54 protein-coding genes and 1 pseudogene (1 of these 55 cut by a window edge) are annotated in these 55,675 nt (G+C 71.5%); 20 read left to right on the top strand and 35 right to left on the bottom strand.

Going from position 1 to position 55,675, the window contains the following annotated elements:
• The 13 genes from IEZ19_RS21115 to IEZ19_RS21060 form a co-directional block, all read right to left on the bottom strand.
• Window positions 1–233 carry the 5' portion of a HypC/HybG/HupF family hydrogenase formation chaperone gene (locus tag IEZ19_RS21115; RefSeq protein ID WP_189312804.1) on the bottom strand. 49 nt of this gene lie to the left of the window's left edge, so only the first 233 of its 282 coding nucleotides appear in the window; it begins with the start codon at window positions 231–233; its stop codon lies beyond the left edge, outside the window.
• 37 nt (window positions 234–270) lie between these two features.
• On the bottom strand, window positions 271–2,634 hold the full coding sequence (gene hypF / locus IEZ19_RS21110) for a carbamoyltransferase HypF (protein ID WP_189312803.1): 2,364 nt from the start codon (window positions 2,632–2,634) through the stop codon (window positions 271–273).
• A complete protein-coding gene (hypB, locus tag IEZ19_RS21105) occupies window positions 2,631–3,386 on the bottom strand; it encodes a hydrogenase nickel incorporation protein HypB (protein WP_189312802.1) in 756 nt (251 codons plus the stop codon). Before hypB ends, hypF begins: the two co-directional genes overlap by 4 nt.
• A 3-nt stretch (window positions 3,387–3,389) precedes the next feature.
• Window positions 3,390–3,785: a hydrogenase maturation nickel metallochaperone HypA gene (gene hypA, locus IEZ19_RS21100; RefSeq protein ID WP_189312801.1), complete on the bottom strand. Its 396-nt coding sequence runs from the start codon at window positions 3,783–3,785 to the stop codon at window positions 3,390–3,392.
• A 146-nt stretch (window positions 3,786–3,931) separates the two neighbouring features.
• On the bottom strand, window positions 3,932–4,033 hold the full coding sequence (locus tag IEZ19_RS53505) for a DUF6893 family small protein (protein WP_373297021.1): 102 nt from the start codon (window positions 4,031–4,033) through the stop codon (window positions 3,932–3,934).
• Window positions 4,034–4,044: 11 nt separating this feature from the next.
• Window positions 4,045–4,578 (bottom strand): hydrogenase maturation protease, encoded by a 534-nt coding sequence (locus tag IEZ19_RS21095; RefSeq protein ID WP_189312800.1) that lies wholly within the window; start codon window positions 4,576–4,578, stop codon window positions 4,045–4,047.
• Window positions 4,575–5,984, bottom strand: a complete 1,410-nt coding sequence (locus IEZ19_RS21090; RefSeq protein ID WP_189312799.1) for a hypothetical protein — start codon at window positions 5,982–5,984, stop codon at window positions 4,575–4,577. Before IEZ19_RS21090 ends, IEZ19_RS21095 begins: the two co-directional genes overlap by 4 nt.
• A complete protein-coding gene (locus tag IEZ19_RS21085; protein WP_189312798.1) occupies window positions 5,981–6,661 on the bottom strand; it encodes a DUF6084 family protein in 681 nt (226 codons plus the stop codon). Before IEZ19_RS21085 ends, IEZ19_RS21090 begins: the two co-directional genes overlap by 4 nt.
• Window positions 6,658–7,290 (bottom strand): DUF5947 family protein, encoded by a 633-nt coding sequence (locus IEZ19_RS21080; RefSeq protein WP_189312797.1) that lies wholly within the window; start codon window positions 7,288–7,290, stop codon window positions 6,658–6,660. The genes IEZ19_RS21085 and IEZ19_RS21080 overlap by 4 nt, the downstream gene beginning before the upstream one ends.
• Window positions 7,287–7,814, bottom strand: a complete 528-nt coding sequence (locus tag IEZ19_RS21075; protein WP_189312796.1) for a NifU-related iron-sulfur-binding protein — start codon at window positions 7,812–7,814, stop codon at window positions 7,287–7,289. The genes IEZ19_RS21080 and IEZ19_RS21075 overlap by 4 nt, the downstream gene beginning before the upstream one ends.
• Entirely contained in the window at window positions 7,811–9,598 is a 1,788-nt protein-coding gene (locus IEZ19_RS21070) for a nickel-dependent hydrogenase large subunit (protein WP_189312795.1), read from the bottom strand. Before IEZ19_RS21070 ends, IEZ19_RS21075 begins: the two co-directional genes overlap by 4 nt.
• Window positions 9,599–9,656: 58 nt before the next feature.
• Complete coding sequence (locus IEZ19_RS21065) at window positions 9,657–10,712, bottom strand: NADH-quinone oxidoreductase subunit B family protein (RefSeq protein ID WP_229840559.1); 1,056 nt, start codon at window positions 10,710–10,712, stop codon at window positions 9,657–9,659.
• An 84-nt stretch (window positions 10,713–10,796) separates the two neighbouring features.
• Window positions 10,797–12,560, bottom strand: a complete 1,764-nt coding sequence (locus tag IEZ19_RS21060; protein WP_189312793.1) for a hydrogenase maturation protein — start codon at window positions 12,558–12,560, stop codon at window positions 10,797–10,799.
• Window positions 12,561–13,047: 487 nt separating this feature from the next.
• On the opposite strand from IEZ19_RS21060, the gene IEZ19_RS21055 reads away from it, so the two are divergent.
• From IEZ19_RS21055 to IEZ19_RS21040, 4 genes are all read left to right on the top strand, one after another.
• On the top strand, window positions 13,048–13,413 hold the full coding sequence (locus IEZ19_RS21055; protein ID WP_189312792.1) for a hypothetical protein: 366 nt from the start codon (window positions 13,048–13,050) through the stop codon (window positions 13,411–13,413).
• Window positions 13,414–13,851: 438 nt separating this feature from the next.
• Window positions 13,852–14,472 carry an L-threonylcarbamoyladenylate synthase gene (locus IEZ19_RS21050; protein ID WP_189312791.1) on the top strand — a complete coding sequence of 207 codons (621 nt, stop codon included), beginning with the start codon at window positions 13,852–13,854 and terminating at the stop codon, window positions 14,470–14,472.
• 120 nt (window positions 14,473–14,592) lie between these two features.
• Entirely contained in the window at window positions 14,593–15,348 is a 756-nt protein-coding gene (locus tag IEZ19_RS21045) for a dienelactone hydrolase family protein (RefSeq protein ID WP_189312790.1), read from the top strand.
• A gap of 150 nt (window positions 15,349–15,498) precedes the next feature.
• Entirely contained in the window at window positions 15,499–16,698 is a 1,200-nt protein-coding gene (locus IEZ19_RS21040) for a glycoside hydrolase family 64 protein (protein WP_189312789.1), read from the top strand.
• Between the two features lie 61 nt (window positions 16,699–16,759).
• Here the strand turns inward: IEZ19_RS21040 and IEZ19_RS21035 are convergent, their stop codons facing one another.
• The gene (locus IEZ19_RS21035; protein ID WP_229840510.1) at window positions 16,760–19,159 is read right to left on the bottom strand and encodes a M4 family metallopeptidase; all 2,400 of its coding nucleotides are present in this window, start codon (window positions 19,157–19,159) and stop codon (window positions 16,760–16,762) included.
• A 229-nt stretch (window positions 19,160–19,388) separates the two neighbouring features.
• Window positions 19,389–21,488: a S9 family peptidase gene (locus IEZ19_RS21030; protein ID WP_229840508.1), complete on the bottom strand. Its 2,100-nt coding sequence runs from the start codon at window positions 21,486–21,488 to the stop codon at window positions 19,389–19,391.
• A gap of 156 nt (window positions 21,489–21,644) precedes the next feature.
• Between IEZ19_RS21030 and IEZ19_RS21025 the strand changes: the two genes are divergently transcribed.
• Both IEZ19_RS21025 and IEZ19_RS21020 read left to right on the top strand, forming a co-directional pair.
• On the top strand, window positions 21,645–23,147 hold the full coding sequence (locus IEZ19_RS21025) for a metallophosphoesterase family protein (RefSeq protein WP_189312787.1): 1,503 nt from the start codon (window positions 21,645–21,647) through the stop codon (window positions 23,145–23,147).
• Between the two features lie 74 nt (window positions 23,148–23,221).
• On the top strand, window positions 23,222–24,253 hold the full coding sequence (locus tag IEZ19_RS21020) for an LLM class flavin-dependent oxidoreductase (RefSeq protein WP_189312786.1): 1,032 nt from the start codon (window positions 23,222–23,224) through the stop codon (window positions 24,251–24,253).
• A 1-nt stretch (window position 24,254) separates the two neighbouring features.
• Here the strand turns inward: IEZ19_RS21020 and IEZ19_RS21015 are convergent, their stop codons facing one another.
• Window positions 24,255–25,229: a TauD/TfdA dioxygenase family protein gene (locus IEZ19_RS21015; protein ID WP_189312785.1), complete on the bottom strand. Its 975-nt coding sequence runs from the start codon at window positions 25,227–25,229 to the stop codon at window positions 24,255–24,257.
• A gap of 160 nt (window positions 25,230–25,389) precedes the next feature.
• Between IEZ19_RS21015 and IEZ19_RS21010 the strand changes: the two genes are divergently transcribed.
• The gene (locus IEZ19_RS21010) at window positions 25,390–26,220 is read left to right on the top strand and encodes an aldo/keto reductase (RefSeq protein ID WP_189312784.1); all 831 of its coding nucleotides are present in this window, start codon (window positions 25,390–25,392) and stop codon (window positions 26,218–26,220) included.
• A gap of 1 nt (window position 26,221) precedes the next feature.
• Here IEZ19_RS21010 and IEZ19_RS21005 read toward each other — a convergent pair whose 3' ends face one another.
• The gene (locus IEZ19_RS21005) at window positions 26,222–27,109 is read right to left on the bottom strand and encodes a helix-turn-helix domain-containing protein (RefSeq protein WP_189312783.1); all 888 of its coding nucleotides are present in this window, start codon (window positions 27,107–27,109) and stop codon (window positions 26,222–26,224) included.
• Between the two features lie 159 nt (window positions 27,110–27,268).
• Here IEZ19_RS21005 and IEZ19_RS21000 point away from each other — a divergent pair, with 159 nt between their 5' ends.
• From IEZ19_RS21000 to IEZ19_RS20990, 3 genes are all read left to right on the top strand, one after another.
• The gene (locus IEZ19_RS21000) at window positions 27,269–28,144 is read left to right on the top strand and encodes an oxidoreductase (RefSeq protein ID WP_189312782.1); all 876 of its coding nucleotides are present in this window, start codon (window positions 27,269–27,271) and stop codon (window positions 28,142–28,144) included.
• Window positions 28,145–28,225: 81 nt separating this feature from the next.
• Window positions 28,226–28,828, top strand: coding sequence for a DNA polymerase ligase N-terminal domain-containing protein (locus tag IEZ19_RS20995; RefSeq protein ID WP_189312781.1), 603 nt, complete (start codon window positions 28,226–28,228; stop codon window positions 28,826–28,828).
• Window positions 28,829–28,954: 126 nt separating this feature from the next.
• Window positions 28,955–29,389 carry a cupin domain-containing protein gene (locus tag IEZ19_RS20990; protein ID WP_189312780.1) on the top strand — a complete coding sequence of 145 codons (435 nt, stop codon included), beginning with the start codon at window positions 28,955–28,957 and terminating at the stop codon, window positions 29,387–29,389.
• Here the strand turns inward: IEZ19_RS20990 and IEZ19_RS20985 are convergent.
• The 6 genes and pseudogenes from IEZ19_RS20985 to IEZ19_RS53085 form a co-directional block, all read right to left on the bottom strand.
• Window positions 29,390–31,732: pseudogene (locus tag IEZ19_RS20985) on the bottom strand (SpoIIE family protein phosphatase).
• Window positions 31,733–31,789: 57 nt separating this feature from the next.
• Window positions 31,790–32,257 (bottom strand): peroxiredoxin, encoded by a 468-nt coding sequence (locus IEZ19_RS20980; protein ID WP_308428982.1) that lies wholly within the window; start codon window positions 32,255–32,257, stop codon window positions 31,790–31,792.
• Window positions 32,258–32,478: 221 nt separating this feature from the next.
• On the bottom strand, window positions 32,479–32,994 hold the full coding sequence (locus tag IEZ19_RS20975) for a MarR family winged helix-turn-helix transcriptional regulator (RefSeq protein WP_189312779.1): 516 nt from the start codon (window positions 32,992–32,994) through the stop codon (window positions 32,479–32,481).
• Window positions 32,995–33,024: 30 nt separating this feature from the next.
• A complete protein-coding gene (locus IEZ19_RS20970) occupies window positions 33,025–33,978 on the bottom strand; it encodes an RNA polymerase sigma-70 factor (protein ID WP_189312778.1) in 954 nt (317 codons plus the stop codon).
• Window positions 33,975–34,310: an NAD-dependent epimerase/dehydratase family protein gene (locus tag IEZ19_RS53090; protein WP_308428981.1), complete on the bottom strand. Its 336-nt coding sequence runs from the start codon at window positions 34,308–34,310 to the stop codon at window positions 33,975–33,977. Before IEZ19_RS53090 ends, IEZ19_RS20970 begins: the two co-directional genes overlap by 4 nt.
• Window positions 34,311–34,319: 9 nt before the next feature.
• Window positions 34,320–34,907, bottom strand: coding sequence for an NAD-dependent epimerase/dehydratase family protein (locus IEZ19_RS53085; RefSeq protein WP_308428980.1), 588 nt, complete (start codon window positions 34,905–34,907; stop codon window positions 34,320–34,322).
• Between the two features lie 222 nt (window positions 34,908–35,129).
• Between IEZ19_RS53085 and IEZ19_RS20960 the strand changes: the two genes are divergently transcribed.
• Together IEZ19_RS20960 and IEZ19_RS20955 are read left to right on the top strand one after the other, a co-directional pair.
• On the top strand, window positions 35,130–35,564 hold the full coding sequence (locus IEZ19_RS20960; RefSeq protein WP_189312777.1) for an SH3 domain-containing protein: 435 nt from the start codon (window positions 35,130–35,132) through the stop codon (window positions 35,562–35,564).
• A 193-nt stretch (window positions 35,565–35,757) separates the two neighbouring features.
• A complete protein-coding gene (locus tag IEZ19_RS20955) occupies window positions 35,758–36,516 on the top strand; it encodes a helix-turn-helix domain-containing protein (protein WP_189312776.1) in 759 nt (252 codons plus the stop codon).
• 57 nt (window positions 36,517–36,573) lie between these two features.
• Here IEZ19_RS20955 and IEZ19_RS20950 read toward each other — a convergent pair whose 3' ends face one another.
• The 6 genes from IEZ19_RS20950 to IEZ19_RS20925 all read right to left on the bottom strand — a co-directional run bounded on the left by IEZ19_RS20950 (window position 36,574) and on the right by IEZ19_RS20925 (window position 42,432).
• Window positions 36,574–37,899 carry an MFS transporter gene (locus IEZ19_RS20950; protein WP_189312775.1) on the bottom strand — a complete coding sequence of 442 codons (1,326 nt, stop codon included), beginning with the start codon at window positions 37,897–37,899 and terminating at the stop codon, window positions 36,574–36,576.
• Between the two features lie 232 nt (window positions 37,900–38,131).
• Complete coding sequence (locus tag IEZ19_RS20945) at window positions 38,132–39,082, bottom strand: catechol 2,3-dioxygenase (protein WP_189312774.1); 951 nt, start codon at window positions 39,080–39,082, stop codon at window positions 38,132–38,134.
• Window positions 39,079–40,200: a 4-oxalomesaconate tautomerase gene (locus IEZ19_RS20940; protein WP_268248652.1), complete on the bottom strand. Its 1,122-nt coding sequence runs from the start codon at window positions 40,198–40,200 to the stop codon at window positions 39,079–39,081. The genes IEZ19_RS20945 and IEZ19_RS20940 overlap by 4 nt, the downstream gene beginning before the upstream one ends.
• Window positions 40,197–40,907, bottom strand: coding sequence for a 4-carboxy-4-hydroxy-2-oxoadipate aldolase/oxaloacetate decarboxylase (locus IEZ19_RS20935; protein ID WP_189312773.1), 711 nt, complete (start codon window positions 40,905–40,907; stop codon window positions 40,197–40,199). The genes IEZ19_RS20940 and IEZ19_RS20935 overlap by 4 nt, the downstream gene beginning before the upstream one ends.
• Window positions 40,907–41,659 (bottom strand): PIG-L deacetylase family protein, encoded by a 753-nt coding sequence (locus tag IEZ19_RS20930; RefSeq protein WP_189312772.1) that lies wholly within the window; start codon window positions 41,657–41,659, stop codon window positions 40,907–40,909. The genes IEZ19_RS20935 and IEZ19_RS20930 overlap by 1 nt, the downstream gene beginning before the upstream one ends.
• Before the next feature lie 122 nt (window positions 41,660–41,781).
• Complete coding sequence (locus IEZ19_RS20925) at window positions 41,782–42,432, bottom strand: GntR family transcriptional regulator (protein ID WP_189312771.1); 651 nt, start codon at window positions 42,430–42,432, stop codon at window positions 41,782–41,784.
• A 234-nt stretch (window positions 42,433–42,666) separates the two neighbouring features.
• Here IEZ19_RS20925 and IEZ19_RS20920 point away from each other — a divergent pair, with 234 nt between their 5' ends.
• From IEZ19_RS20920 to hemC, 4 genes are all read left to right on the top strand, one after another.
• The gene (locus IEZ19_RS20920) at window positions 42,667–43,620 is read left to right on the top strand and encodes an ATP-dependent DNA ligase (RefSeq protein WP_189312928.1); all 954 of its coding nucleotides are present in this window, start codon (window positions 42,667–42,669) and stop codon (window positions 43,618–43,620) included.
• A 124-nt stretch (window positions 43,621–43,744) separates the two neighbouring features.
• On the top strand, window positions 43,745–44,521 hold the full coding sequence (locus IEZ19_RS20915) for an NPP1 family protein (protein WP_189312770.1): 777 nt from the start codon (window positions 43,745–43,747) through the stop codon (window positions 44,519–44,521).
• Window positions 44,522–44,797: 276 nt separating this feature from the next.
• A complete protein-coding gene (locus IEZ19_RS20910; protein ID WP_189312769.1) occupies window positions 44,798–45,814 on the top strand; it encodes a questin oxidase family protein in 1,017 nt (338 codons plus the stop codon).
• Window positions 45,815–45,933: 119 nt separating this feature from the next.
• Window positions 45,934–46,869 (top strand): hydroxymethylbilane synthase, encoded by a 936-nt coding sequence (gene hemC, locus IEZ19_RS20905; RefSeq protein WP_189312768.1) that lies wholly within the window; start codon window positions 45,934–45,936, stop codon window positions 46,867–46,869.
• A gap of 59 nt (window positions 46,870–46,928) precedes the next feature.
• Here the strand turns inward: hemC and IEZ19_RS20900 are convergent, their stop codons facing one another.
• The 4 genes from IEZ19_RS20900 to IEZ19_RS20885 all read right to left on the bottom strand — a co-directional run bounded on the left by IEZ19_RS20900 (window position 46,929) and on the right by IEZ19_RS20885 (window position 49,763).
• Entirely contained in the window at window positions 46,929–47,450 is a 522-nt protein-coding gene (locus tag IEZ19_RS20900; RefSeq protein ID WP_189312767.1) for a hypothetical protein, read from the bottom strand.
• Window positions 47,451–47,639: 189 nt separating this feature from the next.
• Window positions 47,640–48,506, bottom strand: a complete 867-nt coding sequence (locus IEZ19_RS20895; protein ID WP_189312766.1) for an ABC transporter permease — start codon at window positions 48,504–48,506, stop codon at window positions 47,640–47,642.
• Window positions 48,466–49,314 (bottom strand): ABC transporter ATP-binding protein, encoded by an 849-nt coding sequence (locus IEZ19_RS20890; protein ID WP_189312765.1) that lies wholly within the window; start codon window positions 49,312–49,314, stop codon window positions 48,466–48,468. The genes IEZ19_RS20895 and IEZ19_RS20890 overlap by 41 nt, the downstream gene beginning before the upstream one ends.
• Entirely contained in the window at window positions 49,311–49,763 is a 453-nt protein-coding gene (locus IEZ19_RS20885) for a MarR family winged helix-turn-helix transcriptional regulator (RefSeq protein ID WP_189312764.1), read from the bottom strand. The genes IEZ19_RS20890 and IEZ19_RS20885 overlap by 4 nt, the downstream gene beginning before the upstream one ends.
• A gap of 213 nt (window positions 49,764–49,976) precedes the next feature.
• On the opposite strand from IEZ19_RS20885, the gene IEZ19_RS20880 reads away from it, so the two are divergent.
• Complete coding sequence (locus tag IEZ19_RS20880) at window positions 49,977–50,768, top strand: RNA polymerase sigma factor SigF (protein WP_189312763.1); 792 nt, start codon at window positions 49,977–49,979, stop codon at window positions 50,766–50,768.
• Between the two features lie 155 nt (window positions 50,769–50,923).
• Entirely contained in the window at window positions 50,924–51,727 is an 804-nt protein-coding gene (locus tag IEZ19_RS20875; protein ID WP_189312762.1) for a VOC family protein, read from the top strand.
• Window position 51,728: 1 nt separating this feature from the next.
• Here IEZ19_RS20875 and glgX read toward each other — a convergent pair whose 3' ends face one another.
• Together glgX and IEZ19_RS20865 are read right to left on the bottom strand one after the other, a co-directional pair.
• A complete protein-coding gene (gene glgX, locus IEZ19_RS20870) occupies window positions 51,729–53,849 on the bottom strand; it encodes a glycogen debranching protein GlgX (protein WP_229840506.1) in 2,121 nt (706 codons plus the stop codon).
• 23 nt (window positions 53,850–53,872) lie between these two features.
• Entirely contained in the window at window positions 53,873–54,385 is a 513-nt protein-coding gene (locus tag IEZ19_RS20865; protein ID WP_189312760.1) for a pep a2, read from the bottom strand.
• Window positions 54,386–54,734: 349 nt separating this feature from the next.
• On the opposite strand from IEZ19_RS20865, the gene IEZ19_RS20860 reads away from it, so the two are divergent.
• Window positions 54,735–55,034, top strand: coding sequence for a DUF5133 domain-containing protein (locus IEZ19_RS20860; RefSeq protein WP_189312759.1), 300 nt, complete (start codon window positions 54,735–54,737; stop codon window positions 55,032–55,034).
• Window positions 55,035–55,103: 69 nt separating this feature from the next.
• The coding region (locus IEZ19_RS20855) for a maltotransferase domain-containing protein (RefSeq protein ID WP_189312758.1) at window positions 55,104–55,675 on the top strand (572 nt) is incomplete at its 3' end.

Genomic DNA, 55,675 nt, shown 5'->3' with positions numbered 1-55,675 from the left:
TCCTCCTGAAGCATGCCGAGTTCGGAGAACAGCTCGAGCGTCTGCCGTGCCGACTCCTCGTCGAGGCGCTGCAGCGCGAACCCGACGTGCACGATGGCGTACTCGCCGACCTGGAGGTCGGGCAGGTACTCCAGGCACACCTCCTTGACCACTCCGCCAAAGTCGACGGAGGCAACCCGGGTGCCGTCCCGTTCCTCGATCTCCAGCACTCTGCCGGGTACCGCCAGGCACATGGGCCTCTCCTCGCTGTGAAGTCGTCTGTACGGTCGTTCAGTCGGTCGCGCCGGCGCGGGCGGCCACCATGAGCTGGCCCAGGGCCAGGCCGCCGTCGCCGGGCGGGACGAGGTGGTGACGCAGCACCGTGAAACCGTCCGCCTCCAGGGCCGTGGCGCAGGCGGAGGAGAGCAGCGTGTTGAGGAACACGCCGCCGGTGAGGGCGACGGCGTCCAGAGCGTGCCGTTCCCTGGCCACGACGCAGACACCGTGGACCAGCGCGGCGACGGCCCGGTGGAAGCGGGCGGCGATCCACGCGGATGGCACGTCGGCCCGCAGGTCGTCCACGACCGCCGCGAGCACGGGAGCCGGGTCGGCACGGAGCGGGCCGGTGTCCGTCGCCTGCACGGCAAAGCCGTACGCGACGGTGTCCTCGGCCGAGGCGGACAGGGCGGCGGCCTCCAACTCGACTGCGGCCTGCGCCTCGTAGCCGACTCGGTGACAGATGCCGGCGAGGGACGACACGGCGTCGAAGAGGCGTCCCATGCTGGAGGTGGGCACGCAGTTCAGGCCACGCTCCAACTGCCTCGACAGGACGGTGTGTTCGTCACGGGGACACGCGGTCACGCAGGGCAGGTCCGCCGACCAGTCGATTCCGGCCGCCTTCAGATGCGCCAGAGCCATGCGGTAGGGCCTTTGGACCGCTGCGTCACCCCCGGCCAGGGGGACGTAGGCGAGGTGCCCGAGGCGGGTGAAGGCGGTGTAGTCCGCGAGCAGGAACTCACCGCCCCACACCGCTCCGTCGTCGCCGTATCCCGTGCCGTCGAAGGCGACGCCGATCACCGGCCGTTCGCCGTCCAGTCCGTGCTCGGCCATCGCGGCGGCGACATGGGCGTGATGGTGCTGGACGCGGACGACCCGCCGACCGACCGCGTTGCGTTCGGCCCATTGGGCGGAGCGATATCCGGGATGCCGGTCGGCCGCCAGCAGTTCCGGCCGCACGGGAGTGATCGACTCCAACTGCTCCACGGCACGGGCGAAGGCATGCTGGGTGGCGAGGTCGTCCATGTCCCCGATGTGCGCCGACAGCCAGGCCCGGCGTCCCTCGCCGAGGCAGAACACGTTCTTCAGATCGCCGCCGACCGCGAGGGCGGGACGTACCGGTACCGGCAGGTCCAGGGGCAGGGGCGCGTAGCCGCGGGCGCGGCGCACCACGAGCGGCTCTCCGTCGCACAACCGCACCACCGAGTCGTCGCACGGCACTTGGATCGGCCGGTCGTGCGTGAGCCAGGCGTCGGCCAGGTGCGCGAGCCGCTCCAGGGCGTCCCTGTCGTCGGTGACGATCGGTTCGCCGGACACGTTGCCGCTGGTCATGACGAGCAGCCGGGGTCCCTCGGGGTCCCCGGGCAGGCCGAACAGGAGGTGGTGCAGGGGCGTGTACGGCAACATGACGCCGAGGTCGGGGCTCCTGGGGGCGACGGCGTCGGCCGGCCACGGCTTCTCGGGCGCCCCGCCGGCGCGACGGCGCAGCAGCACGACGGGGCGCGCTGCACCGGTGAGCAGATCACGTTCCCCGGCACTGATCCGCACAAGGTGCTCGATGTCGTCGAGGCTCCGGGCCATCAGCGCGAACGGCTTGTCTCCCCGGGCCTTGCGACGCCGCAGCAGGGCGACGGCGGTCGGGGCGCTCGCGTCGCACGCGAGGTGGTACCCGCCCAGCCCCTTCACCGCGAGGACCGACCCCCGGGCCAGCAGCCGACGCGCCTCGGCCACGGGATCCGCCTCGCCGACCTCCTCGGGAGACCCGTCACCGGGCCGGCCCACGAGCAGACGCAGCCGGGGACCGCAGTGCGGGCAGGCCACGGGCTGGGCGTGGAAGCGCCGGTCGGCGGGGTCGGCGTACTCGCGCGCGCAGGCGGGACACAGGGGGAAGCCCGACATCGTGGTGTGCGCCCGGTCGTAGGGGAGGCCGGTGACGATCGTGAACCGCGGTCCGCAGTGGGTGCAGTTGACGAAGGCGTGGCGGTGCCGCCGGTCGGCGGGATCGGCCAGTTCCCGCAGGCACGCGGCGCAGGTCGCCGTGTCCGGAGGGATGAGGGTGCCTCCCGGTCCGTCGGTCCGGGAGGCGAGGATGCTGAACGTCGTATCGCCGGTGGCGGCCACGTCATGGTGCTCGACGGAGTCCACGCGAGCCAGCGGCGGCGCCTCCACTCCGATGCGGGCACAGAAGCGGTCGACAGACTCGGGCGCGCCCTCGACCTCGACGACCACCCCGTCCGGCGTGTTGGTCACGTGCCCGGTCAGCTTCAGCTCGGTGGCGAGGCAGTGGACGTACGGCCGAAACCCGACCCCCTGCACCACGCCCCGCACGGTGACGCGGCGCCGCAGCGTCGCCCGGCCCGTGACGTCGGTGACGCTCACGAGCGGGAGGCCACCGTGACGCCGGCGTGCTCGGCGTGGGCGTGATCGTGTCCGTGCCCGTGTCCTTGCCGGGCCATGACCGGACGGTGCGGCGCGGCACCGTCCGCCGCGGCGAGGGCGCGGTCCAGCAGGGTGCCGAGCCCCTGCCGCCCGCGCACGGAGGTCAGCAGCACCTCGACGCCGGGATTGACCTGCTCGACGTTCGCACGGAAGGCCGTCTCGTCGAAGTCCACCGCCTCGGCGATGTCGGTCTTGGTGACGACCACGAGGTGCGCGAGACCGAAGGCGGTGGGGTACTTCAGCGGCTTGTCCTCGCCCTCGGTGACGGAGGCCAGGACGACTCGCAGCGTCTCTCCCAGGTCGTAGGAGGCGGGGCAGACCAGGTTGCCGACGTTCTCCACGAACAACAGGCGCGTGGATTCCGGCAGCCAGCCCTCGAGGTGGCGGGCGAGCATCCCGGCCTCGAGATGGCACAGCCCGTCGGTGAGGACCTGCTTGACCGAAGCCCCCGAACGCGCCAGCCGTGCCGCGTCGTTCTCCGTGGCGAGATCCGCGGTGAGCGCGGCGACCGGTACGGACCGCTCGCGCGCCAGGGACAGCTCATGTTCCAGCAGGGCGGTCTTGCCGCTGCCGGGGCTGGACAGCAGGTTGACGAGCGTGGTGCCCCGGGCGGCCAACTCGGCGCGCAGGGTGTGCGCGGCCCCGTCGTTCCGGGCGAGGACTGCCTGGTTGAGGTCGACCGTACGGCACATGGTTCAGCGCTCCTCGGAAATCGGTTCGCGGGTGGGTGCCGGCGCCGGACCGTCCTCCCAGTCCACGCCGGCGATGCGCAGTTCGCGGCCCGCCAGCAGGTCGGTGGTCCCGCCCTCGCACCGCGGGCAGGTGAGCCGGGGCGGCATGCCGACGGCCCATTCGTGTGCGCAGGTCTCGCACCGGGCCCGCCCCGGCACCGTCTCGGTGACGAGGGCGGCGCCTTCCAGCAGCGTTCCGGCGCAGGCCAGTTCGAAGGAGAAGGACAGGGCGTCGGGGACGACACCGGCCAGTTCGCCCACCTGGAGCCGCACCGATCGCACCGCGGTGACGTCACCGGCACGTTCGGCCGCCTCTTCCACCTGGTCGATCACCGCCAGGGCGATGGACATCTCGTGCATCTGTCTCCGTCCCGGCGGGGCCCCGTGTGCGCGACTGGCCGGGTCCATTACAGGCGCGCGGACCCGGACGGCTGGACCGGCGCGCCGCCGGGGCCCGCCCGGATCCGCCGTTTGCCGCAGCGCCACGGCCCGCCCGGCACGGGCCCTCACATGCTGCGGATCCTCAGGTAGCGCCGGATGTCGGGCAGGGACTGCACGACGAGCCCGACGGCGACGGCGGCCAGAACACCGACGACGATCTTCTTCATTGCCTCTCTCCTCACTTCGCGGCTTCGCCGGCCAGGGGTCGCGGTTCGTCCCGCGGGGCCGCGCCCAGAAGGTCCTCGATCAGCCGTACCGCCCGCGGCACGGCGGCGGACACGGGGGCGGACAGCCCCATCTCCTCCTCCACACCGGCCGGTTCACAGCCGACCACCAGGACGCGACGGGGTGGCCGTCCTCCGGTGCCGGCGCACAGGGTGCCGAGCAGGGCGAGGACGGCGTCGGGAGTCATGCGATGGCCGTCCAGTGGGACGCCCATGGCCGTACCCGCGTCCTCGTGCTCGATCAGGTACAGGGTGCCGGGATCCCCGCCACGAGCCGTGGCGTCGACCAGGATCAAGGTGTCGTATCCGTCGAGGAGTTGATAGGCGAGGTGCACTCCGCGCACCCCGACGTCCACGACCTCGACATGGGTGGGCAGCCGGCTCCGAGTCAGTGCTCTCGCGGTCTCCACACCGAAGGCGTCGTCACCGAGGAAGACGTTCCCGATGCCCGCGACGAGGACACGCCCTTCTCGCTCCGGCCGGCTCATGCGCCGTCCTCCGGCCAGGTCAGTTCGTCGGGCTGGAAGTAGAGGAACCGGCCTTGTTCGCGACGCAGATCGGCGCCCGGGTCACCGTCCACGGTGACCGCGAGGTGCACCACGCCGTCGACGTCGTGCAGGACGGCCTCGACGGTCGCGGTCCGGCCGTGCAGGAACAGGTCCTGGGCGTCGGTGCGGCGCAGGCCGGGGCGCAGTACCAGACGGCTGCCCGCGCGCGCGGGCCGTCCGTCGACCGTCACATGATCGTGGGAAGGGTCGAATCCCGCTTCGCTCGCCGGATCCCACCACGGGGTTTCGGGGCTCGACACCTCGTCCTCCGCCGCGGGTTCGGGCCGGGTGACCTCGCGCAGCCCGCGCACCGCGCCGTGCAGGCGTTCCAGCACCTCGGCGGGGAGTGAGTCCGCCAACTCGACGACGGCGGCGGCCCGTTCGTCGGTGCCGCGGGCCTCTCGCTTCTCCTCGTCGGTGAGGGCGGCGGTGCGCAGCGCGAGGATCTCGTCGATCTCGGTGGCGTCGTACAGGGCGCCGGGGCTCTCGGGCGCGACCGCCGGGTGGTCCTCGAGGATGATCGGGGACGACAACACCACGTCCGCGCGTCCGGATTCGCCGGCGAGCACCGGCCAGGTGTGCAGATTGCGGCAGGCGGCGACCGCTCCCTTGGCCCATTCCGGGGGATCGGTCATCGACAGGAAGGCGCCCTTGTCCAGCGCCATGAGGAGGTGCGTCGCCACCAGGGAGCGCGGGAGGGCCGCGTCCCGGTCGGCGGCGTGTGCGGCCTCGGGGGTCCAGGCACTGGTGTTCTCGACGACGGCGGTCAGCCGCATGACCCGGTAGGGTCCGTCGAGTTCACGCGCGGACAGACACAGTCTTCCGTCGGTCCGCTCATAACGGTGGATCGTACGGCCGACCGTGCGCCCCGAGGCGTCGAGGACGGGCTCGTACTCCTCGCCGTCCGGGCGGTCGAAGGGGAGCGTGACGTCGCCGGCGAGGAGTTCCGCCACCGGGACGACCGCCTCGACCCGGTCCTCGACGCCCTCGTCCCAGGGGACCAGCACCCGGTCCGCCAGGCGGAGTTCGGGCACGGTTTCGAACTGCCCGTACGAAAGAACCTGTTGGACCGTACGGCGCCGGGCGCGCAGGAAGCGCAGTTCGACGGCGAGGGTGGCGTCCGCCTTGGGCTCCATCAGGCACTCGGTGTGCTGGAAGGCGTGTTCGTCGCGGTCGGCGCCCCAGGCGGGCGGTACGAGCACGCCGAACTGCCAGCGCAGCCGGTTCTTCGCGGCCGAGGCGCGGTACGGGTAGAGGACGTAGCCTTCGAAGAGGACGGCGTCGGCCACCTTCCGGGCCAGGGCGAAGCGTGCCTCCGTCTGCGGGGCGAACGCTGTCACGCTCACGGAGCCGTCCTTCCGTTCGTTCCGGTGAGGGCGCGTCCGCGCGCGGAGGCGGTGTCGGCCTGCGCGAGCAGGGCCTGCACGGTGGCCTCCCAGGAGGGCAGAGCCTGTCGTGACCGGTAGGCCAGCAGGGCGTCCATGGTGGCGCGGGGCAGCCGGATCCAGCCGCAGCCGGGGAAGTGCTGTTCGACCATCTCGCGCCAGGTCGCGACCGGCATCCGGCAGGTCGCCTCGCGGTCCCAGGGGACGGGTTCGACGCGGAAGCCGCCCGCTCCCGTGAAGGCCGTACCGGAGAAGAGCATCAGCAGGGGCACCTCGCCGCCGTCGAGGGCGCCGAGGTAGCGGGTGGCGGCGACGTCCATGTCGTAGGTGCACGGCACGACGAGGTCGGCCTCGGTCTCGCGCGTGAACCCCGGGACCATGAGGGCCACTTGGGCGAACTGCACGGGCTGGAGGGTGTTGCCCCAGCGGGAGGGATCGCCGAACAGGTCGACGAGTCCGTCGGTCTCGGCGCGGTCGTAGTCGCGTCGGGCGGGCTCGATGCGGATCTGGCAGCGCAGCGCCAGCGCGTGCACGGGTTCGTCGCCGGGCGTGGTGATCCGCAGCCGGAACACCAGGGTCGGACCGGCCGCGTAGCGGTCCGCGCGAACGCCCGTGCAGGCGAAGGACAGTTCGGTCATGCGCGGTCCTCCGCGCCGACGGGCCGCGCCCGGTCCCCGACGTGTGCAAAGAAGGCGTCCAGGGCCGCGCGGGCCTCTGCCCCGCCGTCGAAGCCCTGCCACAGCAGGCGCATGCGGCCGACGAGCTCGTAGCAGACGTCGATCGGGACCAGGTGGCAGGTGATCCCGTCGTCGGTGCGGCGCAGCAGCAGTGCCTCCAGGTCCGGTTCGAGCACTTCGGCGAGGGCGGTGCCGCCGAGCACCGCGCTCCACGCGTCGGGCTCCAGTTCGCTCTCCGTGGCCCCGGCGGGGCTCGGGTAGAGGGCGACGAGGCGGTCGAGCGCGGTGTTGCGGAAGAAGAACGCGACACCGACCGGGATGCGCAGGCTCTCCCACGCCCGGTCGTCGAGCCGGTGGTCCGGGTCGGTGAGGTAGCGGGCCGGGACCGCGCGGAAGCGCCCGTCGGCGCCCGGCTGTTCCTTGAGCAGGAAGCAGGCGGCGCACGCGCAGACCAGGGCCCGTTTCTCGGTGTCGACGAGGTGGCGGTGGTGTGCCTCGTCCACGGGGGCGGCACACAGTCCGCAGCGCTCGGGCTGAGGTTCGCGCGCTGTCCGGAACCGGCGCAGGCCTGAGGCCGGTGGCGCGGTCATGCACCGGCCCCGGGACGCGTGCCGATCTGGAGCAGCGCGGGCTCGGCCGGGCGTACCTCCACGGCCGCCACCTCGGGCGCGAAGCAGGCCAGCGCGTCCTCGGCGGCCCGCTGGACGTCCGTGGCACCCGAGCCGCAGCCGCATCCCCCACCGGCCGCCGCGCGCAGCCGCAGGGTTCCGCTCACCTCGTCGAGGTCGAGGACGTCCAGGTCGGCGCCCTGGAGCGTGTCGAGGGCGCGGGCGATGCGGGTGGGCAGGTCCTCGGGGTGGAGGTCGTGCAGGACGAGCTGGCTCGCGACCAGGTCGTCGGCGAGCAGCCGCTCCTGTACGCGGCGGTCCTCGGGGGCCGACAGGAGCTGGAGGATGCGGGCGAGGCCGGCGCCGTAGAACTCCATGAGGGAGCGCACCAGTTCCTCGGCCGCCGCGATCGTGCCGGGGTCCCCGGCCGTGGTGAGCCGGTCGAGCACCTCCTCGATGCGGCGGCCCGCCCGTTCGGCGTGTCCGGGTGTCGTGGCGGCGCTCATCCGCCCAGTCCGCTCAGGCCGGTGGGCAGGTGCATCTTCTCCACGGTCCTGCCGCCGCCGACGTACATGTGGACGCCGCAGGGCAGACAGGGGTCGAAGCTGCGGACGGTGCGCATGATGTCGATGCCCTTGAAGTTGTCCGGCGGGTTCTCCTCGAAGATGGGGGTGTTCTGCACCGCGTCCTCGTAGGGGCCGGGGGTGCCGTAGGAGTCGCGGACACTGGCGTTCCACGGGGTGGGCGGGTACGGGTGGTAGTTGGCGATCTTGCCGTCGCGGATGACCATGTGGTGCGAGAGGAGGCCGCGGACCGCCTCGGTGAAGCCGACGCCGATGCTCTCGTCGGGGACCTCGAACTTCTCCCAGGTCTGGGTGCGTCCGGCGCGGACCTCGGCGAGGCCCTGTTCGGCGAAGTGCACGGCGAGGGCGGCGGTGTAGGCCTGGAAGTAGCTGCGCGCGCGGTTGCGTTCCAGCGCGTTGCTCCACTTCGGGATCTTCCACTCGAAGGTGGTCTCCGGCCGGGTCATCGTGCGGGGCAGGTTGATGATCACGCTGTGACCGGTGGCCTTCACGCCGCCCGTGTCGACGAGTCCGGCGAGGGCGGTGGACCACAGGCGGGCGAGGGGGCCGCCGCCGGTGTCCAGGGCGAGATGCTCCTTGCCGTCGAACCAGCGCGGGGACATGACCCAGCTGTACTTGTCGTCGAAGTTCCGCTTCTGCGGGGCCGGGATGGTGTGCTGGTTCCAGGGGTGGCGCGGGTCGATGGGGTTGCCGAGCGGGTCGTGGGTGACGAACTGCTCCTTGCCCTGCCAGTCGTCGTAGTACGAGCTGCCCAGCAGGATGCGGATGCCGAGATTGATCTCGGTCAGGTCGGTGGTGACCAGCTTGCCGTCCACGACGACGCCCGGGGTGACGAACATCTTCCGTCCCCAGTCGGTCATGTTGGCGTACGTGAAGTCGCAGTACTCGGGGTCGTTGAGGGCGCCCCAGCAGCCGAGCATGACGCGCCGGCGGCCCACCTCCTCGTAGCCGGGCAGGGCCTCGTAGAAGAAGTCGAAGAGGTCGTCGTGGAGCGGCACGACCCGCTTCATGAACTCCACGTACCGCATCAGGCGGCTGAGGTAGTCCGTGAACAGCTGCACGGAGGCGTTGGTGCCGACGCCGCCCGGATACAGCGTGGAGGGGTGCACATGGCGGCCCTCCATCAGGCAGAACATCTCCCGTGTGTAGCGGCTGACCTGGAGCGCCTCGCGGTAGAACTCGCCCTCGAGGGGGTTGAGCGAGCGCATGATGTCGGCGATGGTGCGGTATCCGTGGTCGGCCGCGTGCGGGGCCTCGGTGCGTTCGGCCAGTTCGAGGACGCCCGGGTTGGTCTCCTTGACCATCTTCTCGCAGTAGTCGACCCCGACCAGGTTCTCCTGGAAGATGTTGTGGTCGAACATGTACTCGGCGGCCTCGCCGAGGTTGATGACCCATTCGCCGAGGTGCGGGGGCTTCACGCCGTAGGCCATGTTCTGCGTGTACACCGAGCAGGTGGCGTGGTTGTCGCCGCAGATGCCGCAGATACGGCTGGTGATGAAGTGGGCGTCACGCGGGTCCTTGCCGCGCATGAAGACGCTGTAACCGCGGAAGATGGACGAGGTGCTGTAGCACTCGGCGACCCGCTTCTGCTTGAAGTCGATCTTCGTATGGATGCCCAGGCTGCCCACGATCCGGGTGATCGGGTCCCAGGACATCTCGATCAGACCGCTGCCGTCGCCGGTCGCCTTGGTCGTGGGGGTGGTCATGATGTGTGCGGTGCCCTTCTGGTGGCGGGGTGGGGAAGGTCGTCGGGAACGGGTCGGATCACCACGGCGGCCGGTATCCGGTGGTCAGCTTGGCCCCGGTGTGGCGCCACTTGGGCTCCTTGTCCACGGTGTGCTGGGTGACGGCGCGCAGCCTGCGGATCACCGCGCCGTAGGCGCCGCTGGCCTTCGTCGAGAGCGTCGCCCCGGGCGGCTCGTCCATGAACGGCATGAACTTGTCGGGGAAGCCGGGCATGGTGCAGGCGATGCAGATGCCGCCGACGTTGGGGCAGCCGCCGATGCCGTTCATCCAGCCCCGTTTGGGCACGTTGCACTTGACGACCGGTCCCCAACAGCCCAGTTTTACCGAGCACTTGGGCGAGTCGTAGGAGTCCGCGAAGTCGCCCTGCTCGTAGTACCCGGCGCGGTCGCAGCCCTCGTGGACGGTGGCCCCGAACAGCCAGGCCGGGCGGAGCTTGTCGTCCAGCGGGATCATCGGCGCGGAGCCGGCCGCCTGGTACAGCAGGTAGGTGAGCGTCTCGGCGAAGTTGTCCGGCTGGATCGGGCAGCCGGGGACGCACACGATCGGAATGCCGGCCTTGGACTTCCAGTCCCAGCCGAGGTAGTCGGGCACACCCATCGCGCCGGTCGGGTTGCCCGCCATCGCGTGGATGCCGCCGTACGTCGCGCAGGTGCCGATGGCGACGACGGCGAGAGCCTGGGGCGCGAGCCGGTCGATCCACTCGCTGGTGGTGATCGGCTGCCCGGTGTCGGGGTTGTCGCCGAAGCCGCACCAGTAACCCTCGGGCTTGATCGACTCGTTCGGGACGGAGCCCTCGACGACCAGCACGAAGGGGTCGATCTCGCCGCGCTCGCCCTTGAAGAACCACTCGATGAACGTGTCCGCGCCGCCGACCGGACCGCACTCGAAGTCGATCAGGGGCCAGTGCACGGCGATCTTGGGCAGCCCCGGCAGCACACCCATCGCGATCTGCTCGATGCTCGGCTGCATCGCGGCCGTCAGCGCGACCGAGTCGCCGTCGCAGCTCATCCCGGCATTGATCCAGAGGATGTGGATCGTGGGCGTCTCGTCGTCGGGCGCGCCGCCGGCGGACATGGTCTCGGCACTGCTGGACGTCGCCGGTGTCATGGGACCGCCTCCTCGGGAAGGTAAGGGACATTACGGATGCCACACTTCTTGCTACCAGGCGTCCGGCCGGGACGAGAGATCAGCCGGGGCCGTTCCGGTGACGCGCACCGGCGAACCGACCGGTTCCGTGCGGCCGCGCGGGCCCACGGCGTGCACCAGGTGCGGGGGCGTGTCCGTCGGCCGCTGCTTCGTGACGAAGGCATGACGCAACTCGTGATAGGGGGCGTACGGGTCGTCGAAGATCCGGCGCATCCGGGCCAGTTCCCGTTCCCGGAAGGCGGAGAGGGGCTCGAGCGCCTCCTGCGCCTCCAGCTCCGCCTTCTTGGCCACGAGCCGGGAGCGGCTCCCGGGCAGCGCGGCCATCCGGGCGGCGAGCCCGCCGACCTCCCCGGCGAAGTCGCCCGTGCCGCAGTCGAGCACCCGGTCCACCATGCCGAGCCGCAGCGCGCTCGCGGCGCTCACCGGCAGGGCCTCCCCCATCAGCCGCTCGGCCGTCGCGACGCCGACCCGGCGGGGCAGCGTGTACGTCCAGTACTCGGAGCCGTACAGGCCCATCAGCCGGTAGTGCGGGTTCAGGACGGCACCGGCACGGCACCACACCTCGTCGGCGGCCAGGGCGAGCATCACGCCGCCGGCCGCCGCGTTGCCGCCCACCGCGGCCACGACGAGCCGGTCCGTGGTGGTCAGGACGGCCTCGACCAGGTCGTCCACGGCGTTGATGTTCGCCCAGGACTCGGCAGCGGGGTCCGGGGCTGCCTCGATGACGCCGAGGTGGATGCCGTTGGAGAAGAAGTCGCGCTGTCCGCCGAGGACGAGCACGGTGGTGGGGCGGGCGCATGCCTCCCGGTAGGCGTCGAGCAGGCGGCGGCACTGGCTGGTGCTCATGGCCCCGCCGGAGAAGGCGAAGGACAGGAAGCCGACGGCTCCCTCCTCCGTGTAGCGGATGTCCGCCCAGGTCCGCGCCGAGGCGGTGGGCGGGGCGGCCAGGTCCGGTACGGGCGGCAGCCGGTCGCCGAGGGCCGTCACCGCGGGCAGTTTGAAGGTGGGCGGCCCTCCCGGACGGCGCGGGCGTCTGAGTTCCGGGATCCACACGGCGCCGTCGCTCGTGGCGCGGCAGATCGCGCCGGTCCGGGTGGCCAGCAGCGTGCCGGGTGCGCCGTGAAGGCCGTGCTCGGGGTGGCCGCCGTGCAGGTACCACTGCTCGCCGCACAGGACGTCGCGCACGCCGGGCTGGGTGTCCGCGGCGCGCAGTTTGCGTACGACGGTCTCGGTGGTGTCGGTGAACCAGTCGATGCGCCGGACGCTCTGGTCGAGATAGGGACGCGTACGGGCCGCCCGCTGCGGAACGGGAGCAAAGGTTCCTGCGGAGAACCGTTCGACCGAGCGCAGGACGGCTGCCAGTGCGGCGTCGGCGATCTCGCCCCGGTACAGGTCGCTCTTGGACACCGGCGGAACCGGGCAGCGCACCGACGCCCACACGTCCCCGGCGTCCATCTCCGCGTCGGCCTGGAACACCGTCACGCCCCAGTCCTCGGCACCCGCCTGGATCGCCCAGTCCAGCGAGGACGGCCCGCGGTCGCCGAGGGGGCCCGGGTGCACGACGAAGCAGGGCCGGGCACTCCACACCTCGCGCGGGATCGCCGTCTTCAGCATCGGGGCGATGACCAGCTCGGGATCGTGGCGTCGTACGGCCTCGGTCAGGGAGCGGCCGGGCAGGGCGAGTTCCACGGCGACGGCGTGCCCGCGCTCGCGCAGCTCGGCGTGGACGCGTTGGGTGAGGCTGTTGAAGGCGCTGGCCACGAGCAGGATGTGCACGGCGAACTCCCGGCGGACGTGGGCGCGGGTACGTCAACCCGGCCGGACCCGATCGTCGGACATGCGGGGTGCGGCCCCTGGGCGACGGGCGGCAGGGGTCACCCGAAAGCGGGGCACGCACCCGCCACCCGGCCGTACCACCCGGCGGTCCGCGTCCGCACGAGACCGCGACCGGACCAACTCGCGTTCCCTGTACAGCGCTTCAGACAGTCCATACAGAAGCGAACAGATTCCGGACGGTTTCGGAGCCAGTTCACTCCGAACCGTGCGAGATCGATCGGTGACAGTGTGTACTGCGCTGCGAGCGCCCGCGAGAGGACCATGGACTCCCCCGCCCGACTTCCTCGGAACCCGTTTGGATGAGCGAATCACCGGACCTGGTGGCCGGCGGCCTGCCCACGGGCACGCGTCCGCACCGGCACCGGGCGGTGGGCTGCTGCCGTCGCCGCGCAGAAGCGCCGCATTCCGAGTCGAAGTTGTCGTGACCGTGGCCGACCGTACCGACCCCATCGCACTCGCCCCCTTCGGCGCCGGCATCCCTGCGCCGGCACTGGCCGCTGCGCCCCAGACCGGCGAACACCCCTCCTGGGGCTGGGTCCTGGGCCGGGCGTGCTTGATCGTCATGCGCTCCACGTCCGGCCCCGACCACGCGTGGCTGCGCAAGCTCGTCGCGCCGAGCTTCCCGCACCGGCGGGCCGAGGCCATGCGGGCCCGGGTCGAGGCGGTCACCGCGAAACCGCTCGACGCGGCAGCGTCGGGCGCGGACCGTCAGGTGGTCGATGTGCGCCAGACCTCGCGCATCGGCTGCCGATGTGGATCATCTGCGAACTTTCCGGCGTACCCGACGAGTTGAGGGACGACACCGGTCAGCTCGGCGCCGCCGTCCCTGCCACGGGGTGGAGAGAACACCGAGTTGCGGGATCGCGGGGTGGCGGCCGGTCGGAGGAGGTCTCCGCCGGTGGTCCTGGGGGGGACGGACCACCGGCGGAGACGCGCGGCTCGGGGCGGGGGGGGCGAGGCCCCTACCGCGACTCGCTCAGCGAATGCCCCGAAATGCGCGCGTCACTCCTGGCAATGTCGGCGCAGTTGTCCAGCCGTGCGCGCGAGCCGTGAGGAGGCACAGCACCCCGGTGGCCGTCACGGCCGTGAACGCCCGCCGCTGCTCTCGCCGACGGCCGACCGGACCGTGCCCGGCCTGCCGCCGCTGCCAGGTGCAGCCCTCGGGCCCCGGGGTCCGAGGCCCGCACGCCGCCTGCGTCGCAACCGCCCGCCGACGGCATAAGCTCGCCGGATGGCGAAGTACTTCGACGTGCACCCCGAGAATCCGCAGCCCCGCAGCATCGCGCAGATCGCCGACGCCGTACGCGAGGGGGCGCTCATCGCATACCCCACCGACTCCTGCTACGCGCTCGGGTGCCAGCTCGGCAGCCGTGACGGCATGGAGCGGATCCGTTCGATCCGGCGCCTCGACGAACGGCACCATTTCACGCTGATGTGCCGGGACTTCGCGCAGCTCGGCCAGTTCGTGCGGGTGGACAACGACGTGTTCCGCGCAGTGAAGTCGTCGACCCCGGGAAGCTACACGTTCATCCTCCCGGCCACCAGGGAGGTGCCGCGCAAGCTGCTGCACCCGAAGAAGAAGACCGTCGGCGTCCGCATCCCCGACCACGTGGTCACCCAGGCGCTGCTCGCCGAGCTGGGCGAACCGCTGCTGTCCAGCACGCTGCTCCTGCCCGACGAGGAGGAGCCGCTGACCCAGGGCTGGGAGATCAAGGACCGGCTCGACCACGCGGTGGACGTGGTGGTCGACTCCGGGGACTGCGGTACCGAACCGACCACGGTCATCGACTTCTCCAGCGGCGAGGCGGAGATCGTACGGCGCGGAGCGGGCGATCCGTCGCGCTTCGAGTGACCGCCCGGCGCGGGTGAGACCCGGTGCGCGGCCATGGATCTTGCGTGACAGCATGGCCCCTACATGCAGCGCCGGGCACACCCCCGCCGCCCGGCGCGATTCCGCAGGGAGGCACTCGCCATGACAGCCGTACAGGGCACAGCCGTCGACATCCCGACCGAGGACGGCATCGCCGACGCCTACCTGGTCCACCCCGCCGACGAGCGTCCCCGTCCGGCGGTCCTGTTCTACCAGGACGCCTACGGCCTGCGTCCGCATCTGCAGGCGATGGCCGACCGGATCGCCGGCGAGGGTTACACGGTTCTGGTCCCGAACGTCTTCTACCGCACCGGCCGTAACCCCGTCGTCGACCTGCCCGAGTTCATCGACCCCGCCGCCGATCCGACCCTCTGGGAGCGGATCGGCCCGATCATGCAGTCCCTCACGCCCGAACGCGCGGTGCGCGACGCGGGCGCCTATCTGCGCTGGCTGGCCGACAGCCCGCTGGTCGCCGACGGCCCGGTGGCGCTGACCGGCTACTGCATGGGTGCGCGCCTGGTGCTGCTGACCGCCGGCAGCTATCCCGACCGGGTCGCGGCCGCGGCCGGATTCCACGGCGGCCGGCTCGCTACCGACGGCCCGGACAGCCCGCACCTGCTCGCTCCCCACATCACCGCCGAGGTGTACTTCGGCCACGCCGACCAGGACGCGTCCATGCCGGAGGAGCAGATCAAGCGCCTCGAGGACACGCTCACGGCGGCGGGCGTACGGCACCGCACCGAGGTCTATCCGGGCGCGCATCACGGGTACACCCAGGCCGACACACCGGCGTACGACCGCGAGGCCGACGAGCGGCACTGGGCGGCGCTGCTCGACCTGCTCGCACGCACCTTCTGAGCCCGGCGTGGGGTGCCCGCCGCAGGGTGGGCGCCCCACGAACTCCGTCCAGCTCATTGACATGCACGCGCCCCGACGGGAGTCTGAGAGCGCTCTCAACCAGGTACGGACCAGTGTCCGTACGCCCCGACCCCCACACGGAGGTGGAGAGTGCACTCAGGAATCAGGCGATCCGCGCTGCCCCTGGCAGCCACTACGGCCCTGGTCGGCGGGCTGCTCACACTGGGCACGCCCGAATCGGCCGGCGCCGCCGTACCGGACACCATCGCACTGACGGTGACCAACAACTCCGGGCGCGGCGAACCGCTGTACATCTACGACCTCGGCACCCGACTGTCCTCGGGGCAGCAGGGCTGGGCCGACGCGAACGGCACGTTCCACGCCTGGCCCGCCGGCGGCAACCCGCCGACACCGGCGCCGGACGCGGCGATCCCGGGCCCCGCGGCCGGGCAGTCGACGACGATCCGGATCCCGAAGTTCTCCGGCCGGATCTACTTCTCCTACGGCCAGAAGCTGGTGTTCAGGCTGGCCACCGGCGGGCTGGTACAGCCCGCCGTGCAGAATCCCGGCGACCCCAACCGGGACATCCTCTTCAACTGGTCCGAGTACACGCTCAACGACGCCGGGCTCTGGCTCAACAGCACCCAGGTGGACATGTTCTCCGCGCCGTACGCGGTCGGGGTGAAGCGGGCCGACGGTAGCGTGAGCACCACTGGGCATCTCAAGTCCGGTGGCTACAACGGGGTGTTGAACGCACTGCGCGGGCAGGCGGGCGGCTGGGGCGGGCTGATCCAGACGCGGTCCGACGGCACCGTGCTGCGGGCGCTCGCGCCGGGGTACGGGCTGGAGACCGGTGCGCTGCCGGCGTCGGTGATGGACGACTACATCAACCGCGTCTGGCAGAAGTACGCCGGTTCCACGCTCACGGTCACGCCGTTCGGCGACCAGCCGAACACGAAGTACTACGGCCGAGTCTCGGGCGGCGTCATGAACTTCACGGACGGCAGCGGCGCGGCCGTGACGAGCTTCCAGAAGCCGGACGCGGACAGCGTGTTCGGCTGCCACAAGCTGCTCGACGCGCCCAACGACGCGGTGCGCGGCCCGATCTCGCGCACGCTCTGCGCGGGCTTCAACCGCTCCACCCTGCTGACGAGCGAGACCCAGCCGGACAACAGCCCGGCGGACTTCTACCGGGACGCGGTGACCAACCACTACGCCCGGGTGGTCCACGGTCAGATGGCCGACGGCAAGGCGTACGCGTTCGCCTTCGACGACGTCGGCAACCAGGAGTCCCTGGTCCACGACGGCGGTCCGCAGGAGGCGTACCTCACGCTGGATCCACTCGGCTGACACGCGTGCATCCCGCACCCGGAGGGCTTCCTCCGCGTGCGGGACGCTCAGGTGCGGCGGGTCAGCTGCTGGTCGTGACGGCGGTGTCGTCCACGACGAAGCTGGTCTGCAGCAAGGAGTCCTCCACACCGGAGAACTTCAGCGTGACGGTCGAACCCGCGAAGGAGTTCAGGCTGAAGGTCTTCTGGGTGTAGCCCGAGGCCTTGTTGAGGTTCGAGTACGTCGCCAGGGTCGTCGAACCGGCGGTCACCGTCAGCTTGTCGTACTGGGTGCTGGTGGTGGTCTCCGCGCTGTCGATGTGCAGCCAGAAGGTGAAGGTCGCCTTGCAGCCGGCCGGGATCGTCACCGACTGGGAGAGCGTGTCGGTGTGCGAGGTGCCGTAACCGTCCAGCCAGGCCTTGTACGAGCCGCCGTGCGAGGCCTCACCGGAGTCGGTCGTGATGACACCGCTGGTCGCGGTCCAGCTCGCGCTGCCCGACTCGAAGCCCGGGTTGGCGAGGAGCTGCGCCGAGGTGCAGCTGCCGCCGCCGGAGGAGCTCACGGTCCAGGTGAAGGAGGCCGTACCGGTCGCGCCGGTCGAATCGGTCACCGTGACGGTGGTGCTGTAGGTGCCCGCGGTGGTGGGCGTGCCGGAGATCAGACCGGTCGAGCTGTTGACCGACAGGCCGCTCGGCAGACCGCTCGCGGAGTACGACAACGAGCCGCCGTTGGTGCTGCTCGCCGAGATCTGCAGGCTCACGGAGGTGCCGACCGTCGAGGACTGGCTGCCCGGGTTGGTCACCGTGACGCCGTTGCTCGGCGGGTTGATGTGAGCGCCCACGGCGATACCGGCGAAGGCGTTGCCGACGCCCGCGTACTGCGTGGAGTTGGTGCCGTACAGAGCGGCCGCGGCGTTCAGGGCGGCGGTACGGGCGCCTGCGTAGTTGGTGCTGGACGTCATGTACGTCGTCAGCGCCTTGTACCAGATCTGCAGGGCGGCGGCCCGGCCGATGCCGGTGACGGCGACGCCGTCGGAGGTCGGGCTGTTGTAGGAGACGCCGTTGATGACCTTGCTGCCGCTGCCCTCGGAGAGCAGGTAGAACATGTGGTTCGCCGGACCGGACGAGTAGTGCACGTCCAGGCTGCCGATGCCGGAGTACCAGCTGTCCTTGGACCCGCCGTCCTTGCTCGGCTTGTCCATGTAGCGCAGCGGCGTGCCGTCGCCGTTGATGTCGATCTTCTCGCCGATGAGATAGTCGCCGACATCGGTGCTGTTGTTGGCGTAGAACTCCACGCCGGTGCCGAAGATGTCGGAGGTCGCCTCGTTCAACCCGCCTGACTCACCCGAGTAGTTGAGGTTCGCGGTGGCGGAGGTGACGCCGTGGCTCATCTCGTGGCCGGCCACGTCGAGCGAGGTCAGCGGGTCGGCGTTGGCGGAACCGTCGCCGTAGGTCATGCAGAAGCAGCTGTCGTCCCAGAACGCGTTGACGTACGAGTTGCCGTAGTGCACCCGGGAGTAGGCCGCGACGCCGTCGTTGCGGATGCCGCTGCGGTTGAACGTGCTCTTGTAGAAGTCCCACGTCTCGGCGGCACCGTAGTGCGCGTCGGCGCCGGCCGTCGCCGCGTTCGACGTGGTGCCGTTGCCCCAGGTGTCGCTGGTCTGCGAGAACAGGGTGCCGGTGCCTGAAGTGCCGCGGTTCAGGTTGTACGTCTTGTGGCCGCCGCGCGCGCCGTCGGTCAGGGTGTAGTTCGACCCCGACTGCGTGGTGGTCAGAGTCACCTGGCCGCTGTACTGCGTGTTGCCGATGCCGGTCTTGACCGCCTGGAAGCGGTGCAGTTCCTGGCCGGTGGTCGCGTCGGTGATGACGTGCAGCTCGCTCGGCGTGCCGTCGTCCTGGAAGCCGCCGATCACCGTCTCCCAGGCGAGCTTCGGGGTGCCGGTGCCCGCCCAGATCACCTTGCGGGCGCTGTCGGTGGTGGCCTTGTCGGCGTCGAGGGCCTTGGCGGCCTTGAGGGCCTTGGTCTCGGCGGCGGACTTGGTGAAGGCCGCGGTCGTGGTGGCGACCTTGACGGTCCGCTTGTTGTTGAACGTGGTGCTCACGGTGCCCGCGGCCAGGGAGGCCGGCGGGGTGTGCACGACGAGGTCGCCGCCGAGGACGGGCAGACCGTCGTAGGTGCGCTCGTAACGGGTGTGCACGGTGCCGTCGTTGTCCTTGACGACGTCCTTGACGACCAGCTTCTCCTTGGCACCCAGGCCGAGGGTGCGGGCGGTGGCCGTCTTCTTCTCCTGCGCGCTCTTGACCAGGGCGCTGTGCTGGGCGGGGCTGAGTTCGGCCTCGAGCCCGCCGGTCCGCATGGGACTCGGCTGGGGGGCGGCGGGCGTGGCGGTCGCCGGGACGGACTGGATGCCGACGGCGAGGAAGGCCGCGGCGGAGACCAGGGCGGCTCCGACGGTCGACCGTCTGTGGGGAAGGCGTCTCACTCGTACTCCTCCTGCTGCGGCCGCCGGGTCGCGGCCGGTGACAGACCGGGCGGACGGGTGTGCCGTCCGGTCAGAGCTGAGCTGTGCGGGAGCTTGATCCCGTCGGCGGACCGTGGGGCGCATCCGCCGGGGCGTCGGGGGGAGAATGGCAGCGTTGACCCGTCCATGTCAGTACCCTCGGTAACACTCAAGGGTTTTCCCTACGACCGGCCGCATCCGGGTTTGCGGATCACCCTGTGCCGACGGTCGGCATCCCCAAACTCCGGCGCAGGAAGAGCACTTGGTGCCGCAACAGGTTCTCGGTGAGCGTGGTGCCGAGGGGTTGGTGGCCGGTGGCGGGCAGGAGCAGCACCTCGTGCGGACGGCCCGCGGCCAGCAAGGCGTCCGACAGGCGCAGGGTGTTGGCGGGCAGCACGTTGGTGTCGGCCAGGCCGTGGATGAGCAGCAGGGGTCGGGTCAGCCGGGGCGCTTCCCGGAGCAGGTCGCAGGCGGCGTACCGCTCCGGGAAGACGTCGGGATGCCCGAGGAACCGCTCCCGCCAGTGGGCGTGGTACAGCCGCTGGTCGGTGACGCCGGCTCCGGCCACGGCGGCGTGGAAGACGTCCGGCCGGCGCAGCACCGCCAGGGCTGCGAGCGAGCCGCTGAACGACCAGCCACGGATGCCGACCCGGCCGAGGTCGAGGCCGGGGTGACGACGGGCCGTCTCGTGCAGCGCGGTCACCTGGTCGTCGAGCACGGGCCCGAACAGGTCGCCGTGGACCGCCCGTTCCCAGTCCGGTCCACGTCCCGGTGTGCCCCGGCCGTCGGCGACGAGCACCGCGAACCCCTGCTCGGCGAACCACTGCGACACCAGCGACCTCCAGTCGTGGGCGGCGGTGACCCGTTGACGCGCCGCCCCACCGTACGGGTCGAGCAGCACCGGCACTGGTGCGTCGTCCGGGTCGTACCACGAGGGCAGATGAAGACGGGCGCGCAACTCGGTCGGGCCGAGAACGAAAGGGGTGACGTGGAGGTCGAGCGTGGGGCGTTCGGCGTGTGAGGCGAGCGGGACGGCGCCGGACCGCCCGTCGCGCAGGACGACGGTCCGGCCGCCCGGCCCGTTCCTGTCCTGGGTGACTCGAACCAGGGTGCCGCCGCGCGCCACGCCCGAGTGCACACCGGCCCCCGAACTCAGCCGCCGGACGCCACTCCCCCGGCGCCAGCTCCAGAGGTGGGTCTCGGTCGGCTCGTCGGACGCGGCGAACAGCACGTCGTTCCCGTCGACACCGAGCACCGCCCGCAGGTGGAGCCCGACGGGGGTGACCGGCGTACCGTCCACCGTCAGATGCCGGGTTCCGTGCCGGTCGGCGTGGGCGAGCAGTGCCCCGCAGGAGGTACGGGCCGGCAGTCCCGGGATCAACTGCACCCAGCGGGCGTCCCGTTGCTCGTGCAGCACCGTGGTGCGTCCGTCGGCCGGGTCGATGCCGAGGAGGCGGACGGTGCGCTGGTCGCGGGACTGTACGACCGCGAGCGGGCCGCGCTCGTCCCAGTCGGCGCCGACGAGGTACTCGAACCGGTCGCGGTCCCAGTGGACCGGGGTGAACGTGCCGTCGGACGTGGCGAGTTGAAGGGACACGTCGAGGTTGGGCGTGCCGGCGGCGGCGTACCGCAGGGTGCGGGGCGCAGTGCCCGGGGCGGAGGGATCGGCGAGGTGCCACCGCCGGACGCGCGCGGCATCGGTGCGGGCGACCAGCAGGACCGTGCCGTCCGGTGACCACCAGTGTCCGCGCGCCCGTCCGTCCGACGCGGTGACGGCCGTGTGCGCCGCGACCCCGAACTCGACGTCGTCGGCGTCCGGTTCGGCGATCGTACGGTCCTCGGTGCCGTCCGTTCCGATCACGCGCAGGGTCCCTCGGCAGACGTACGCGACGTACCTGCCGGTGGGATCGGGGCACGGGTCGGACACCGGGCGCCGGGCGGACAGCCGGACGGGGTCACGGCCGTCGAGCCCCACCGTCCACAGGGCACCGGCCAGGGCGAAGGCGACCCGGCCGACGGCACGGTCCGTCGCGTAGTGCTCGATCCCCCGCGGTCGAGGAACGGCGCCGAGCAGCCTCGCCCGATCGGCCAGCAGTCGCTCCGTCCCGGAGTTCAGATCCAGTGCCCAGAGACAGGGTGCGGGGTCGTCGCCCGTGCGCCCGCGCAGGAACAGGACGGTGGCGCCGTCGGGCGTGACGGTGAAGTGGCCGGGGACGCCGCGGGTGAAGCATGCGGTGCGGACCAGTTGGGCGGGGAGGGAGGTGGTGGACACGTACGGCAGCTTTCCCTCGCCGCTCAATTTCACACGCATGTTCGATTAGGAGCTCGGCTCGAGAGCCACGGCTGGATGAGCGCCGTTCAGATCATCGCGCCGTGAAACGACAACTCTGACCTGGTGACCGCGTGATCTCCCGTTCCAGGGAGACCCGTTGACCGGCATCCGGTTGATCATTGCTACGGTTCCCCGGTGTCTGACTCCTCACGCGATTCCGCGGCGGGCGCCGGTTGGGGCGCCGCCGAACCGGGCGGATACCGGCAGTTGATGCCTGACCACGTCGAGAAGCTGTCCTGGCTCAGCCCAAGGACGCTGTGGGCCGCCCGCAACGGTGTGCTGGCGTCCTGGTTCGGCGATCCGACGGGCCGTACCCGCAGCCGCTGGGTGGCGCGGCGGACCGCCGCCGGAGCACCCGTCGACAAGGTGATCCGGCGTGACGACCCGGACCGCTTCTCCTTCATGGTCGTCGGCGACACCGGAGAGGGTGACGACTCCCAGTACGCCGTCGTCCCCGGCTTTCTGAAGGCGAGTCAGGGCACGAGCTTTGCCGTCATCGCAAGCGATGTCATCTATCCCGTCGGCAGTACCGACGACTACGGCACCAAGTTCTTCCGGCCCTACCAGGACTACCGGGCGCCGATCTACGCGATACCCGGCAACCACGACTGGTACGAGGACCTCGGCGGGTTCATGCGCGTCTTCTGCGCCGACACACCGCCGCTCGATCCCGCGCCCAAGCCCCGCCCGCTGAGCTGGAGTTGGTGGCAGTCCCTGCTCTGGCACGCACCCCGGCCGACGGACGAGCAACGGCTCGCCGACGCACGGGAATTGCGGTCGGCGCCGGAGCAACAGGCAGTCCAGCCAGGGCCGTACTGGGCGATCGATGCCGGGCCGGTGCGGATCATAGGGATCGACACCGGGCTGCTCGGCACGATCGACGCCGAACAGGGCGCGTGGCTACGGGAGGTGTCCCAGGGGCCGCGCCCGAAGATCCTCGTCACCGGCTCCCCGCTGTACGTGGACGGCGAGCACCACCCCTGCGCGATCGAGGGCGGCGGCACGGTCGACGACGTCGTGCGCGATCCGGCCCACCACTACGTGGCGGCGATAGGCGGCGACATCCACAACTACCAGCGCTATCCCGTCGACGTGGCCGGCCGCACCATCCAGTACGTGGTCTCGGGCGGCGGCGGAGCCTTCATGCACGCCACCCACACCATCCCCCGCGTGTCGGTCGCCGGTGTCGAGGAGGACGACTTCCGCTGCTATCCGCTGCGCGGCGATTCCCTGGCGTTCTACAGCAGGCTCTACGGCCGCCGGCTGCGGCTGCGCCGCTTCTTCACGCTCACCGAGGCCGAGGCGACAGCGGTGATCGCGGAGCGGCTGGGCATCAGGACCGGGCGCGCGCCGGGAGCGGACGCCCGGGTCACCCGGCGCACCCGCCTGGTCGCGACCCTGCTCGGCGCCGGTGGACGCCCGGACCGTACCTCCCGGTTCCGGCTGCCCGTGCGGAAGATCTACACGCAGCTCTTCTCGCCGGGTTCGGCGACCTACAGCCCGCCCTTCTTCAAGTGCTTCCTGCGCCTCGACGTCACGACGGAGTCGGTTCGGCTGCGCTGCTTCGCGGCGACGGGCAACCGCGCGCAGGAGATGGACCCGCCGGTCGAGGACGAGATCGCCATCCCGCTGAACTGATCACACGCCCGCAACGTCGGCCTGCGACAATCGGGATGAAAAGTGGAACTCGCGTACGACCGCCGGAGGAGCCCGTGCCGTCCCCCTCACGTCCCCTGCGCAAGCTGGGCTTCCTCACCATCGGCCTGTTCGACGGGGCGGACCCGCGCCCGGGCCACGAGTCCACGCTGGAGATCATCGAGCTGGGCGAGCGGCTCGGCTTCGACAGCGCGTGGGTGCGCCACCGTCATCTGCAGTACGGCGTCTCGTCCCCCGTCGCCCTCCTCGCCGCCGCCTCGCAGCGCACCAGCCGCATCGAACTCGGCACCGCCGTCATCCCGTTGGGCTGGGAGAACCCGCTGCGCCTCGCCGAGGACCTGGCGACCGTCGACATCCTGTCCGGCGGCCGGCTGAACCCGGGCATCAGCGTCGGCCCGCCGATGCACTACGACCAGGTCAAGGACGCCCTGTACCCGGACACCGGCGACATGGAGGACTTCAGCTACGAACGGGTGCGGCGGCTGCTCGACCTGGTGCGCGGCAAGCCGGCGACCGACTTCAGCGGGCTCGAGGGCTTCGAGGTGTTCTCGGACGTCGTGCAGCCGCACTCGCCCGGCCTGGGGCGCCGGCTGTGGTACGGCGGCGGCAGCGCGCGTTCGGCGAGCTGGGCGGGCGAGCACGGCATGAACTTCCTGACCAGCAGCGTCGTCAAGGCGGAGGGCGAGGAGAGGCCGTGGGACTTCGCGGAGATCCAGCGGTCCCACATCCGTGCGTTCCGCGCCGCTCACCCGGACAGTGCCGCGGCCCGCGTCTCCCAGGGCCTGGTCGTGATCCCCACCGACTCCGCCTCGCCTGAGCAGCGCGCCAAGTACGAGGCGTACGCGGCGAAGCGGCTGCCGCGCACCGCGTCCCCGCAGGGTCCGGCGCGGCTGCTGTTCGCGCCGGACATCGTCGCCACCTCGACGGAGATCGCCGAACGGCTGCACGCCCACGCCGGGTTCCGCGAGGTGGACGAGGTGGCGTTCGCGCTGCCGTTCACCTTCGAGCACGAGGACTACGTACAGATCCTCACCGACCTGGCGACGCGGCTCGGCCCGGCGCTGGGCTGGTCGCCCCGGGCCTCCTGACTCACCAGCGGCCCGGCTCCGTGCCGGTGACCGGTGTGGACGGTCGGCCGTCCACACCCACCGGCACGTCACCCGCGAGCATCACCCGGTGCATGATCCGCGGGAAGCCGAGATGGGCGTTGTCGCCGGGCGCCAGGTGGATGGTGGCCCGGTTGTCCCAGAAGGCCACGCTGCCGGGCTCCCAGCGGAACCGGACCGTGTACTCGGGCCGTACCGCCTGTTCGAGGAGCATCTCCAGGAGCGCGGCGCTCTCCGGCCGGGAGACGTCCGTGATCTGCTCGACGTAGTAGCCGTTGACGAAGAGGACGCGCTCGCCGGTCTCGGGGTGCACACGCACCAACGGGTGCACGGACGCGACCTGATGGCCCAGCAGATGGCGGAGGTACGCGTCGTCGCCGGGCCGGGACTGATAACCGACGCCCAGCCGGTGCTCGGCGCGCAGCCCGTCCACGAACGCGCGGACGGGCGCGGACAGTCCGGTGTAGGCGGCGGCCAGATTGGCCCAGGTGGTGTCGCCGCCGTAGGGCGGAACGCTCTCGGCGCGCAGGATCGTCGCGGCGGGCGGGTCGATCCGGGCGCCGTGGTCGCAGTGCCAGCCGCGCAGCAGGGTGGGCCGGCGCCGCGCCAGCCACTCCTCGTGCTCCATGCCGAACCGGCCGCCGAGTTCCAGCCGGTCGGCGGTCGTCTCCACCTCCGGGACCTCCGGCGGTGAGGCGCTGCCGCGCCGCCCGAGCACGACCGGCTCACCGAAACGGCGGGCGAACCCGACATGGCCGGCGTGGTCGAGGTGCTGGCCGCGGAAGAACACCACCTTCCAGCGCAGGACCGCATCCCTGATCAGGGAGACGACCGCGTCGTCGAGGTCCGTGGCGAGGTCGACGCCCGTGATCTCGGCGCCGATGTGCCCCGCGACCGGACTCACCTCGATCCCCGTGATCCGCTCCGCGCGGTCCGTAGTGCCCCTGTCCGTCGTCATGCCCGCTCCGATGGTCGTGCGTACCGGCTCCAGGGAGATCGTGTCAGCGAATCGGCGGCGTGGCGACGGTGCCCTGCCGCACGGGACGGCGGTCCGGTTGATCATCACGCGTCCCATCACGGAGGCTGGGGGTACGACATAGTCGAGGGAAGGTCCCAACGTGATCAGCATTCCGGCGCACACGCTCAACGACGGCACGCGGCTCCCGGGCATCGGCCTGGGGACCTGGCCCATGGACGACGCGCAGGCCGAGCAGGCCGTACGCGGCGCACTCGGGCTCGGCTACCGCCTCCTGGACACCGCGACGAACTACCGCAACGAGACCGGCGTCGGCCGGGGCATCGCGACCGGTGACGTCCCCCGCGAGGAGATCGTGGTGACCACGAAGCTCCCGGGCCGCCACCACGGTTACGAGGAGACCCTCGCGTCCTTCGAGGAGTCCCGGCAGCGGCTGGGCCTCGAGTACGTGGACCTCTATCTGATCCACTGGCCGCTGCCCCGCGTCGACAAGTACGTCGACTCCTGGAAGGCGATGGTCAAGCTGCGTGCGGACGGTCTCGTGCGCTCCATCGGCGTCTCCAACTTCACGCCGGAGCACATCGAGCGACTGGAGAAGGAGACGGGCGTCCTGCCGTCCGTCAACCAGATCGAGCTGCACCCGCTGTTCCCGCAGGACGAGCTGCGCGCCTTCCACACGGCCAAGGGCATCGTCACGGAGAGCTGGAGCCCGCTGGGCCGCGACGTGCTCCTGCTGAACGACCCCAAGATCGCCGGAATCGCCGAGGCGCTCGGGGTGACGCCCGCACAGGTGGTGCTGCGCTGGCACGTGCAGCTGGGCGCCGTGCCGATCCCGAAGTCGGCCGACCCCGGCCGGCAGCGCGCCAACCTCGACGTCTTCGGCTTCGAGCTGGGTCCCGCGCAGATGGACGTGGTCGCGGACCGCGCGCACCGGCGCCTCGGCGGTGACCCCGGGACGCACGAGGAGTTCTGAGCTACTGCTCCTCGACCGGCTGCTCCTGCTGCGTGTCCCGGTCGTCGTGGCCGGGCACGCTGAGGCTGCCGAGGATGTCCAGCAGTTCGGCGCTGCGGCTGCCGGGCTCGGCGTGGAAGACGACGACCGTGAGCCCGTCGGTGCCGTCCATGGAGAACTTGTCCGAGTACAGGTCGAGGTCGCCGACCTGCGGGTGGGTGAGATGGCTCAGCCGTCCGCGCCAGGGCCGCACCTCGTGCCGGGCCCACAGTGTGCGGAAGCGTTCACTGCGCACCGACAGGTCACCGACGAGATCGCGCAGCCGGGGGTCGTCGGCGTGGGGCCCGGCATAGGCGCGCAGCACGGCGACGCCCTCCTCGGTGAGGTCCTCCCAGTCCCGTCGCTGGGCCCGTTCGGCCGGGTCGAGGAAGACGGCCCGCAGCACGTTGACACCGGGCGCGTAGTTCGGGGTGAGTGCCTTGGCCAGGGCGTTGGCCCCCAGCACGTCCGTGTAGCGGTTCTGCACATAGGCGGGGTTGCGCGGCCAGCCGTCGATCAGCTGGAGGACGCTCGCCGGTACCTGCTCGGAGCGGCTCGGTGAGCGGGTGCGGGCCGGGTGCCGTACGTCGACGGGCCGTTCCTGGGCGAGGCCGACGAGATAGGCGGTGGCGTCGTCGTCCAGGCGCAGCACACGGGCGATGGCCTCCAGCACCTGGACGGAGGGTTTGCGGTCGCGGCCCTGCTCGAGGCGCAGATAGTAGTCGGAACTGATGCCGGAGAGCATCGCGACCTCCTCGCGGCGCAGTCCCGGCACCCGGCGCAGCCCGCCGCCGGGCAGCCCCACGTCCTGCGGCCGGACCAGGGCACGGCGGGCGCGCAGGAACTCCCCCAGCGCGTTCGTTGCGTCCATGCCCCCACCGTACGGCCGGGCCGTGCCGCAGTGGGTGTCCGTGTCACTCCCAGGAACACGGGGGCACTGCCGCCGCGCTGCCGTGGCGGGCAGGGTGAAGAGCGACCACGGGCCGGCACACCGGTGGCCCGGCGGAACGCACATCACGAGAGGTACGACATGTCTGCAGCGCTCGGCGGAACCATCACCCCGGCCGACGGCCTGGCTCTCACCCGCATGGGCTACGGCGCCATGCAGCTGGCCGGACCGCACGTCTTCGGTCCGCCCAAGGACCGGGACCGGGCTGTCGCGGTGGTCCGCGCGGTGGTGGAGGCCGGCATCACCCAGATCGACACCGCCGACTTCTACGGCCCCACGGTCGTCAACGAGATCATCAGGGAGGCCCTGCACCCGTACCCGTCCGGCGTCCACATCGTGACGAAGGTCGGCGCGCGCCGCGGAGCGGACGGCAGCTGGGTCCTCTCCCGGCACCCCGAGGACCTGAAGGCGCAGGTGTACGACAACCTGCGCAATCTCGGTGTGGACACCCTGGACGTGGTCAATCTGCGGCTGGGCGACCTGGACGCCCCGAACGAGGAGTCGATCGCCGACGAGTTCGGCGCCCTGGCCGAGCTGCGGGAGCAAGGACTGATCAAGCACCTCGGGCTCAGCACCGTCTCCGCACGGCAGCTCGAAGAGGCGCAGGCGATCGCGCCGGTGGTCACCGTGCAGAACCTCTACAACCTGGCCAACCGGCAGGACGACGCACTGGTCGAGAGCACCGCGGCCCAGAACATCGCCTTCACTCCGTACTTCCCGCTCGGCGGCTTCACCCCGCTGCAGTCCGAGACGCTGACCAAGGTCGCCGCCCGGCTGGAGGCCGCCCCGCAGCAGGTCGCGCTGGCCTGGCTGCTGCAGCGCTCACCGAACATCACGCTGATCCCGGGCACCTCGTCACCGGACCATCTGCGCGAGAACATCGCGGCGGCCGGTCTGGTCCTGCCGGCCGACGCCGTCGCCGAGCTGGACGGCATCGGGCGGCAGAGCGCGAGCTGACGCCCAGCTCCGCCGAGGGGTCGACCGCTGTGGTCCGGGGTACTCGGGGCGCCCGGAGTGGTCGTACGGAAGGAGCCTGTGGTGGGCAGGGACGACAGTCTGCGGACGTACCGCGGCAAGCGCGACTTCGACCGGACCCACGAACCCTCCGGGTCATCGGCGCCTCCCGGGGAGGCGCCCCGGTTCGTGGTGCAGATCCACGACGCGCGCCGGATGCACTTCGACTTCCGGCTCCAGGTGGGCGACGTCCTGAAGTCCTGGTCGATCCCCCGCGGGCCGTCCGCCGACCCGCAGGACAAAAGGCTGGCCGTGCCCACCGAGGACCACCCGCTGGAGTACGAGGACTTCGAGGGCGTGATCCCGAAGGGCGAGTACGGCGGCGGGACCGTACTCGTCTGGGACCACGGCACGTACGAGCAGCTCAGCCATGACGCCAAGGGCCGGCCGGTCGACTTCGCGGAGTCTTTGGAGCGGGGTCACGCGACGTTCCGCCTGCACGGCGCGAAGCTGCACGGCGACTACGCCCTGACCCGCTTCCGCGGCCGCGACGGCGACGACGCCTGGCTCCTGGTCAAGAAGGGCCCCGGCCGCCCGACCGGCCACGGCACCCCGGACCCCCACCGCGCCCGCTCGGCCCGCACGGGCCGCACGCTCGCCCAGATCGCGGCGGCGGGCACCGACTAGCGCCCGGCGCGGGGCAGTGCCGGCGCCTGACGCGGACGGGCGCGTTCCGCCCCCAACTGTCCCTTCGGCAGCCTATGTTCGCAACGGCACTCGATCTTCGTCCGTCGCTCCAGGAGGCTGCTTTCCATGCGCAACACGCTCCGTACCGTCCTCGTCGGGTCGGTGGCCGCCGGTACTCTGCTGGCCTGCGGTACCGCCCAGGCCACGCCCGCCGGGCCGGGCGTCACCGGACGGGTGATCAGTCGGACCACCGTGGGCGACACCGACTACATCGTCCGGGAGATCTCCGTGCCGCCTGGTCAGAGCACCGGGTGGCACTACCACGACGGCCCGCTGTACGGCCTCGTCCGGCAGGGCGCCCTGACCCACTACGACGCGAGCTGCGCCCAGGACGGCGAGTACCGCACCGGCGGGATCGTGCGTGAGCCGGCGGGGGCAGGGCACGTCCATATCGGCGTCAACGAGGGGGACAGGACGCTCGTCCTGGACGTGCTGTACGTCCTGCCGCATGGCGCGCCGCTCTCCGAGGACGCACCGAACCCGGGGTGCCCTTTCCAGTGATCAGCCCTGGGGCAGCGGCTGTTCGGCCCAGATCGTCTTGCCGCGGCTGGTCTGTCTGCTGCCCCAGCGCTCGGTGAGCTGGGCGACGAGGAGCAGTCCGCGGCCCCCCTCGTCGAAGGCGTGCGCCCGGCGCAGATGCGGGGACGTGGAACTGCCGTCCGACACCTCGCAGATGAGCGCACGGTCGCGGATCAAGCGCAGCCGGATGGGCGGTTCGCCGTACCTGATCGCGTTGGTGACGAGTTCGCTGACGATGAGTTCGGTGACGAAGGCGGCCTCGTCCAGTCCCCAGGCGGCCAGTTGGTCGACGGCCGCCTGCCGGGCCGTGGCCACGTGCGCGGGGTCGGGCGGCACGTCCCAGGTGGCGACCCGGTCGGCGCCGAGGGCGAGGGTGCGGGCGAGCAGCAGGGCCACGTCGTCGCCGGGCTGCTCGGGCAGGACGGCCTTGAGCACGTTCTCGCCGAGGACGTCGAGCGAGTCGGCCGGGGTGCCCAGCGCGTGGAGCAGTTTGCCGGTCCCCTGGTCGAGGTCGAGGTCGTGGTCCTCGACGAGGCCGTCGGTGTAGAGGGCGACGACCGTGCCCTCGGGCAGTTCCAGCTCCGTGGCCTCGAACGGCAGTCCGCCGACACCCAGCGGCGGCCCCGCCGTCATCGCGACCAGTTCCGCGGTGCCGCCGGGCGCTACGACGGCGGGTGCCGGATGGCCGGCGGCGGCGAGGGTGAGGCGGCGCGAGACGGGGTCGTAGACGGCGTACAGACAGGTCGCGCAGAGTTCGGCGGCGTCCTGGTCGTTGCCCTCCGCGGCAAGGTGGGTGACCAGGTCGTCCAGGTGCGTGAGCAGTTCGTCCGGGGGCAGGTCCACGTCCGCGAGGGTCCGTACCGCCGTCCGCAGCCGTCCCATGGCCGCCGAGGACTGGATGCCGTGTCCGACCACGTCGCCGACGACGAGGCCGACGCGGCCGCCGGAGAGCGGGATCACGTCGAACCAGTCGCCACCGATGCCCGCCAGCGAACCTGACGGCAGATAGCGGTGGAACACGTCCACCGCGGCCTGGCCGGGCAGCCCGCTGGGCAGCAGGCTGTGCTGCAGGGCAAGCGCGGTGACGTGTTCGCGGGCGAAGCGGCGGGCGTTGTCGACACAGACGGCGGCCCGGCTGGCGAGTTCCTCGGCGAACATGGCGTCGTCGTCTCCGAAGTCCTCGGCATGTCCGATGCGCACGCCGACGGCGACGCCCAGCGTGACGCCACGCGCCCGCAGCGGTACGGCGAGCAGCGAATGAGCACCGGAACGGAACGGGCGGCCCCCCGGTGAGCGCGCGTCGCGCTCTTCGACCCAGCGCTCGAACTCGGCCTCGTTCGCCTGGCTGAGGATCGCACGCCCCTCGCGCAATGCCCGGGCCGGTGGCGAGAACGCTGGGTAGACTTCCAGCTCACCCAGGTGTACGGCGACCTCCGGTGCGTCGTCGGTGATGGAGCCTTGGGCGACGCGGCGCAGGGAAATATCGCCCTCCGGCGTCGCCGTCGGCGACTCGTCCGCGCTGAGGACCCAGTCCAGCAGGTCGACGCCGACGAAGTCGGCGAACTCGGGGACCATGACGTCGACGAGTTCCTCAGCGGTGCGCACCACGTCGAGCGTCGTGCCGATCGCGGTGACCGCCTTGTTGAGCAGGGCCATCCTGCGACGCGCCAGGTACTGCTCCGTGCTGTCGACCGCGACCATCGCGACAGCTGCCATTCGACCCGACTGGTCGCGCAGCGGTCACATCTCCATGTTCCAGGCGCGCTCCCCGCTCACAGGGGGCGGGCCGATGACATCGTCGTAGCGTACGGGGCGGCCGGTCTCGACCACCTGGCGCAGTCGGCGCAGAAAGTCCCGAGTGTGATCGGCGTCCTCCACGGTATCCATGAAGAAGCGGCCGACGAGGTCCTCCTCGCCGGCGCCCCGCCCCCGGCGGACGACGTCGCTGAGGAACAGGTACCGCTGCCGGGTGTCGAAAATCGTCATGGGCATGGGTGCTTGTCGAAGGGCCAGCTCCGCCAGTGCGGGTTCGGGGGCCGACGGCCGGTCGGCGGTGATCACGTATCCGGTCGGCTGACCGTCCGAGCCGATCACAGGGCAGGACGTGACGTCGATCTCGACGAGGCGACCGTCGCGGTGGCGAAGAGTGAAGACTCCGTTGTGCGTGTCGGCCGTCTCCACGGACAGCTCACCGGCCAGCAGTCCGGCGGCCGGCCGACCCACGATCTCCCCGGCCGTGTAGCCCGTGATCTGCTGAGCGCCCTCGCTCCACCCTGTCACTCTGCCGAGGGCGTCGATGATCGCAACGGCCACGGGATGTTCCATATGCCAAGAATGATCCCGTTGCTGAGGCGCTTCAAGCGCGGTCGGCCGTGGACCGCCTCAGCCGTGGTTGGCGCGCAGGGCGGCGAGGGCCCGGTCGGCGTGGGTGTTCATGCGCAGTTCGCTGCGGACGACCTCGACGACGGTTCGGTCCTGGGCGATGACATAGGTGGCCCGCTTGGTGGGAGCGAGGGAAAATCCGCGCTTCACACCGAACCGCTCGCGCACCGTTCCGTCGACGTCGGACAGCAGGGGCATGCCGAGTGTGTGCCGTCCGGCGAACTCCTGCTGACGCTCGACGGGGTCACCGCTGATCCCGACCGGCCGCGCGCCGACGGCCGCGAACTCGGCGGCCAGGTCCCGGAAGTGGCAGGCCTCGGCGGTGCAGCCGGGTGTCAGGGCGGCGGGATAGAAGAACAGCACCACGGGCCCGTCGGCAAGCAACTCGGTGAGCCGGCGCTGCGCACCGGTCTCGTCGGGCAGCGCGAAGTCCTCGACCTTGTCACCGACGTCGATGCGATCCGTCACGACTGTTCCTCCTCACTTCCGGCGACACCGCGGGCCCGGAGCACCGGGAGCGCGGCGCCCGTGCGGGCGACCCGTGCGATGGCCGACGGACCTGCCCGCGGCAAGGGCGTGCGCGGGGACCGGGACACGGCTTCTCCTCCGACGGCCTGCCGCCGAATATTACTCGACGGTAAGCGAGAGGGGAGCAACGGGGGTTCCGTCGTAAGCGGACTCCTGCCCGTTCAGGCCGTGGTCGCCCGCGCGTCCGCTTCCTGGCCGTGCTCGTCATCGGCGGCGTACGCCAGGAAGTCGTCGACCATGCGGTGGAAGAGTGTGGCCAGCTGCCGCAGTTCCTCGGGCTGCCAGTCGGCCAGGGCGGCCTGCATCCCGCGCACCCCGGCGTCCCGGACGCTCCGCACGGCCGCGCGGCCGGCGTCGGTGAGCTGGATCCGCTGGGCGCGGCGGTCGTCGGGGTCGGGTACGCGGGTGACGTGACCGGACTTCTGCAACTGCTGCACGGTGCGGGTGACGTGCGACGCCTCGACGCCCAGCCGATGGGCCAGCTCCCCCGGCCGCAGCGGCTCGGAGTCGGCCATCTGCCGCAGCAGCGCCACGGCGGCGCGGTCCAGCGGCACGCCGGCGAGCGCCATCAGCCGGTCGTGCTGCCGGGCGCGCGTGCTCAGATACGTGATGCGTGCGAGCGCGCGCTCGATGTCGGCGACTTCCGCGGACGCGGCGGGGAGAGGTTCCGAGGGCATGCCACCCAGTTTAGCATATCGTTGCGTAACTCAAGTAATTTGCGTGACCGGGGCCTCCGGGTCGAACTCCGCGCCGCAGGCCCGCTGCGATTCGCGCAGGACGGCCCAGGCGTCCGCAACGGGCCCCACGTGCCCGAGCTTGTCGGGATTGGCCACCGAGCGGATCGTCTGGATCCGTCCGTCGTGGATGTCGAAGGTCAGGGCGTTGAGAATCCCGCCGTCCCGGTCGCGGAAGAGCGCGCCCGGCTGCCCGTTCACCTGGCGCGGCTCCACGACGCCGCCGATCCCGACGAACGGCGGGACGAGCGCGACGAGCACCCGGGTCACGTCGTCCAAGCCGAAGATCCGCTCGGCCCACTGCGGTGCCTTGCCCCCGCTGTCGCCGATCATCTGCACATCGGCGGCGAGGAGTTCGCGCAGGCCGTCGACGTCTCCTTCGCGGAAGGCGTCGAGAAAGCGCGCGGCGAGCTCCTCGCGCTCCTTCCGGTCGGCCTCGAACCGGGGCCGGCCCTCGTCCATGTGCCGGCGCGCCCGGACCGCGAGCTGGCGGCACGCCGCCGCCGACCGGCCCACGGCCGAGGCGACCTCCGGGAAGCCGAATCCGAACACCTCCCGCAGCACGAAGACGGCGCGTTCGAGCGGGCTGAGCCGTTCGAGCAGCAGCAGGGCCGCCATCGACAGCGAGTCGGCGAGCTCCGCCGCCCGCGCCGGATCCTGGTACGGGTCGCTCAGCAGCGGCTCGGGGAACCACGGCCCGGCATACTCCTCTCGCCGGACGCGCGCCGAGCGCAGCACGTCGATCGAGATCCGGGTCACCACCGTCGACAGGAAGGCCTTCGCGGAGGCGGGCTCCGCCCCCGCGGCCGTGTAGCGCAGCCAGCTTTCCTGGACCGCGTCCTCGGCCTCGCTCACGCTGCCCAGGAGCCGGTAGGCGATCGAGAACAGCAACGGCCGCAGCTCCTCGAACCGCTCCGCCCGGCTCACGCCAGCTCCTCCTCGAAACCCTGCCGCCACGACGGGTACTTCAGCTCCCAGCCCAGTTCCCGCTTGGCCTTGGCGTTGGAGAAGCCGCGCCCCTCCGTCATCATCACCACGGCCTGGTCCCCGGCCAGCAGCCGGGCCAGCCACACCGGGACCCGCATCGGCCGCTTGGCTCCCGCGCAGGCCGCCAGATACGGCAGCCACTCGGCGGCAGGGGCCGGCTCGTCGTCGACGACGTTGAAGACGCCCCGCGCCTTCTGCTCCACGGCCAGGACGGTGGCGCTCGCGGCGTCGTCGAGATGGATCCACGAGCTGTAGCCGGTGCCGCGCCCCACCAGCGGGTACTACCGTTTGCGCACGAGCTCGACCTGGTCGTCGACGGCCCCGGGCCCGTAGAACGCGCCGTACCGCAGGACCGCGCCGCCGACCCCGAGGACGACGTCCTCGACACGGCTCAGCGCCTTCAGTCCGGCATGGGCCGCCGTCCCCTCGAGCAGATCCAGCGGGTCCTCCTCGGTCTTGACCCAGCCACCCTCGCGGATGCCGTTCCAGCTCGCGTAGCCCTGCGCGACGACGTGGGGCACACCGGTCGCCTCCGCCGCGGCCAGCAGGTGGTCCGTCCCCTCGGTGCGCAGCCGGTTGGTGAGGGCGAACCAGCGGTCCGGATGCTTCAGATCGGGCTTGCCGGCGTGCGCCGGGGAGATCGCGGTCATCTGGTGCACGATCGTGTCCGGCCGGGCGGCCGCGACGGCCTCCCCGACGGCGACGGCGTCCAGCCCGTCCATGACGACGCCCTCCGCGCCCAGCCCTGCCAGCAGATCCAGCCTGGCCGCGCTCGTCGTCGTAGCCGTCACCCGATGCCCCCGGGCCACGAGCCGCGGCACCAGCCGCCGCCCCAGCACTCCCGTCCCGCCTGCCACGAACACCCGCATGACCATCACCCTCCAGGTTCGGAGTCGTTCTCCGAACCTGGGACGAGACAGCCCGGCCGTCTGTGACATCGGGCGCGCGGCCGCCGGCCGTACGGCGTCCGTCCCGGGGACGTCTCCCCCGTCCCGTGGCACGCGGGGACGGCATCCTGACGGTTCGTCACGGAAACGCTGGCTGACGTGATCACGCCGCGTGGTCACGAGATCGACAGCCCGGAGGTTTCCATGATCCGACGGACCCTGAAGAGCGGCCTGCTGGCCACCGCCGCGGTGCTCGCGTTCCTGCCCACGGCGGCGTCCGCCGCCGAGGCGGGCCACTGCGCGCCGCGGCCGGTGCCCGCCGCCGTCGCGCAGTATCCCTCGCACCTGTCCGCCGCGACCCACCGCGCCCACCACATCACCCGGCGGGCCTTCTACCGTCGCGGTCTGCTCACCACCGGGCGCGTGGCCACGCACCGCGTCGCGCTGAACGTCCGCTCCGGCCCGGGCACCGGCTACCGCGTGGTCGGCCACCGGCACGCGAACCGGCGCCTCGCGCTGGCCTGCAAGACGTACGGCTCGCCGGTGTACGGCAACCACACCTGGTACCGGCTCGCCCATCACAAGGGCTACGTCTCCGCGCACTACGTGCGGGTGGGCGCGGCCCTGCGATGGTGCTGACCGCTGCGACGCGCCGAACGTCCTGATCGCCGAGGCCCGCCCGGGAACCTCTGGTTTCCCGGGCGGGCCTCGGGTATGGCGCCGCCTCACCGTCCTCCTACCTCACCGCCGATTGCGGGGCCCGCCGCACGGGAAGTCATCCCGACAACAGGGGCGAAACGCCCATAGCGGATCTGGAGTCGAGGAACGCACCATGGGGCAGCCCCAGGAATCGACCACTTCCGACGAGCCGTTGGCGGCGCGGCTGCGTGAACTCAAGGAGCGTACGGGGCTGAGCCTGGCGGCACTGGCCACCCGCACCCCGTACAGCAAGTCCGCCTGGCACCGCTATCTGACGGGTACTCAACGGCCGCCGCGTTCAGCGGTGGAGGCGCTCGCGCGGCTCGCCGACGCCGATCCCGGCCCCGTACTGACCCTCTGGCAGACCGGCGCGGGCCTCGTGAGCCCGTCCATGGAAGAGGAGCGGGAGCGCCCGCCCCGGGTCCGGTGGCGGCGGCTGCCGACGCTCGCCCTGCTGGCCCTGGCCACCGCGACGGTCGCCGCCTTCGCCGTCGCGGGCCGGCACGGCCCGCCCGCGACGCGGAACGTCATGGCGGCGCCCCGCTGCCACGCCCGGTCCTGCCAGGGCGCGCTGCCCGACACGTCGGCCTGCGCCCGGGACGCGCAGATCGCCAGCTCGGTCAGCGATGCCGCCTACACCGTCCGGCTGCGCTACTCCCCCGCGTGCGGCACCGTCTGGTCGGAGGTGCGGATGCGCTCCCCGCACGCCCGCGAGGTCTCCGTGCGCGCCGGCCAGAACGTGCTGTCGGCGGCCTATCCGGCCGAGGACTCCGCCGGGTACACCAGCCCGATGCTCGCCGTCCCGTCGGCCAGGGGCGTGGAGGCGTGTGCGGAGGTGGACGGGAAACTGGCGTGCACGGGCCTGGACGTCGAGGAGCCGACGGGACAGTGAACTGCCGTACGGCGCCGGGCCGGGGACCGGGGGCGCCGTACGTCGGCGTACGGACGGTCAGCCGGTGGTGACCAGTTCCTGCCGGGCCTTGTCGTCGGCCGGCCGCCCGGTCGCGCGGAGGGCCGCGATGCCTATGAACACCATCGAGGAGACGCCGGCCAGCGCGAAGGCGGTGAAGCCCCAGTCGCCGTGGCCCTCGGCGAGCAGCTGCCCGCCGAGCCAGGGGCCGAAGACGGCGCCGAAGCGGCCCATGCCGGAGGTCCAGCCGACCGCCGTGGCGCGGCTGTCCGGGGTGGCGCGGAGGGACACCGTCGCATAGATCATCGTCTGGGCGCTGTTGAGGAACACGCCGGTGAGGAAGACGACCAGGAAGGTCACGCCGAGCGGCATCCGGACACTGAGCAGGAAGACGCCGACGGCGGTGAGCGCGAACCAGATCGCCGAGATGCGCGGGGCGCCGAAGCGGTCGGCGGCGCGGCCCGCGATCAGCATGCCGACGATGCCGCCGAGGTTGAACAGGACCACGAAGGTCAGTGCGGAGCCGAGGTTGTAGCCCTCGCCGCGCATCAGGGTGGGCAGCCAGGTGGCGACGCCGTAGACGAGGAGGAGCCCGCCGAAGGAGGCCAGCCAGTACAGCAGGGTCTGCGACCACGCACCGCCGCGGAAGAGGCCGCGCAGGGCGTCCCAGCGGTCGGTGGCGGTCTTCCGGCCGGTGGTGTCGGGCAGTTCGACCTCGTAGCGGCCGGCCAACGCCCGGGCCTCCTCGGTACGGCCCTTGGCGACGAGGAAGCTCAGCGACTCGGGCAGCATCTTGGCGAGCACCGGGACGAAGAGCAGCGGGACCACGCAGACCCAGAACGCGGAGCGCCAGCCGACGGGCTCCACCAGCCACTTGGCCACGTAGGCGGAGAGGATCCCGCCCGCGTGATGGGCGGTCATCAGCACGCCGACGGTCAGGGCGGCACGGCCGCCGCGGGCGTAGTCGGAGACCATGCTGATCGCCGTCGGCAGGAGTCCGCCGAGGCCGACGCCGGCGAGGGTGCGGCCCAGGCCGAAGACGGCGACGCCGCCGGACACGGCGCACAGCGCGGAGGCCAGCGAGAACAGGGTGACGCAGCCGACCATCAGCTTCTTGCGGCCGATCCGGTCGGCGATCGTGCCCGCCGTCAGGGCGCCGATCAGCATGCCGAACGTGGCGTAGCTGCCGAGGTCGCCGGCCTGGCCGGGGGTGATCCCGAGGGCCTTGGTCTCCAGCATGTGCGGCAGGACCGAGCCGTAGATGAACATGTCGAGGCCGTCGAAGAGCACGGCCAGCCAGCACAGGCCGACGACCAGCAGAGCCAGTCTGCGGGCGCGGGCGGAGAGGGCGGGTGAGGAGGACATCGTTGTTTTCCTCTCGTCCAGGAGGAACCCCCTGGAAGGGAATCGGTGGGGCGCAAGCAAGCTAAGAAGCGGCGGGCCTGAGTGTCAACGCTTTTGTCAACAATCTCAGCAACAATCCAGTTGCGGGTCGGCCTGCCCCACAGCTCGGGAAACGCGCAGGTGAAAAGAGGGGTGGGCGCCGCACAGCGGTGCGTCGCCTACCCCCCCCAAGTGACCAAGAATGGCGTCGGGTTCAGCCGACCGGTGGTGTCCCGTGGGTGTGGAAGGACTCGATGGTCTTCAGTCCCCAGGCCTGCCCCTTGGCACGCTCCGCCTCTGTCCAGGTGATCAGCGGCCAGTCGGGGGCCAGCACGAGGCGGGTGAGCGGGTTGCACAGCTCGATACGGTTGCCGCCCGGCTCGTAGACGTAGAGGAAGAACGTCTGCTGGATGGCGTGCTTGTGCGGGCCGGTCTCGATGAACACGCCGGTGTCGATGGCGAGATCGGCGGCGCGCAGGACGTCCTCGCGGGTGTCGGTGGCGAAGGCGATGTGGTGCAGCCGGCCGGCCGAACCGGTCCAGTCGGACGTGTAGACGACGTCGTACGACTTGTCGGTGAAGGTCAGCCAGCGGGCGGCGATCTTCCCCGTGTCGAGGCGGATCTGCTCGGTGGGCCGGGCGCCCAGCACGTTCTGCTGGAACTCGGCGTTCGCCAGGACGTCGGCGGCGAGGAAGTTGACATGGTCCAGGCGCCGTACGCCCACGCCCCGGTTGGGCTTGGCCTGCGGCTGGTTCTTCAGCGCGGCCTTCAGCTCGTCGGGGGCCTGGTAGTACTCGCTCTCCCAGTACAGGGCGTGCTCGTGGCCGTCGGGGTCGGTGGTCACGTAGAGCTTGCCGAGGCCGGGCTCGTCCTCGACCCAGCGTCCGGTGCCGCCCGCCTCCTCGATCGCCTTGATACGGCGCTGGAGGGCCTCCTCGCTGGAGGTGCGCAGGGCGAGCCGGCCGAGGCCGGGCTGCTCACGGGCGGTGAGAACCAGGCTGTGGTGCTCGTAGTCGTCGAAGGTGCGCAGGTAGACGGTGTCGCCGTCCTGCCCGTTGACTGTGAGGCCCAGGTAGTCCGTGAAGAAGGCGACGCTGGCGTCCAGGTCCGGGGTGAAGAGCTGGGCGTGCCCGATGTGCGCGATGTCGCCGAGGGGCGGAGTCATCGATGACCTCCAGAGGGTTGTGCGGGAATCGGAGCCGTCTCGGCAGACCTCGGGAAGACGATGCCGTCGAAGATCTTGCGCGCCGTACGCACCACGGCGGTGCGTCGGGCGGAGGGCGGACCGCTGGTGCCGCCGTCGAGACTACTTTCGATATCGAGGAATCCGGTGGGATGTTCAATGCGAATTCGGTCACCTTGCCCGTTTTCGCCGATGAGCCGGGTCAGCCCGTCGGCGACGCTGCCCTCGACCTGGAGTCCGGCGGCGACACTGGCCGCGCCTAGGACGCCGATGGAGGTGTGGCAGCGCACGGGTATGAAGGTGCGGGTGGTGACCGCGCCCCCGTCGCGGGGGGCCGCGAGCAGCGTCAGCTTGGGGACGGTGGCGGCGGAGACGTCGCCGAGTCCCATCAGGGGCCCCGCGGCCAGGCGGATATCGCGCAGCCGGTCGGCGAGGGCCAGGTCCTCCTCCAGGTCCCTGGGGTTCTCGTAGCCGGTGACGTTCAGTGCCGTGGCGGGGATCAGGACGGTGGGCATGCCGTTGTCCACGCAGGTGACCTCGACGCCGTCGATGACATCGCGGACGTTGCCGGTGGGCAGCAGCGGCTTCGCGCTCGGCGGGAACTCGATGACCACCGCGGCGGCGGTGCCGGGGACGCCCGAGATCTCGGCGTCGCCGGTGTAGTCGACGCGCCCGCCCGGGGTGGGGAAGGTGGCGGTCGCGTAGTCGCCGGTGTTGACCATCCGGATCCGGACCGAGGTGCGCTCGTCACCGGGCTCGACCAGTCCGCGCTCGACGGCGAACGGGCCGACGCCGGCCAGGATGTTGCCGCAGTTCTGCCGGTCGGAGACCTCCGGCCGGTCGACGACGACCTGCAGGAACAGGTAGTCGACGTCCGCCTTCGGGTCCGAGGACGGGGAGATCACGGCGACCTTGCTGGTGAGCGGGTGGGCGCCGCCGAGGCCGTCGATCTGCCGGTCGTCCGGGCTGCCCATGATCCGCAGCAGCAGCCCGTCGCGCTCGGCGGGGTCCGCCGGCAGATCCTCGGCCAGGAAGTAGGCACCCTTGGAGGTGCCGCCCCGCATCAGCAGGCAGGGCACCTCCTCGGGCCCCCGGCTCACGATCCGGCCCCCTCGCCCGCGTACTCCTCGTAGGTCTGGTACTCGACACCGAGGCGCTCGAGGGTGTCACGCAGTCCATAGCGGTCCAGGCCCAGCTGGCCCTCCAGGAAGGCGGACCGGGCCTTGGCCTCCTTGTCCTCCCGGGCCTGGGAGGCGTCGGCGGCGGCGCGGGCCCGCTCGCGGGGCACCACGACCACGCCGTCGTCGTCGGCGACGATCACGTCACCGGGGCGGATGACCTGGCCGTCGATCGCGACGGGGACGTTGACCGAGCCGCCGGTCGCCTTCACCGTGCCCTGCGCGCTGACCGCACGGGACCAGGCCGGGAAGTCCATGTCGCGCAGTTCCTGCGTGTCGCGGATACCGGCGTTGATGATCAGGCCGCGCACACCGCGCTTCTTCAGCGCGGTGGCGAACAGCTCGCCGAACATGCCGTCGGTCGACGGGGAGGTGGTGGTGACGACCAGGATGTCGCCCTCGCCGCACTGCTCGACCGCGGCGTGGATCATCAGGTTGTCGCCGGGCCAGCTGAGCACGGTGACGGCGGTGCCGGCCATCCGTACGCCCTGCTGGATCGGACGGATCTCCGGGCCGAGCAGGCCGGTGCGGCCCATGGCCTCGCTGATGGTGGCCACACCGAAGCCGCCGAGCGCCTCGACGTCCCCGGCCGCCGCCTTCGGGGGGTTGGTGACGATGACGCCGCCCATTACGACAGCTCCTTCGCGATCTCCGGGTAGGGACGCATGTAGGCCTCGGCCATGGTCTTGTGGGCGAGACCCAGGTTCGGGCCGGCGTTCCGCTTCAGCTGCACACCGCGGCGCACCGCGAGGTCGGTGTAGTAGTCCCACAGGTGCTGCTGGGCGGCGAGGCACTCCATGGCCTTGCGCTTGGTGTCCCAGACGTCGGTGATGTCGAGGAGCACCTCGGGCTTGAAGCCGCTCATCTCCGGCTGGTGCGGCTCGAAGTAGAAGACCGGCGGGGCACCGATGATCTCGCCCTCGCCCGGGTAGCCGATGGCCTGCGCGAGGACACGGGCCTCCAGCGCCATGCGGTTGGCGGCCGGGTGGTCGCCGTTGTACGGGTCCTCGGTCGGGTGGGTGAGGACGACGTCGGGCTGGGTCTCACGGTAGACGGCGACCAGTCGGTCCGTCAGCTCGGGGGTGGCGACGAGCGGATAGTCGCCGGCGTCGAAGAAGCGGACCTCGGCGCCGAGGGTGGCAGCGGCGCGCTCGGCCTCGTCGCGGCGTATCGCCTTGATCTCCTCGAGGTTCCTGCCCTCGCGCCACGCCTTCGCGGACTCGCCGCGCTCACCGAAGGTCAGGCACGCGATGGTGACCTTCTCACCTCGGGAGGCGGCCAGGGCGATGGCACCGCCCGCCCGCCACACGAAGTCCCCGGCGTGTGCGGTGACGACCAGGGTGGACCGTGGTCGGGCACCGGGCTCGTTGGCGTCGGTCATGGCAGAACTCACTCCTCTTTCAGGCGGATCGCCCAGGGCGTGCCGGTGTGGACAGCGCCCCGTGGGCCGATTCGCCGTGGTGGACAGTTGGGTGCCCGCCCCCGCGCCCGACGTGCGGCGCGTCAGTCGCGCAACGCGTCGATGACGCTGGTGAGGTGGGCGCGGACAGCCGCTTCGGCCGCCTGCGGGTCCCTGGCCACGATCGCTTCGATCATCGCCAGATGCTCGCTCAGGGACTGCTGCGGACGCCCCGGCCTCAGCGCCAGCTGGAAGCGATGCCGCACCAGTTGGGCGTTCAGCCGCTCCAGCAGCTCCACGGCGGTGCGCTGGCCGGAGATCTCCCGGACCCGGTCGTGCAGTGCGTGGTTGAGCTCGGAGTACGTGACCGGCTCGCCGTCCGTGACGGCCTTGACCATGGCCGCCCCGAGGTCTGCGAGTTCGGTCAGCTGCTCGTCGCTCGCCGCGACGGCCGCCTTCGCCGCGCACAGTCCTTCCAGGACCATGCGGCACTCCGTGATCGCGACCGCTTCCTCCACGGTCACCACCCGTACCCGCGAGCCGCGGTTGCGGATCCGCTCGACCAGTCCCTGCGCCTCCAGATCTATCAGCGCCGCGCGGATGCTGGCCCGCGTCACACCGAACTGCTCGGCGAGTTCGTTCTCCACCAGCCGCTGGGCCGGGGCCATCTCGCCGTGCAGGATCGCCTGCCGCAGCAGCGTGAACGCGTGCTGCTTGGCCTGCTCCCCGGTGCTCGGACGGGCTTCGTTCGGCATCGTGCCCTCCCTGAGTGAGTGCTTGTCGACGGTAAATCTAGCCCAACAACATTGTCAACAATTTTGTCCGCCGTATTGCTCGCACTGTCTCCGGCAGGGCCCGGCGAGAGGCCTTCGTCCCGCGGAGCGGCACGCCGCTCTTCAGGGGAACCGGTGGCCGAAGGCGAGTGAGGGGGCCGGGTGCGGTCGACACCTACTGCCGTGACCGCCGAGAACCTGCCGCTGATCCCGCCGATGCTCGCCACGCCCGGCACGCTGCCGCCGAGCGCCCAGGACGCCCGGTGGGCGTACGAGACCAAACAGGACGGCCAGCGGGCGATGGTGTACCTGCCCGGCGACGGCAGTGTCCTGCTGCGCGCCCGCTCCGGGGAGGACATCACCGGCGCCTATCCTGAACTCCGGCCGCTGGGCGGCGCCCTGGGCCCGACCCCCGCGATCCTGGACGGCGAAGTACTGGCCCTGGACGAACGGGGGCGTGCCGACTTCCAGTTGCTGCAGAGCCGTATGGGCCTGGCCCACGCACCGGCCCGGGCGGCGCGCCGGGCCGCCCAGGTCCCCGTCCATCTCGTGCTGTTCGACGTGCTGCACCTCGGTGACTCCCTGCTCAGGACGCCCTACACCCGGCGCCGGGGGCGGCTCGAGGAGCTGGGGCTCGACGGGCCGTACTGGTCGACGCCGGGTGCGGTCGTCGGGCACGGAGCCGAGGCGCTGCGGGCCACCCGGGAGCACGGCCTCGAGGGCCTGGTGTGCAAGCGGCTCGACTCGGTGTACGAGCCGGGGGTGCGCTCCCGCGCCTGGATCAAGATCCGGAACCTGCACAGCGAGGACGTTGTCGTGGGCGGCTGGCTACCCGGCAAGGGGCGGCTCTCCGGTCTGCCCGGCGCCGTCCTGGTGGGCCAGCGTGCCGCCGGGCGGCTGCGGTACGTCGGCGGGGTGGGCACCGGCTGGAGCGAGGCCGAGCGCGCCGAACTCGCCGCGCTGCTGCGGGCGGCGGAGACCGGCGCCTGCCCCTTCGATCCGGTGCCGGAGGTCTCCGGCGCGCACTGGGTGCTGCCCCGGCTGGTCGGCGAGGTCAGCTACAGCACCCGTACCCGGGCGGGACTGCTGCGCCAGCCGTCGTGGCTGAGGCTGCGCCCGGACCTCACGCCCGAGGAGTCGGCGGCCGACCTGCCCGACGACCTCCTGTGAGGCCGGGGCCCAGAGCCAACTGTTGGGCGGGGCTTCACCACTGGGACGCCCGTGACGTCTTGGCAGCGGCAGGTGCGCTGGGGATCCTGAACTCCCTTACCCCCCACAGCCGTTGGAGGATTCTGTGCCGTCACGGACGTTCCGCATCCGGTCCCGGAGATGGCTCACCGGACTCGCCGCTGCCGCCGCTCTCGTCATCGCCTTCCCCGCCGTCGCCTTCGCTGCCCCGCCCCCGGCGCTGCCCGGCAACGCCGAGGCCGTCGAGACGACATACCAGCCCGCCTTCGACTACGACACGGACGGCTGCTACCCGACGCCTGCCATCGGCTTGGACGGCAGCATCAACCCCGGCCTCAACCCGACGGGCGCCCTGAACGGCAACTGCCGCGACGCCTCCGACCTGGACAACACCAACAGCTACTCGCGCTACAAGTGCAACAACGGCTGGTGCGCCTACCTGTACGGCCTCTACTTCGAGAAGGACCAGGCGATCCCCGGCATCAGCCTCGGCGGGCACCGGCACGACTGGGAACACGTCGTGGTGTGGGTGCAGAACAACCAGATCCAGTACGTCTCGACCTCCAACCACGGTTCGTTCACCGTGCATCCGGTGTCCGAGGTCCGTTTCGAGGGCACGCACGCGAAGATCGTCTACCACAAGGACGGTGTCGGCACACACTGCTTCCGGCTGGCCAACTCGGGCGACGAGCCGCCGGAGAACCACAAGGGCACCTGGCAGTACCCGCCGCTGATCGGCTGGAACGGCTACCCGGCGGGCCTGCGTGACAAGTTGAGCTCGTACGACTTCGGCAGCGCCAACTTCGGCCTGAAGGACAGCGCGTTCGCCTCGCACCTCTCCTCCGCGAAGCCGTCGGGCATACCGTTCGACCCGGACGCCTGAGCCCGGCGGATCTGCCCCGCCACCGATCGCCGGTCCGCTCGTTCCCGGAGCGCGGCAGTGGTGGGTGGCGCGGCGGGCGGAGTCTCCCGGCGGAAGGTCCTCGCCGCGCTGGGCGCGGCGAGGGTCTTCCGCACGCGTTCTGCCCAACCATCGGACGTCACGTGAATTACGTGATGACTCTCAGGACCTGCGACCACGGACGTACGACCTCGGTCCGGCCCGGGTTCCCTCCCGCGCCGGATCCGGGACGGCGCGGCGCCGCCTAGCGTGCCGTGCATGGACACGATCGATGCGAGCGGACGGCTCGAAGAAGCGCTGGAACGGCTGCACGGATCGGGACCGGAACGCCTCGGCAGGCTCACCAATCACGCCCCCATGGTGGTCGAGGCACTCGCGGCGCACGGGCAGGCGGGCTCCGTGCACCGCTGGCTGGACCGCTACGCCCCCAGGCTGGAGGACTTCCCGGCGCCGGTGGCCCCCGTCACCGACGCCGACTGGGCCGAGGCACTGGGCGATCCGCGCCGGGCCGCGGACTGGATCGACCACTTCGCACACGCCGTGCGCGAGCGGCCGTGGCGGAGCGTCCTGGCCGAGTGGTGGCCACGGCTCCTGCCCGGTCTGTACGGCGGCTCCACGCACCCCGTCATCCGGGTGGGCCATGCCGTACGGGCGCTGTCCGCGGGCGAGAACGAGCCGCGCCGTACCGAACTGGCGCACGGGCTGGGCTACTGGGCGACCCGCCACCACCCGGTGGCCGAGATTGCTCAGCTCCCGGGTGCGACAACCGCCGCCGACACCCTGGACGCGGTCCCACCGATCACCGCCGAGGAGCCGGGCTTCCCGGCCCGCCTGGCCGCCGTGCGCGGCCTCCCGGTGTGGGCGGGCGAGGTGACCGACCCCGACGAGGCGCGCGACCGGCTCGCGGAGCTGGTACGGGCCGCGACCCACCGCTACGCCACCCACGGTCACGGGGAGGAGACCATGCTCGTCCACGCGGCGACGGCCCCCAACGCCGTGCTCCGCTGTCTGGACGCGCTGCCACGGCACCTGTGGGCACCGAGCCTGCACGCGGCCTGGACGGCGTCCGCGGCGGTCACCGCGATGTACGCCCCGGCCGAACCCGTCGACTACGCACCGCCCGGGCGCCTCACCGCCGAGGAGGTCCTGGAGCGCGCCCTGGCGCACGGCGACGAACACGTCGTCAAACTCACGGACACGGCACTGGACGTCGGCGGCGAACGGGCCCTGGCAGCGGCTCTGCGTGCCGTGGAACTCAGCGTTCCGCTGTTCTGAACCAGGCGGCCCGTCCTTGTGAGACACACCGGGTCAGGACTCCACCGGCGCTCGGGCCCGGCCGGAGCAATGCGGGCGTTCGGTACGGACCGTTTACCGGAGGGTCTATCGTGTCCCCCATGTCCGTGCCGGAACTCATTCGTATCGTCTCCCGTGACTCCCCCATGGCACTCGCCCAAGTGGAGCGGGTCCGGGACGAGTTGGCGGTGCTGCACCCGGGGGTGCGCACCGAGGTCGTACCGGTGAGGACGACCGGTGACAAGTGGCTGGGGGACCTGGCGCAGGTCGAGGGGAAGGGGGCGTTCACCAAGGAGGTGGACGCCGCCCTGCTGGCCGGGGAGGCCGACCTCGCCGTGCACTGTGTGAAGGACGTGCCCGCCGACCGGCCGCTGCCCGCAGGCACGGTGTTCGCGGCGTTCCTGAAGCGGGACGACATCCGCGACGCCCTCGTCCACCCGGGTGGGCTCACTCTCGACGAGCTTCCGGCCGGCACCCGGATCGGCACCTCGTCGGTGCGCCGGATCGCGCAGCTGGCCGCCACGCATCCGCATCTGCGGTGCGTGCCGTTCCGCGGCAACGCCAACCGTCGGCTGGCGAAGCTCGCGGACGGCGAGGCGGACGCGCTGCTGCTGGCGGTCTCCGGTCTGGAGCGGATCGGCCGGCGCGACGTGATCAGCGAGGTGCTGTCACCGGAGACGATGGTGCCGCCGATCGGCGCGGGCATCCTCGCCCTGCAGTGCCGTGAGGGTGACAGCGAGCTGATCGACGCCGTCAGCGGGCTCGGCGACCCGGACACCTACCGGGAGGCGGCCGCGGAGCGCATGTTCCTGCATGTCCTGCAGGGACACTGCAACAGCCCGATCGCCGGTTTCGCGCGTGTCGACCGCGGTGGTGAACTCTCCCTGCGGGCCTGCGTGTTCACCCCGGACGGCAAGACCCGGCTGAACGCGCACGAGTGGGCGGGCCGGCTCGACCCCGCCACGCTGGGCACCTCGGTCGCGGTGGCCCTGCTGCGGCAGGGCGCCCGCGAGATCATCGACGGCATCGCGCACTGACACCGCCGGCCCGGACGCCGGAACGACGACGGCCGGACCGCTCGCCCGGCCGGCCGCCGTCAGGCGCTGCCCGGCTCCGCCTGGTCCTTCAGGAACGCGATCACCTGGTGGGCCACGCCGCCCTGGCAGGCGCCGGCGGTTGCCGCGACCGGCTCCTCGGCCAGTCCGACCCCGCCCGTCCACAGTCGGCGCTCGGTCCACTCCTCGTCGACGCGCAGGTGCACCTGGACATCCACCTGGGTGAGGGCCGCCTCCAGTCCCGCCGCGTACAGCACGGCGGTGACCCGGCGCAGCGGGTAGACGTCGAAGCCCTCGATGAACTGGGAGTTGCGCCAGTCGATGAACGCGCCCTCCCCGTCGGGGCCGACGCGCACGTCGATCTGGCCGTCCTCCAGCTGCACGCCGAAGTGGCGGCCGCCGCGGTTCTCGATGGTCACCCGGACACTGAAGTACGTCAGTCCGACGGCCGCGTCGTCGCGTCCACGCGGGGGCTCGGCCGCTGCCAGACGGTGGACGCGGACACGCAGACCGGCATGCTCGTCGTACTCCTGCCAGTCCCCGACCACGTTCGGCTCGTACACAGTGCCCCTCTCGACCTCGGAGAGCTGCTGTCTATCTGTGTGCTCAGCGCACTGTCAAATGAGCAGAATGCGCCATGGCCAGGGCATTCGCCCGCTTTGATCAGTGATCAAGCGCTGCGCAGCAGGAATCCGTTCCTTGCGCCACGCCCGGAGTTCACCCACGTGCCGCACATCACGTTCCCGGCAAGATCAGCGGGCGAGCCGGCCGAGGAGCGAGGAGGCCGCGGCGATGCCCAGGAGGGCCGCCACGACGAGGACGGCGAAGTCGGTGGCGAGGTGCGCGGGCGTGCCGAGGAGCAGGCCGCGCAGAGCGTCGACCTGATAGCTGAGCGGGTTGACCTTGCTGACCGCCTGGAGCCAGCCGGGCATGACGGAGACCGGGTAGAGGGCGTTGGAGCCGAAGAACAACGGCATGGTGATCGCCTGCCCGAAGCCCATGAGCCGGTCGCGGCTGAGCACGATGCCGGCGATGGTCATCGAGAGGCAGGAGAAGAACGCGGCGGCGAGGACCACGGCCACCGCGACGCCGAGCAGCTTCAGGGGGTTCCAGGTGAGCGCGACGCCGAGGATGGCCGCGATGACGATGACGACGACGGCCTGGACCAGGGACTTGAGCCCGGCCGCGAAGGCCTTGCCGGTGATCAGCGCAGAGCGCGGCGTCGGAGTGACGAGCAGCTTGTTGAGGATGCCCGCGTCGCGTTCCCAGATGATCTGGATGCCGTAGAAGATGGCGATGAACATCGCGGACTGGGCGATGATGCCGGGCGCCAGATAGTCGATGTACGGGATGCCGCCGGTGGGTATGGCCCGGATCCGGGTGAAGGTCTGGCCGAAGATCAGCAGCCACAGGGCGGGCTGGACCGCGCGGGTGTACAGCTCGGTGCGGTCGTGGCGCAGCTTCTGCAGTTCGACGGCGCACATCGCGGCGACCCGGGCGGGCAGCAGCCGCCATCCCGCGCGGGGCTGGGGCGGACGCACCAGCAGGCTCGCGGCGCCGCCGGGCAGGCCGGCGCGGTCAGCCGACGCGCTTGGCGGTGCGGCGGGTGCTTCGGACATCGCGGAAATCTCCTGACTGGTCGTCGAGGCCGCTGCCCGCGACATCGCGGAAGACGTCCTCCAGCGTGGGCAGCGTGTCCGTGGCCCCGGTGCCCGCGGCTCGGCGGCGTTCACCGAGCCCCTGGCGCAGTTCGGCCGGGGTGCCGAGGCTGTGGATACGGCCGCGGGCCATCAGAGCCACCCGGTCGCAGTACTGGTCGGCCTCGTCCATGTAGTGGGTGGTGACCAGGACGGTCATGCCGGTGGCGGCGCGGACGGCGTTGATGTGCTCCCACACGCCGGTACGGGCGATCGGGTCGAGGCCGATGGTCGGCTCGTCGAGGATCAGCAGCCGGGGGGCGCTGACCAGGGCCTGCGCCAGCTCCAGCCGGCGGACCATACCGCCGGAGTAGGTGCCCGCCAGCCGGTCGGCCGCGTCCGTGAGACCGACGGCGGCGAGGGCCTGCGCGACACGGGCGGCGCGCTCGCGGCGCGCGACGTCGAAGACGCGGGCGAAGAGGGCCACGTTCTCGCGGCCGGTGAGGCCGCTGTCGGCGGACAGCTGCTGCGGGACGTAGCCGAGCAGCCGGCGCACGGCCATGCGGTCGCGGGCGGTGTCGTGACCGAAGACGCGGACCATGCCCGAGGGGACCGGCAGCAGCGTGGTGATGCAGCGGATGGCCGTGGTCTTGCCGGCGCCGTTGGGGCCGAGCAGCCCGAAGACCTCGCCCTCGCGTACGGACAGGTCGAGGCCGTCGACCGCCCTGGTCTCGCCGAAGGCGTAGGCGAGCTGGGTGCAGCTGACCGCCTCGACGGTGTCGCCCGTCATGATTCCTCGGCCTCCTCGTGCAGGGTGTCGGCCAGCCTGCGCAGCGCGGGGAGCGCGGCTCGCAGCGCCTCGCGGTCGGTCCCGTCGAGCCGGGACACGTTGCGGCCGATCAGGGCCGCGCGGCGCCGCTGCCAGTCACGCAGCCGCTCGCTGGCCGCGTCGGTGAGCCGCAGTCGTGCGGCGCGGCGGTCGGCCGGGTCGGTCTCGCGGATCAGAAAGCCGTCCTTGGCCAGCTGGTTGACCAGGGTCGACACGGAGTTGCCGGCCAGGTGCAGCTCCCTGGCGGCGTCCGAGATGCCGATGCCGGGCCGGTTCTCGACCAGGCGGAGCAGCTCCACCTCGGCGCCCCGCATCCGGGGCATGGTCATCCCGCTGCGCAGCCGCCGGCGGACCAGGCGCTGGATGCCGACGAGGGCGTCGGCCAGCTCCTGGGGGAGGGTCTCCGGCATTTTCGGCTCATTCTGTTCCACATCAAGAAGATTACCTCTGCTACAGAGGTATTTCTCCCCAAGGAACAGTCAAAGCAGCACCAGGAGCGGGTCGACCGACTTCGAAAAGTCACTATTTCGGGCGAATTGTTTTGACGGATCCGGCCCCGGGAATTCGCACCTCAGTGCCTCGGAAGGCTGCCCGCACGCCACCTGCTGAGGAAGGTGCGCACGATGGCCATCGCCGGCAGAACGAGTCCGCATCCGCACGACGACGCCCCCGACACGGCCGAGGCGTTCGACCGCCTCGCCGGGCTGCCGGACGGCCCCGAGCGCAAGGAACTCCGCGACGAGCTGGTCCAGGCCTGGCTGCCCATGGCCGAGCGGATCGCCGTACGGTTCCGCGGGCGCGGGGAGGCGCTGGAGGACCTGTACCAGGTGGCCGCGCTGGGCCTCGTGAAGGCCGTCGACCACTACGACCCGGCGCGCGGCCGCGCCTTCGAGGCGTACGCCGTCCCCACCGTCACCGGCGAGATCAAGCGCCACTTCCGCGACCACATGTGGACCCTGCACGTGCCGCGCCGGGTCCAGGAACTGCGCAACCGGGTCCGCGTCGCCACCCGCGAACTCGCGCCGGCCACGCCGGGCCGGGAGCCGACCGCGGACGAGATCGCCGCCCACACCGGCCTGACGGAGGCGGAGGTCCGTGCCGGCCTGGAGGCCCTGGAGTGCTTCACCGCGCTGTCCCTGGACGCGGAGACCACCGGCGTCGACGGTCACCCGCTCGGTGACCTGCTCGGCGGACCCGACCCCGGTTACGACCTGGTGGTCGACCGAGCCGCCGTACGGCCCTGTCTGCTGGCGCTGCCGGAGCGCGAGCGCACCATCCTCTACCTGCGGTTCTTCCGGGGCATGACGCAGAGCCGGATCGCCCACCAGCTGGGCATCTCGCAGATGCACGTCTCGCGGCTGCTCAGCGGCTGCTGCGACCGGCTGCGGGAGGAGGTGCTCGCCGAGGCGAGCTGAAGCACGCTGAAGCAGGCCGATGCAAGCCATGCGAGCCGGGTCGAACTGAGATTCACTCCGACGTGGTCAGCCCTCGACGGGCACGGTAGCCGGTTCCGGTTGGACACTGGTGGAAGACGGGGGGCACCGTTCTCCGACACCAGGACGCGACTGCCATGAATCACGACCCGACCCTCCCCCGCGGTGCGAAGGACGTCGTCTCCACGCACTCCGTCTTCGGCTCCCCGTGCTGGGTGAGTCTCACCAGCCGTGACCTGCAGACCACTGAGGACTTCTACACGGCCGTCCTCGGCTGGCGATGGCGCAGCGTCAAGCTGGGCGACCACTTCCGGATCGCGCTGGCGAACAGCGTGCCGGTCGCGGGGGTCGCGGCCGTCGCCGCCATGTGGCAGATGGCCGTGGCGTGGACGCCGTACTTCGCGGTGCCGGACGCCGACGAGGCCGTGTCCCGGGCCCGGGAGCGCGGTGGTACGACGGCCGTCGGCCCGCTGTCCTTCCCGCCCGGGCGTGCCGCCCTGCTCGCGGACCGGGACGGCGCCACCTTCGGGATCTGGGAGGGGGAGCTGGTCGGCAACTGGGAGGCGTGGCGGCGGGCGGCCCCGACCTTCATCAGCCTGCACACGCGCGACGCCTTCGACGCGGCTCTCTTCTACGGCGAGATCCTCGACTGGGCCTCGGGCGTGCAGGGCTGCTGCGAGGTGGAGTACGAGGGCGGCGAGGTCGTCCTGCGCAGCCAGGGCGACATCGTGGCGCGCATCGACTCGGGCGCGGTGGAGTCGGCTCCCGATCCTTCGGTACGGCCGCACTGGCAGGTCCATTTCGCGGTGACCGACGTCGAGGCCTGCGCGCGAGCCTCGGAGAAACACGGCGGCAGCGTCCTCAGGGAGGACGCTGCCGAGGCGATCCTGCGCGACCCGGACGGCGCGCAGTTCACGGTGACCTCCCGGCGCGAGCGCTGACCTACCGGGCGGCGGTCCGGGACGGCCGGGACAGCAGCACCAGGCTGCGGGCCTCGACGCGCAGCCTGGTTCCGGCCTTGCGCTCCCGCTCGTCCGGGATGCCCTCGGGATCGGCGGTGTCGACGAGGGTGGTCCAGTGCTCGCCGTAACTCTCGGTCGGCAGCCGGAAGTCGACCGGTTCCCAGTAGCTGTTGAGCAGCAGCAGGAACGAGTCGTCGACCACGCGCCGCCCGTACGGGTCGCGTTCGGCGATGGCGTCGCCGTTGAGGAACACGCCCACCGAGTGCGCGTCGGCGCGCTGCCAGTCCCGGCCTGCCATCTCACGGGCGTCGGGCAGCAGCCACACCAGGTCGGGCAGCGGCTGGTCGACATGGGTGACCGTCTCGCCGCGGAAGAAACGGCGCCGGCGCAGCACGGGGTGGGCGGCGCGCAGGCCGATGACGTACCGGGTGAAGCCGGCCAGGGCGCGCTGCTCGTCGGTCAGCGCCCAGTCGATCCAGGAGACCTCGTTGTCCTGGCAGTAGGCGTTGTTGTTGCCGCGCTGGGTGCGGCCGAGTTCGTCGCCGTGGCAGAGCATCGGGATGCCCTGCGACAGCAGCAGGGTGGCCAGCAGGTTGCGCTGCTGGCGGGCGCGCAGTTCGAGGACGGCGGGGTCGTGGGTCACGCCCTCGGCGCCGCAGTTCCAGGCCCGGTTGACGCTCTCGCCGTCCCGGTTGCCCTCGCCGTTGGCCTCGTTGTGCTTGTCGTTGTACGAGACGAGGTCGCGCAGGGTGAAACCGTCGTGCGCGGTCACGAAGTTGACGCTGGCACGTGGTCGGCGCCTGCTGCGCTGGTACAGGTCCGAGGAGCCGGTGAGCCGGGAGGCGAACTCGCCGAGTGAGCCGGGTTCGGCCCGCCAGAAGTCCCGGACGGCGTCGCGGTACCGGCCGTTCCACTCCGACCACAGCGGCGGGAAGTTGCCGACCTGGTAGCCGCCCTCCCCCACGTCCCAGGGTTCGGCGATGAGCTTGACGCGGCTGATGACCGGGTCCTGCTGGATCAGGTCGAAGAACGCCGAGAGCCGGTCCACCTCGTGGAACTGCCGCGCCAGCGTGGCCGCGAGATCGAAGCGGAAGCCGTCGACGTGCATCTCGGTGACCCAGTACCGCAGCGAGTCCATGATCAGCTGGAGCACGTACGGGTGCCGCATCAGCAGGCTGTTGCCGGTGCCGGTGGTGTCGTAGTAGTGCGCCCAGTCGCCGTCCACGAGGCGGTAGTAGGAGGCGTTGTCGATGCCGCGGAAGGAGAGTGTGGGGCCGTTCTCGTTGCCCTCGGCCGTGTGGTTGTAGACCACGTCGAGGATGACCTCGAGGCCGGCCGCGTGGAGCGCCTTCACCATCGCCTTGAACTCGTCGACCTGCTGGCCGCGGCTGCCGAACGCGGCGTAGGCGTTGTGCGGGGCGAAGAAGCCGATCGTGTTGTAGCCCCAGTAGTTGGACAGCCCGCGGTCCCGGAGCACGCCGTCCTGCGCGAACTGGTGCACCGGCATCAGCTCCACCGCCGTCACACCGAGTGAGGTCAGGTGCTCGATCACGGAGGGATGGGCGAGGGCGGCGTAGGTGCCGCGTAGCCGCTCCGGGACGTCCGGGTGGGTGCGGGTCAGACCGCGTACGTGGGCCTCGTAGATCACGGTCTCCGCGTACGGCCGTCCAGGTGGCCGGTCGTCGCCCCAGTCGAAGTACGGGTCGGTCACCACGCCGAGCATGGAGTGCCCGGCGCTGTCGGCCGGGGAGGGGCCGCCGGGGGTGCGCTCGTACAGCGCGGCGTGGTTGTCGATCTGGCCGTCGACGGCTCGCGCGTACGGATCCAGCAACAGCTTCGCCGGATTGCAGCGGTGGCCGACGCTCGGGTCCCAGGGGCCGTGCACCCGGTAGCCATAGCGCTGACCGGGGCCGACGCCCGGCAGATAGCCGTGCCAGACGAAGCCGTCGACCTCGGTCAGCGGGACCCGGTTCTCGGCGCCCGCGTCGTCGACGAGGACCAGGTCGACATGCTCGGCGACCTCGCTGAACAGGGCGAAATTGGTGCCCTGGCCGTCGAAGGCCGCACCCAACGGGTAAGGGCGCCCGCTCCATACGGGCACCCCTTTCCGATAGGGACGCGCCGTCACCGGGCGTCCTCCAGGGCGACGTCGGGCGCACCGTTCGAGGCGGCCAGTGCGGCGACCGGCTCCTCGCGCGGCACTTGGCGGACCTGGCGCAGGCTGGGTGCGGGCGCCGTCGGCACCAGCGGGACGCGTTCGCCGGAGCGGGCCCGCTGCGAGAACCAGATGATCTTGCTGCCGGTGTCCGGGGCACAGCAGCCCCAGCCGTCGCTCATGGCGGCGATGTGGGCCAGGCAGCCGCGCAGATCCTGGTCGGGACGCAGGTCCCGGTCGTCGTCGCCCACGGCGGTGATCAGATGCTGGCCGTTCCACCACATCTCGATCGAGGTGTGCTTGTCCGTGGCATGTTCGTAGATCGCGCGCAGCAGCAGTTCGGCGCCGCTGCACACGGGGACCACGAGGTTCTCGAGGTCCCAGTAGCGGAGGTGGGCGGCCAGGATGCGGCTGACCTGTCCCACCCGTTCCGGGCTGACTTCCACGTCCAGGTGGTAGTAGCAGGGCACTGCGGTCTTCATCGTCGCTTGCTCCTCACCGGCGAAGTTCTCGCTCGTTGTTCGCCCCCGCGGGCTGTGCCCCGATCACGGAGCGTCGAGCACTGATCGCTTCTGAGTCAGATCCACAGTGGGGTCACTACGCCATTCGTGCAACACGAGCACTTCAGGCATGTCGCGAACCGGTGAGTGCCCCGCGTCTCAAGATGCCGGCCGAGATGGTTGAAGAACTAACAAGACGCCGAGTTGCGACACATGCACCATGAGTGAAATGCCTCGATCGCCGTAACGGATCCGTGCCCCTTCCTGCCCGGAATCCACCCGACCGTCGGGAAGCGCGCCCAGTCGAGAGCGTCGGAGGGTGAACAGGGTCATGCTGCTACCCGCTAAGGCCGAAGTGGCCCGGCAGTTGCGGCGCTACCGGGCGTGGGAACGCGCGACGCTCGCCTCGCCGTCCGACCGGGGCGTGCGCGCCACCTTCGAGGACTCGGGATACACCCTGTGCGTGCTGATGGGGAAGCGCTGTGCACGCGAGGCCGCGGACGCCGCCGAGCGCTATCTGCGCGGCAACATGGGCGGCCATGTGCATGAGCAGGGCGGACGACCGCACCGCGGCAGCGCGGTGCGGCGGGCTCCCCCTGCGGAGCGGCATTCCACGGCGGGAAGGCACTGACCTTCCGGCTCCCCATCCATTCCGAGCCGGGCCGCGGGCCCGGCTTCGCGCACGGCGGAGGTGAGACCCATGAGTTCGACGCCGGTCATCGGCCGAATCCCGGTCCGCGACGTCCGGCCGGCCGTGGAGTGCGGCAAGCGCCCTGCGAAGGCGGTCACCGGGGAGACCTTCCAGGTCACCGCGACCGTCTTCCGGGAAGGCCATGACGCCGCCGGCGCCAACGTCGTGCTGCGCGATCCCGAGGGCCGCCCCGGCCCGTGGACACCGATGCGCGAACTGGCGCCGGGCAGCGACCGCTGGGGCGCCGAGGTGACGCCGGACGCGCCGGGCCTGTGGAGTTACGTGGTGGAGGCGTGGAACGATCCGCTGGCAACCTGGCGGCACCACGCGCGCATCAAGGTCCCGGCCGGGATCGACACCGGCCTGGTTCTCGAGGAAGGCGCCGAACTGTACGAGCGGGCGGCCGCCGGTGTCCCCAAGGGCCCGGAACGCGCCCTCGTGCGGACGGCAGCGCGCACGCTGGGCAACGACTCGCTCTCCCTCGAGGCCCGGCTCGGGGCCGCGCTGGACCCCGCCGTCGACGAGGTGCTGGGGCGGTATCCGCTGCGGGAGCTGGTCACCGCGTCCGAACCGCTGCCGCT

It is taken from the genome of Streptomyces brasiliensis, assembly GCF_014647875.1.
Lineage (GTDB): Bacteria > Actinomycetota > Actinomycetes > Streptomycetales > Streptomycetaceae > Streptomyces > Streptomyces brasiliensis.
This window is presented reverse-complemented; position numbering and strand designations above follow the sequence as displayed.

What these genes read in the sequence shown, in the direction of transcription:
- hypB (WP_189312802.1), bottom strand. Translation starts at nt 3,386, where the DNA reads ATGTGCCGTACGGTCGACCTCAACCAGGCAGTCCTCGCCCGGAACGAC.
- hypA (WP_189312801.1), bottom strand. Translation starts at nt 3,785, where the DNA reads ATGCACGAGATGTCCATCGCCCTGGCGGTGATCGACCAGGTGGAAGAG.
- IEZ19_RS53505 (WP_373297021.1), bottom strand. Translation starts at nt 4,033, where the DNA reads ATGAAGAAGATCGTCGTCGGTGTTCTGGCCGCCGTCGCCGTCGGGCTC.
- IEZ19_RS21095 (WP_189312800.1), bottom strand. Translation starts at nt 4,578, where the DNA reads ATGAGCCGGCCGGAGCGAGAAGGGCGTGTCCTCGTCGCGGGCATCGGG.
- IEZ19_RS21085 (WP_189312798.1), bottom strand. Translation starts at nt 6,661, where the DNA reads ATGACCGAACTGTCCTTCGCCTGCACGGGCGTTCGCGCGGACCGCTAC.
- IEZ19_RS21080 (WP_189312797.1), bottom strand. Translation starts at nt 7,290, where the DNA reads ATGACCGCGCCACCGGCCTCAGGCCTGCGCCGGTTCCGGACAGCGCGC.
- IEZ19_RS21075 (WP_189312796.1), bottom strand. Translation starts at nt 7,814, where the DNA reads ATGAGCGCCGCCACGACACCCGGACACGCCGAACGGGCGGGCCGCCGC.
- IEZ19_RS21070 (WP_189312795.1), bottom strand. Translation starts at nt 9,598, where the DNA reads ATGACCACCCCCACGACCAAGGCGACCGGCGACGGCAGCGGTCTGATC.
- IEZ19_RS21065 (WP_229840559.1), bottom strand. Translation starts at nt 10,712, where the DNA reads ATGTCCGCCGGCGGCGCGCCCGACGACGAGACGCCCACGATCCACATC.
- IEZ19_RS21050 (WP_189312791.1), top strand. Translation starts at nt 13,852, where the DNA reads ATGGCGAAGTACTTCGACGTGCACCCCGAGAATCCGCAGCCCCGCAGC.
- IEZ19_RS21045 (WP_189312790.1), top strand. Translation starts at nt 14,593, where the DNA reads ATGACAGCCGTACAGGGCACAGCCGTCGACATCCCGACCGAGGACGGC.
- IEZ19_RS21030 (WP_229840508.1), bottom strand. Translation starts at nt 21,488, where the DNA reads ATGCGTGTGAAATTGAGCGGCGAGGGAAAGCTGCCGTACGTGTCCACC.
- IEZ19_RS21015 (WP_189312785.1), bottom strand. Translation starts at nt 25,229, where the DNA reads ATGACGACGGACAGGGGCACTACGGACCGCGCGGAGCGGATCACGGGG.
- IEZ19_RS21005 (WP_189312783.1), bottom strand. Translation starts at nt 27,109, where the DNA reads ATGGACGCAACGAACGCGCTGGGGGAGTTCCTGCGCGCCCGCCGTGCC.
- IEZ19_RS21000 (WP_189312782.1), top strand. Translation starts at nt 27,269, where the DNA reads ATGTCTGCAGCGCTCGGCGGAACCATCACCCCGGCCGACGGCCTGGCT.
- IEZ19_RS20990 (WP_189312780.1), top strand. Translation starts at nt 28,955, where the DNA reads ATGCGCAACACGCTCCGTACCGTCCTCGTCGGGTCGGTGGCCGCCGGT.
- IEZ19_RS20975 (WP_189312779.1), bottom strand. Translation starts at nt 32,994, where the DNA reads ATGCCCTCGGAACCTCTCCCCGCCGCGTCCGCGGAAGTCGCCGACATC.
- IEZ19_RS53085 (WP_308428980.1), bottom strand. Translation starts at nt 34,907, where the DNA reads ATGCGGGTGTTCGTGGCAGGCGGGACGGGAGTGCTGGGGCGGCGGCTG.
- IEZ19_RS20960 (WP_189312777.1), top strand. Translation starts at nt 35,130, where the DNA reads ATGATCCGACGGACCCTGAAGAGCGGCCTGCTGGCCACCGCCGCGGTG.
- IEZ19_RS20955 (WP_189312776.1), top strand. Translation starts at nt 35,758, where the DNA reads ATGGGGCAGCCCCAGGAATCGACCACTTCCGACGAGCCGTTGGCGGCG.
- IEZ19_RS20950 (WP_189312775.1), bottom strand. Translation starts at nt 37,899, where the DNA reads ATGTCCTCCTCACCCGCCCTCTCCGCCCGCGCCCGCAGACTGGCTCTG.
- IEZ19_RS20945 (WP_189312774.1), bottom strand. Translation starts at nt 39,082, where the DNA reads ATGACTCCGCCCCTCGGCGACATCGCGCACATCGGGCACGCCCAGCTC.
- IEZ19_RS20935 (WP_189312773.1), bottom strand. Translation starts at nt 40,907, where the DNA reads ATGGGCGGCGTCATCGTCACCAACCCCCCGAAGGCGGCGGCCGGGGAC.
- IEZ19_RS20930 (WP_189312772.1), bottom strand. Translation starts at nt 41,659, where the DNA reads ATGACCGACGCCAACGAGCCCGGTGCCCGACCACGGTCCACCCTGGTC.
- IEZ19_RS20925 (WP_189312771.1), bottom strand. Translation starts at nt 42,432, where the DNA reads ATGCCGAACGAAGCCCGTCCGAGCACCGGGGAGCAGGCCAAGCAGCAC.
- IEZ19_RS20920 (WP_189312928.1), top strand. Translation starts at nt 42,667, where the DNA reads ATGCTCGCCACGCCCGGCACGCTGCCGCCGAGCGCCCAGGACGCCCGG.
- IEZ19_RS20910 (WP_189312769.1), top strand. Translation starts at nt 44,798, where the DNA reads ATGGACACGATCGATGCGAGCGGACGGCTCGAAGAAGCGCTGGAACGG.
- hemC (WP_189312768.1), top strand. Translation starts at nt 45,934, where the DNA reads ATGTCCGTGCCGGAACTCATTCGTATCGTCTCCCGTGACTCCCCCATG.
- IEZ19_RS20895 (WP_189312766.1), bottom strand. Translation starts at nt 48,506, where the DNA reads ATGTCCGAAGCACCCGCCGCACCGCCAAGCGCGTCGGCTGACCGCGCC.
- IEZ19_RS20890 (WP_189312765.1), bottom strand. Translation starts at nt 49,314, where the DNA reads ATGACGGGCGACACCGTCGAGGCGGTCAGCTGCACCCAGCTCGCCTAC.
- IEZ19_RS20885 (WP_189312764.1), bottom strand. Translation starts at nt 49,763, where the DNA reads ATGCCGGAGACCCTCCCCCAGGAGCTGGCCGACGCCCTCGTCGGCATC.
- IEZ19_RS20880 (WP_189312763.1), top strand. Translation starts at nt 49,977, where the DNA reads ATGGCCATCGCCGGCAGAACGAGTCCGCATCCGCACGACGACGCCCCC.
- IEZ19_RS20875 (WP_189312762.1), top strand. Translation starts at nt 50,924, where the DNA reads ATGAATCACGACCCGACCCTCCCCCGCGGTGCGAAGGACGTCGTCTCC.
- IEZ19_RS20865 (WP_189312760.1), bottom strand. Translation starts at nt 54,385, where the DNA reads ATGAAGACCGCAGTGCCCTGCTACTACCACCTGGACGTGGAAGTCAGC.
- IEZ19_RS20860 (WP_189312759.1), top strand. Translation starts at nt 54,735, where the DNA reads ATGCTGCTACCCGCTAAGGCCGAAGTGGCCCGGCAGTTGCGGCGCTAC.